Annotated in this window: 43 protein-coding genes (1 of these 43 cut by a window edge); 26 read left to right on the forward strand and 17 right to left on the reverse strand. The window is 65.4% G+C overall.

Going from position 1 to position 44,311, the window contains the following annotated elements; all coding sequences use genetic code 11:
* A protein-coding gene (locus BLS55_RS00725; RefSeq protein WP_092152414.1) for a methyl-accepting chemotaxis protein crosses the window boundary here: on the forward strand, window positions 1–141 show its 3' end. Its footprint begins 1,890 nt before the window's first position; only the last 141 of its 2,031 coding nucleotides appear in the window; the start codon falls outside the window, past its left edge; its stop codon occupies window positions 139–141.
* Window positions 142–253: 112 nt separating this feature from the next.
* On the opposite strand, the gene ychF is transcribed toward BLS55_RS00725, so the two are convergent.
* From ychF to BLS55_RS00745, 4 genes are all read right to left on the reverse strand, one after another.
* Window positions 254–1,354, reverse strand: coding sequence for a redox-regulated ATPase YchF (gene ychF / locus BLS55_RS00730; protein ID WP_092152415.1), 1,101 nt, complete (start codon window positions 1,352–1,354; stop codon window positions 254–256).
* Window positions 1,355–1,830: 476 nt separating this feature from the next.
* Window positions 1,831–2,442, reverse strand: a complete 612-nt coding sequence (locus tag BLS55_RS00735) for a FlgO family outer membrane protein (RefSeq protein ID WP_092152416.1) — start codon at window positions 2,440–2,442, stop codon at window positions 1,831–1,833.
* A 9-nt stretch (window positions 2,443–2,451) separates the two neighbouring features.
* A complete protein-coding gene (locus BLS55_RS00740; RefSeq protein ID WP_092152417.1) occupies window positions 2,452–2,787 on the reverse strand; it encodes a tetratricopeptide repeat protein in 336 nt (111 codons plus the stop codon).
* A 10-nt stretch (window positions 2,788–2,797) separates the two neighbouring features.
* Entirely contained in the window at window positions 2,798–3,466 is a 669-nt protein-coding gene (locus BLS55_RS00745) for a FlgO family outer membrane protein (RefSeq protein WP_092152418.1), read from the reverse strand.
* A 196-nt stretch (window positions 3,467–3,662) separates the two neighbouring features.
* On the opposite strand from BLS55_RS00745, the gene ispG reads away from it, so the two are divergent.
* From ispG to BLS55_RS00795, 10 genes are all read left to right on the forward strand, one after another.
* Window positions 3,663–4,736, forward strand: coding sequence for a flavodoxin-dependent (E)-4-hydroxy-3-methylbut-2-enyl-diphosphate synthase (gene ispG, locus BLS55_RS00750; protein WP_092152419.1), 1,074 nt, complete (start codon window positions 3,663–3,665; stop codon window positions 4,734–4,736).
* Entirely contained in the window at window positions 4,736–6,466 is a 1,731-nt protein-coding gene (locus BLS55_RS00755; protein WP_092152420.1) for a proline--tRNA ligase, read from the forward strand. Before ispG ends, BLS55_RS00755 begins: the two co-directional genes overlap by 1 nt.
* A 77-nt stretch (window positions 6,467–6,543) precedes the next feature.
* On the forward strand, window positions 6,544–8,007 hold the full coding sequence (gene xseA / locus BLS55_RS00760; protein ID WP_092152421.1) for an exodeoxyribonuclease VII large subunit: 1,464 nt from the start codon (window positions 6,544–6,546) through the stop codon (window positions 8,005–8,007).
* A gap of 286 nt (window positions 8,008–8,293) precedes the next feature.
* Window positions 8,294–8,575, forward strand: coding sequence for an exodeoxyribonuclease VII small subunit (xseB, locus tag BLS55_RS00765; RefSeq protein WP_257243075.1), 282 nt, complete (start codon window positions 8,294–8,296; stop codon window positions 8,573–8,575).
* The gene (locus BLS55_RS00770) at window positions 8,575–9,483 is read left to right on the forward strand and encodes a polyprenyl synthetase family protein (protein ID WP_092152423.1); all 909 of its coding nucleotides are present in this window, start codon (window positions 8,575–8,577) and stop codon (window positions 9,481–9,483) included. The genes xseB and BLS55_RS00770 overlap by 1 nt, the downstream gene beginning before the upstream one ends.
* Before the next feature lies 1 nt (window position 9,484).
* Window positions 9,485–11,383: a 1-deoxy-D-xylulose-5-phosphate synthase gene (dxs, locus tag BLS55_RS00775; RefSeq protein WP_092152424.1), complete on the forward strand. Its 1,899-nt coding sequence runs from the start codon at window positions 9,485–9,487 to the stop codon at window positions 11,381–11,383.
* A 491-nt stretch (window positions 11,384–11,874) separates the two neighbouring features.
* Entirely contained in the window at window positions 11,875–13,281 is a 1,407-nt protein-coding gene (locus BLS55_RS00780) for a TolC family outer membrane protein (RefSeq protein ID WP_257243076.1), read from the forward strand.
* Window positions 13,282–13,642: 361 nt separating this feature from the next.
* Window positions 13,643–13,906 (forward strand): SpoIIE family protein phosphatase, encoded by a 264-nt coding sequence (locus BLS55_RS00785; protein ID WP_092152425.1) that lies wholly within the window; start codon window positions 13,643–13,645, stop codon window positions 13,904–13,906.
* Complete coding sequence (locus tag BLS55_RS00790) at window positions 13,900–14,979, forward strand: ABC transporter substrate-binding protein (protein WP_092152426.1); 1,080 nt, start codon at window positions 13,900–13,902, stop codon at window positions 14,977–14,979. Before BLS55_RS00785 ends, BLS55_RS00790 begins: the two co-directional genes overlap by 7 nt.
* Before the next feature lie 279 nt (window positions 14,980–15,258).
* Window positions 15,259–16,182 (forward strand): formyltransferase family protein, encoded by a 924-nt coding sequence (locus BLS55_RS00795; protein ID WP_180365355.1) that lies wholly within the window; start codon window positions 15,259–15,261, stop codon window positions 16,180–16,182.
* Window positions 16,183–16,281: 99 nt separating this feature from the next.
* Here the strand turns inward: BLS55_RS00795 and BLS55_RS00800 are convergent, their stop codons facing one another.
* The 9 genes from BLS55_RS00800 to nifH all read right to left on the reverse strand — a co-directional run bounded on the left by BLS55_RS00800 (window position 16,282) and on the right by nifH (window position 24,542).
* Window positions 16,282–17,850: a sigma-54-dependent Fis family transcriptional regulator gene (locus BLS55_RS00800; RefSeq protein WP_092152428.1), complete on the reverse strand. Its 1,569-nt coding sequence runs from the start codon at window positions 17,848–17,850 to the stop codon at window positions 16,282–16,284.
* 90 nt (window positions 17,851–17,940) lie between these two features.
* Window positions 17,941–18,408: a pyridoxamine 5'-phosphate oxidase family protein gene (locus tag BLS55_RS00805; protein WP_092152429.1), complete on the reverse strand. Its 468-nt coding sequence runs from the start codon at window positions 18,406–18,408 to the stop codon at window positions 17,941–17,943.
* A 75-nt stretch (window positions 18,409–18,483) separates the two neighbouring features.
* On the reverse strand, window positions 18,484–19,062 hold the full coding sequence (locus BLS55_RS00810; protein WP_092152534.1) for a gamma-glutamylcyclotransferase family protein: 579 nt from the start codon (window positions 19,060–19,062) through the stop codon (window positions 18,484–18,486).
* 418 nt (window positions 19,063–19,480) lie between these two features.
* Window positions 19,481–20,869, reverse strand: a complete 1,389-nt coding sequence (anfK, locus tag BLS55_RS00815; RefSeq protein WP_092152430.1) for a Fe-only nitrogenase subunit beta — start codon at window positions 20,867–20,869, stop codon at window positions 19,481–19,483.
* Window positions 20,870–20,994: 125 nt separating this feature from the next.
* On the reverse strand, window positions 20,995–21,351 hold the full coding sequence (gene anfG / locus BLS55_RS00820) for a Fe-only nitrogenase subunit delta (RefSeq protein WP_092152431.1): 357 nt from the start codon (window positions 21,349–21,351) through the stop codon (window positions 20,995–20,997).
* An 18-nt stretch (window positions 21,352–21,369) separates the two neighbouring features.
* Entirely contained in the window at window positions 21,370–22,920 is a 1,551-nt protein-coding gene (gene anfD / locus BLS55_RS00825) for a nitrogenase iron-iron protein, alpha chain (protein ID WP_092152432.1), read from the reverse strand.
* A gap of 22 nt (window positions 22,921–22,942) precedes the next feature.
* Window positions 22,943–23,314, reverse strand: coding sequence for a P-II family nitrogen regulator (locus BLS55_RS00830; protein ID WP_092152433.1), 372 nt, complete (start codon window positions 23,312–23,314; stop codon window positions 22,943–22,945).
* Between the two features lie 9 nt (window positions 23,315–23,323).
* Window positions 23,324–23,641 (reverse strand): P-II family nitrogen regulator, encoded by a 318-nt coding sequence (locus BLS55_RS00835; RefSeq protein WP_092152434.1) that lies wholly within the window; start codon window positions 23,639–23,641, stop codon window positions 23,324–23,326.
* Between the two features lie 73 nt (window positions 23,642–23,714).
* Window positions 23,715–24,542 (reverse strand): nitrogenase iron protein, encoded by an 828-nt coding sequence (gene nifH / locus BLS55_RS00840; RefSeq protein WP_092152435.1) that lies wholly within the window; start codon window positions 24,540–24,542, stop codon window positions 23,715–23,717.
* Window positions 24,543–25,117: 575 nt separating this feature from the next.
* Here nifH and BLS55_RS00845 point away from each other — a divergent pair.
* Complete coding sequence (locus BLS55_RS00845; protein WP_092152436.1) at window positions 25,118–25,822, forward strand: Fe-only nitrogenase accessory AnfO family protein; 705 nt, start codon at window positions 25,118–25,120, stop codon at window positions 25,820–25,822.
* Window positions 25,823–26,409: 587 nt separating this feature from the next.
* Here BLS55_RS00845 and BLS55_RS00850 read toward each other — a convergent pair.
* Window positions 26,410–27,108 carry a glutamine amidotransferase gene (locus BLS55_RS00850; protein WP_092152437.1) on the reverse strand — a complete coding sequence of 233 codons (699 nt, stop codon included), beginning with the start codon at window positions 27,106–27,108 and terminating at the stop codon, window positions 26,410–26,412.
* Window positions 27,109–27,372: 264 nt separating this feature from the next.
* Between BLS55_RS00850 and BLS55_RS00855 the strand changes: the two genes are divergently transcribed.
* The 13 genes from BLS55_RS00855 (at window position 27,373) to BLS55_RS00915 (ending at window position 40,415) form a co-directional block, all read left to right on the forward strand.
* The gene (locus tag BLS55_RS00855) at window positions 27,373–28,143 is read left to right on the forward strand and encodes a DUF4198 domain-containing protein (protein ID WP_092152438.1); all 771 of its coding nucleotides are present in this window, start codon (window positions 27,373–27,375) and stop codon (window positions 28,141–28,143) included.
* A 61-nt stretch (window positions 28,144–28,204) separates the two neighbouring features.
* Entirely contained in the window at window positions 28,205–28,813 is a 609-nt protein-coding gene (gene cbiM / locus BLS55_RS00860; RefSeq protein ID WP_092152439.1) for a cobalt transporter CbiM, read from the forward strand.
* 19 nt (window positions 28,814–28,832) lie between these two features.
* Complete coding sequence (locus BLS55_RS00865) at window positions 28,833–29,522, forward strand: hypothetical protein (RefSeq protein WP_092152440.1); 690 nt, start codon at window positions 28,833–28,835, stop codon at window positions 29,520–29,522.
* A 10-nt stretch (window positions 29,523–29,532) separates the two neighbouring features.
* Complete coding sequence (gene cbiQ / locus BLS55_RS00870; protein ID WP_092152441.1) at window positions 29,533–30,294, forward strand: cobalt ECF transporter T component CbiQ; 762 nt, start codon at window positions 29,533–29,535, stop codon at window positions 30,292–30,294.
* On the forward strand, window positions 30,287–31,036 hold the full coding sequence (locus tag BLS55_RS00875) for an energy-coupling factor ABC transporter ATP-binding protein (RefSeq protein WP_092152442.1): 750 nt from the start codon (window positions 30,287–30,289) through the stop codon (window positions 31,034–31,036). The genes cbiQ and BLS55_RS00875 overlap by 8 nt, the downstream gene beginning before the upstream one ends.
* 133 nt (window positions 31,037–31,169) lie before the next feature.
* Complete coding sequence (locus tag BLS55_RS00880; RefSeq protein ID WP_092152443.1) at window positions 31,170–32,543, forward strand: GGDEF domain-containing protein; 1,374 nt, start codon at window positions 31,170–31,172, stop codon at window positions 32,541–32,543.
* Between the two features lie 138 nt (window positions 32,544–32,681).
* Window positions 32,682–33,869, forward strand: a complete 1,188-nt coding sequence (locus tag BLS55_RS00885; RefSeq protein ID WP_257243077.1) for an RluA family pseudouridine synthase — start codon at window positions 32,682–32,684, stop codon at window positions 33,867–33,869.
* Window positions 33,870–33,974: 105 nt separating this feature from the next.
* The gene (gene der, locus BLS55_RS00890; RefSeq protein WP_092152444.1) at window positions 33,975–35,393 is read left to right on the forward strand and encodes a ribosome biogenesis GTPase Der; all 1,419 of its coding nucleotides are present in this window, start codon (window positions 33,975–33,977) and stop codon (window positions 35,391–35,393) included.
* 94 nt (window positions 35,394–35,487) lie between these two features.
* A complete protein-coding gene (locus BLS55_RS00895) occupies window positions 35,488–36,618 on the forward strand; it encodes a branched-chain amino acid ABC transporter substrate-binding protein (protein ID WP_092152445.1) in 1,131 nt (376 codons plus the stop codon).
* Between the two features lie 180 nt (window positions 36,619–36,798).
* On the forward strand, window positions 36,799–37,707 hold the full coding sequence (locus BLS55_RS00900) for an ABC transporter permease subunit (protein ID WP_092152446.1): 909 nt from the start codon (window positions 36,799–36,801) through the stop codon (window positions 37,705–37,707).
* A 2-nt stretch (window positions 37,708–37,709) separates the two neighbouring features.
* On the forward strand, window positions 37,710–38,936 hold the full coding sequence (locus BLS55_RS00905; RefSeq protein WP_092152447.1) for an ABC transporter permease subunit: 1,227 nt from the start codon (window positions 37,710–37,712) through the stop codon (window positions 38,934–38,936).
* The gene (locus BLS55_RS00910) at window positions 38,933–39,718 is read left to right on the forward strand and encodes an ABC transporter ATP-binding protein (protein ID WP_092152448.1); all 786 of its coding nucleotides are present in this window, start codon (window positions 38,933–38,935) and stop codon (window positions 39,716–39,718) included. Before BLS55_RS00905 ends, BLS55_RS00910 begins: the two co-directional genes overlap by 4 nt.
* A complete protein-coding gene (locus BLS55_RS00915; protein ID WP_092152449.1) occupies window positions 39,711–40,415 on the forward strand; it encodes an ABC transporter ATP-binding protein in 705 nt (234 codons plus the stop codon). Before BLS55_RS00910 ends, BLS55_RS00915 begins: the two co-directional genes overlap by 8 nt.
* 160 nt (window positions 40,416–40,575) lie before the next feature.
* Here the strand turns inward: BLS55_RS00915 and BLS55_RS00920 are convergent, their stop codons facing one another.
* From BLS55_RS00920 to BLS55_RS00930, 3 genes are all read right to left on the reverse strand, one after another.
* On the reverse strand, window positions 40,576–41,682 hold the full coding sequence (locus BLS55_RS00920; protein WP_092152450.1) for a pyridoxal-phosphate-dependent aminotransferase family protein: 1,107 nt from the start codon (window positions 41,680–41,682) through the stop codon (window positions 40,576–40,578).
* A 370-nt stretch (window positions 41,683–42,052) separates the two neighbouring features.
* Entirely contained in the window at window positions 42,053–42,628 is a 576-nt protein-coding gene (gene rbr, locus BLS55_RS00925; protein ID WP_092152451.1) for a rubrerythrin, read from the reverse strand.
* Window positions 42,629–42,764: 136 nt separating this feature from the next.
* Window positions 42,765–43,241: a FlxA-like family protein gene (locus BLS55_RS00930; RefSeq protein ID WP_092152452.1), complete on the reverse strand. Its 477-nt coding sequence runs from the start codon at window positions 43,239–43,241 to the stop codon at window positions 42,765–42,767.
* A gap of 204 nt (window positions 43,242–43,445) precedes the next feature.
* On the opposite strand from BLS55_RS00930, the gene BLS55_RS00935 reads away from it, so the two are divergent.
* Entirely contained in the window at window positions 43,446–44,288 is an 843-nt protein-coding gene (locus BLS55_RS00935) for a M48 family metallopeptidase (RefSeq protein WP_092152536.1), read from the forward strand.
* Window positions 44,289–44,311: the final 23 nt, after the last annotated feature.

The raw sequence follows: 44,311 nt of genomic DNA on the forward strand, positions 1-44,311 counted from the left end.
ATCAACCGCTCCATCGCCGACGTGAACCAGATCGCCGCCGCCACCAGCGCGGACATGCGGGCCGTCAACCAGGAGCTGGACGCCCTGCGCGAACAGGCCCGGAACCTGGTGGGGCTCATCGAAACCATGAAAAAGGCCTGACGGCCTTACGCAGAAACGCAGAAAAAGGGGGGGGCGCAAGCCCCCCCCTTTTTTGTCGGCGCACACGGCCCTTGCCGCCCTGGCCCGCCGGCCTGGCCAGCACCCGGCGGCGCTACACGTTGAACAAAAAGTGCATAACGTCGCCGTCCTGCACCACATAGTCCTTGCCCTCCACCCGCAGCACGCCGGCGGCGCGGCAGGCGGCCTCGCTTTCGTGGCTCATGTAGTCGTCGTAGGCAATGACCTCGGCCCGGATGAAGCCGCGCTCAAAATCCGTATGGATGACGCCCGCGGCCTGCGGGGCCTTCCAGCCCTTGTGGATGGTCCAGGCCCGCACTTCGTCCGGCCCGGCGGTGAAATAACTGCACAGCCCCAGGGTGGCGTAGCCCGTGTGGATGATGCGCGCAAGCCCGCTTTCCTCAATGCCGTAAGAGGCCAGCATTTCAGCCTGCTCCGCCGGGTCCAGGCCCTGCAGCTCCTCCTCCAGCCGGGCGCAGATGCGGGCAAAGCCCGCGCCGCGCGCCTTGGCCAGCGCCTCCACTTCCTGGGCCAGGGCATTGCCCTGGGCGGCAGCCCCTTCGTCCACATTGGCGCAATATATGACGGGCTTGGCCGTGAGCAGGCCCAGCTCCCGCCAGGCGGCAAGAAAGCCCTCGTTTTCCGGCAGGGGGAAGTCCCGTGCGGCCTTGCCCTCGTTAAGGTGGGCCAGCAGCTGCTGCATATGCTCGGCGGCCGCCTTGGCCTCCTTGCTGCCCTTGGCCAGCTTCTGCAGCTTTTCCAGGCGCTTTTCCGCGCCCTGCACGTCGGCCAGCAGCAGTTCCAGCTCAATGGTTTCCACATCGCGCAGGGGGTTCACGTCGCCGTCCACATGGGTGACGTTTTCGTCCTCAAAGCAGCGCACCACCTCCACGATGGCCGCGCATTCGCGGATATTGCCCAAAAACTGGTTGCCCAGCCCCTCGCCCTTGCTGGCCCCGCGCACCAGCCCGGCAATGTCGATAAAGTCCACGCTGGCATAAATGGTCTTGCGCGGCCGGGCCTTGGCGGTCAGGGCGTCCACCCGCGCGTCCGGCACGGCCACCGTGGCCTTGTTGGGCTCAATGGTGCAGAAGGGATAGTTGGCGGCCTGGGCGTTCTGCGCCTTGGTCAGGGCGTTGAACAGCGTGGATTTGCCCACATTGGGCAAGCCCACAATACCGATGCTGAGCGACATGCAGCCTCCGTGGCGGGCGTCTGCCTGCGCAGCCGCCGGAACAGTGTGCCGACGCGCGCCCAGGGGACGGTGCGCCGGCCGGATAAAAAATGCCGCCCCGGCACATGCGCCGGAGCGGGCCTGTTATAGCCGCAAGCGCGGCGCAGGGCAAGGCGGTCGAATCCAAAAGCCGAGGCTGAAAGCTGCGGTCGGGGCCGGGCCCAACCGCCGGAGCCGGAAGCCAAAGCCCCCCTGAAACAAAGTGCAAGCGTCGGGGCTGGAAGCCGGTCCTGCCGCAAAACGCCCGGCCCTGCCCCCAGGGCAGATCGCCTTTGAGAATATGTCTTCTCAAGAGGTTACGACACGTTCGTTCCGGCGCGCAGCAGCGCAAATGCAGTGCGCTTGCGCCTGCACGGCGAGCGTCTGCGCACATAGCCGCCACGGCATTGCAACATGGCACTGCCGCAAGAAAAACCCTCCCCGGAAGCGCCGCGTTTCTATTGCAGGCGGGTACGCACGGTGGGGGTCAGCCCGTCGCCCGCGCCGGGGCCGCGGTCGCGCACAAGGTTGCGCATGTCGTCGGTAATGGGCACGGTGGCCGTGCCCATGGCCAGCACCTCGCCGCTGGTGGTGTGGATAAGGCGCATGCTGAAGCGCACCTGCTCCCGGCTCACCACATAGGTGCCGGCCAGCACGGCCTGGCCCGTGCCGCTGGTTGCGGCCAGCTTGCGCACATCGCGGGTGAGGTAGAACTCGCCGCGCCGCTGGTCAAAGCGGATGACGCTGCCCCGCCGGATTTCCTGAAAGCGGTAGCCTTTGTTGACAAGCCAGCGCGCCACCTCTTCCGTCATCTGCCGGGCCAGGGGCGAGGATTCTTCCAGATTGTTGATGTTGGCAGGCGTCGTGCCCAGGATCATGATCCGGGCGCGGGCCAGGGACTTGCGCTCGCTGCTGGTCATGCCGGGGTCGTCCCCGGCGTAGCGCATCATAAGTTGTTCGTCCATCTGTTTGGCAATGCTGTCCGCAGCGCGCGGCACGTTTCCGGCGGCGGCGGCAAGGGGAAAAAGCAGGGCCGCCAGCACAAGCAGGACAATACTCCAGCGGTACATGGCACAACCTCAGCGCATGGTGCGCAGCAAAAGATCCACACCGTCCAGCTCGCGGCGGAGGATCTGCGCCGTGGCATCGTCGGCGCAGATGGAAAGGGCCTGCAAATAGCGCTGCCGGGCCAACTCGTAACGGCCCAGGCTGCGGTATTCGCGGGCTTCCTGCATATATTTCAGGCTGTATTCGTTGGCGTCCGAGAGGTAGGCGGCGTGTTCTCTGGCGGCCTTGCGGGCCGCGGCGTCCCCTTCGCTCTGTTCGCCATAGGCGGAAAGGCCGTCCGCCCGCACGGCAGGCGTTGCGGCCAGCAGAACGGCCAGGCAGCAAAAGGCTGACAACAGGCGCAGCATAGCTCCTCCCTCACCGCCCTTGCCGGATGGGCACCACGCCGCTGCTCACGGCCTGCATGGGCGTATACAGGCTCACGGGCCGCCGGGGCGCGGCGTTCTGGGCCACGCTCACGGGCTTCGCCCTTGGGGCGTCGGGCTCGCTCAGGCGGGCCACAATGGGCGTGTTGACCAGCACCAGCTGCCCCGTGCGCAGCACCAGGCCGTCGCTGGCGCGCACCAGGCGGGCGTTCACAAAAGTGGCGTCTTTATCCACATGATAGGTGCCCACCACCAGGGCGGCCCACTTCTGCCCCACAGTGCTGACCATCTGGTCCGCGGCCAGGGCTATGTCCTCCCGTCCGCCCTGGACGGAAATGGCCCCGGTGAGGCGGTATTCCCGCGCGGGAAAGCCGCGCTGGTTAAACTCGTAGAACAGCGATTCCGCCAGCAGGCGGCCCAGGGCTGAGCTGCGCGCGGTGTTGTTCTGGTCCACAAAGGCCGTGGGCATGGCCACCACGCCCTGCAGGGCGTCGTTGGGCATGGTGGCGAGCATCTGGTCCGCCAGTTCGCGGGCCTTCAGCTTGATCTCCACAGCGTCCGTATACCCTGGGTCCAGGGCCGAGGGCCCGTGCCTGCCGCAGGCGGGCAGCAGAAGCAGCAGGGCGCAGCAGAGGCAACAGCGTAAAAAAGGATGCGACATACTAACCTCAAAAGGGTTCTTGCCCTCTTATCGGCGGCCGCGCCAAAAACTTGAGCGCGGGGGAAAAATCCGCCGCCGCACACGGCCGTATGCTCCATCCTTGCAAAACATGTTCCAGGCGCGGGCTTGGCTTGCAGGGCGAAATGGCATAAAGAATTCGTTTACGGAACGCGCCCCGACGGGCGCAGGGGGAAGCATGGGCAGACACAAAACCCGCGCCATCCGGCTGGGGCGGCTGACCATCGGCGGGGACGCCCCGGTGGCGGTGCAGAGCATGACCAATACCGACACCAGGGACGCCGCGGCCACCCTCGCGCAGATAGCCCGTCTGGCCGCCCGCGGCTGCGAGGCCGTGCGGCTGGCCGTGCCGGACATGGCCGCCGTAGCCGCCCTGCCCGCCATCCGCGCGGGCGCCTCCCTGCCCCTTATTGCGGACATCCACTTTGACTATCGCCTGGCCGTGGCCGCCGTGGAGGCCGGGCTGGAAGGCCTGCGCATCAATCCCGGCAATATCGGCCCCAGGGAACATGTGGACCGGGTGGTGGACGCAGCCAAGGCCCACGGCGCGGTTATCCGGGTGGGCGTCAACTCCGGCTCGGTGGAAAAAGGCCTGCTGCAGAAGTACGGCGGCCCCCGGCCCGAAGCCCTGGTGGAAAGCGCCCTGGGGCATGTGCGGCTGCTGGAGGCGCGCGGCTTTTACGACACCAAAATTTCCCTCAAATCCTCCTCGGTGCTGGATACCGTTACGGCCTACCGCCTGCTGGCCCAGGCCTGCGATTACCCCCTGCACATCGGCGTCACCGAGGCCGGGGGGCTGCTGCGCGGCACGGTCAAATCCGCCGTGGGCCTGGGCCTTCTGCTCCACGAAGGCATAGGCGATACCCTGCGCGTCTCGCTCACCGCCGACCCGGCCGAGGAAGTGACCGTGGCCTGGGAGATTCTGCGCGCCCTGGGCCTGCGTTCGCGCGGGCCGGAAATCATTTCCTGCCCCACCTGCGGGCGCACGGAAATCGACCTCTTTTCCCTGGCCCGCGCCGTGGAGGACCGCCTGGCCACATCCACGGCGGATATCAAGGTGGCGGTCATGGGCTGCGTGGTCAACGGCCCTGGCGAGGCCCGCGAGGCCGACCTGGGCCTGGCCGGCGGCAGGGACAAAGGCGTCATTTTTCGCAAAGGCGAGGTCATCCGCTCGGTCAAGGGGCAGGAAGCCCTGCTGGCGGCTTTTATGGAAGAACTGCAATCACTGCTCAACGAAAAGGAATCAGACTAATGCGCTTCAGTGCCTGCTACATCCCCACCCTCAAGGAAAGCCCGGCCGATGCGGAGGTGGTCAGCCACAAGCTGCTGCTACGCGCGGGCATGGTGCGGCGGCTCACCTCCGGCCTGTACACCTACCTGCCCCTGGGCCTGCGCGTCATGGAAAAAATTTCGCGCATCGTGCGCGAGGAGGTCAACGCCGCAGACTACCAGGAGCTGCTCATGCCCATGGTCCAGCCCGCCGACCTATGGAAGGAGACGGGCCGCTGGGAACACTACGGCAAGGAGCTGCTGCGCTTTAAGGACCGCAACAACCGCGACTACTGCCTGGGCCCCACCCACGAGGAAGTGGTCACGGATCTGGTGCGCGGCGAAGTGCGCTCCTACCGCCAGCTGCCCGTGCGCCTGTATCAGATTCAGACCAAATTCCGCGACGAGATCCGCCCCCGCTTCGGCCTCATGCGCGGGCGCGAATTTATCATGAAGGACGGCTACTCCTTCGACGCCACAAACCAGGGCGCGGAAGAAAGCTATAAGGCCATGCAAGCGGCCTATACCCGCGTGTTCCAGCGCCTGGGCCTGCGCTTCCGCGCCGTAGAGGCCGATTCCGGCTCCATCGGCGGCAACTTCTCGCACGAGTTTATGGTGCTGGCGGATACGGGCGAGGACACCATCGCCTTCTGCCATGACTGCAACTACGCCGCCAATGTGGAGCGGGCCGAAGCGCTCTGGAAAGGCGCGCCCACCGCTGCCGCCTGCCCCCCGGCGGAACAGGTCGCCACACCCGGCGCGCACAGCGCCGAGGATGTGGCCGCCCTACTGGGCGTCCCCATGACGCAGGTGGTCAAAACCATGCTCTTCAAGGCCGACGGCAAGACCGTGGCCGTGCTGGTGCGCGGCGACCGCCAGGTTAACGACATCAAACTCAAAAATCTGCTCAAAGCCCAGGACGTGGTCCTGGCCGACCCCGCAACGGTGGAGGCCGCAAGCCGCGCGCCCCTGGGCTTTGCCGGCCCCGTGGACCTTAACGCACCCATTTATGCCGACAGTGAGCTCGCGGGCGGCACGGACTATGTGACGGGGGCCAACGCGGGCGACGCGCACCTGCGGCATGTGGACCTCCGCCGCGACGCCGTCGTCACGGCCTGGGCCGACCTGCGCGCCGTTACCGAAACCGACCCTTGCCCACGTTGCGGCGGCCGCCTGAGCCTGACCAAAGGCATTGAGGTGGGCCACATCTTTATGCTGGGCTACAAATACAGCGAGCCCATGCACGCGGTTTTCCTGGACGAAAACGGCAAGGAAAAGACCATGATCATGGGCTGCTACGGCATCGGCATCTCCCGCGTGGCCGCCGCCGCCATTGAGCAGAATCACGACGAGCACGGCATCATCTTTCCCCCGGCCATCAGCCCCTTTGACTGCATGCTGCTCAACCTGGACCCGCGCGATGCGGCCGTAAACGCCGTGGTGGAGGAAGTCTACGCCATGCTGGGCGACATGGGCGTGGACGTGCTGCTGGACGACCGGGAGGAACGCCCCGGCGTCAAATTCAAGGATGCGGATCTGCTGGGCTTCCCCCTGCAGCTGGTGGCGGGCGGCAAAGGCGTTAAGCGCGGCGTGCTGGAATGCAAGGACCGCCGCACGGGGCAAAAGGGCGAACTCCCCCTGGATGGCCTGGCCGAAGCCTTCCGGACGTGGGCGGCGGAAGTGCGCGCGGGGTGGAAAAAACTGCTGGATTGACCGCCGGGCGCGCGTCGTTTTGCTTCCGGCGGCGTCCGCAACCTGCCCGCCGCGCCAGGTCTTTTTCAGGTGGAGCCATGACCGACGTCATTCTGAGTGTGCGCGAGCTGACGGAAGAGCTGCGCAAAAGCCTTGAAGGGCGCTTCCCCTTTGTCTGGGTGCGGGGCGAGGTGACCAACCTCTCCCGCCCCGGCTCCGGGCACGTCTACTTCAGCCTCAAAGATCAGGAGGCGCAGCTCCAGTGCGTGTGGTTCCGGCAGCGGCAGGGACGGGGCGGGCAGACCTTTGACCCGCTCACGGGCGAAGTCTTTGACGCGCCCCGGCCCGCGCCCGCGGATTTGCTGCGCAACGGGCTCGACGTGCTCTGCGCCGGGCGCATCGGCGTATACGCCCCGCGCGGACAGTACCAGCTCACGGTAGAGCTGGCCCAGCCCGCCGGGGAAGGCCTGCTGGCCCAGGCCTTTGAAGAGAACAAGCGCAAGCTGGCGGCCCAGGGGTATTTTGCCGCGGAACGCAAGCGCAGACTGCCCTGGGATCCGCAGCGCGTGGCGCTGATCACCTCGCCCACGGGCGCTGCCGTGCACGACTTCTGGCGGCTGGCGGCAGACAGGGGCAGCGGGGCGCGGGTGCGCCTCTTCCCGGCCCTGGTGCAGGGGGCGGAGGCCGCGCCCTCCCTGGTGCGCGCACTGGAAGAAGCCAACGCCCAGGGCTGGGCGCAGGTTATCGTGCTCATCCGGGGCGGCGGTTCACTGGAGGATTTGTGGGCTTTTAATGAGGAAAGCGTGGCCACGGCCGTATTCCGCTCCCGCTTGCCGGTGCTGGCGGGCATCGGGCACGAAGTGGACGTTACGCTGGCGGACATGACGGCCGACGTGCGCGCGGCCACGCCCTCCCACGCGGCGCAGTTGCTCTGGCCGCCGCGCGCCGAGCTGGCGCAGATGACGGACCAGACCGCGGACAGCCTGCGCGCGGCCTGGGAGCGACGGCTGACCGCGCGGGAACAGGCCCTGGCCCACTGCGAACAGGGCTTGCGCTGGTTTTCGCCCCAGCGGCGGCAGACCCGCCTGGCCGAACGGCTGGAAAATCTGGACGCAGCGCTGCAGCGGGCGGCCCACCGCTGGCTGGAAGACAAACGGCTGCGCCTGGAGCGCCTGGATCAGGCCCGGCGCAGCGCCGCCCGCCCGGGACGTCTGGCCGCCCCCACGGCGCGCCTGCACCTGCTGGAGGCGCGGCTGCAGGAAAGTCTGCCCCGGCTGCTGGAGCGGCGGGAACAGCGACTCGCACGGCTATCGGGCCTGGCGTCCGGCCTCTGGCGGCAAAAGGTCACGCTCTGGGAACAACGCCGAGAACGGCTGGACATGGCGCTCGCGGGCGTCGATCCGCAAGCCCCCTTGCGCCGGGGCTACGCCCTGGTGCGCGGGGCGGACGGAAGCCTGCTGCGCTCCGTGGCGGGCGTGCAGCCGGGCGCGCGCGTAACGGTGCGCCTGGCCGACGGCAGCCTGGGGGCCGAAGTGCGCACGGTGCGGCAGGACGCGGAATAGGCCGGGCAGGCATTTGTACAACCCCGGACAAGTGGTGTACACATCCTTCTGACAGGCTGCGGCCACTCCTTCAATACCGCCTTCCGCTTCGGTCAGGGCAGGGCCGGCGGGCTCTGTGCGGAAAGAAAATTTTTTTTGCAGGATGGGCCGTGGGGGCAGAAAACTTTTGGCCAGCTTAGCCCATTACAATGCAGGAAGTTACGGGCGAAGACAGCAGCGCTCGTTACGGGCGAAGGCGCGGCGCGCAAAAGTTTCCTTCCCCCACACAAACTTCCTGCCGATCCTATTGGCGAACAGGTGCACCATGAGCGACGCCCAGGAACAGAATTTTGAGAAACAGATGGCCCGTCTGCAGGAAATCGTCGCGGCGCTGGAATCGGACGATCTGCCGCTGGAACAGGGCATGGCCCTCTACCGGGAGGGCATGGCCTGTTCCCGCTTCTGCCGCGAACGGCTGGAAAAAGCCCGCCACGAACTGGAGCTGTGGCAGGACGGGCAGGCCGCGCCCTGCAGCGCGGACGACGCCGGTGCGGCCGCGGACGCAGCGGACGCCGGGGAGAAGGAATAATGTTGCCTCAAGAGACCATGAAGGATCTGCTGCGTGCACGCGCGCAGCTGGTGGAAGGCTATTTGTCCGCCTGTCTGGACGATCGGGAAATGCAGCCCCGGCTCAAGGAGGCCATGCTCTACAGCCTGCTGGCCGGGGGCAAGCGGCTCCGGCCCGTGCTCTGCCTGAGCACGGCGGCCCTGTGCGGCCTTAAGCCCGAAAGCGTGCTGCCCTTTGCCGCCGCCATTGAAATGATCCATACCTACTCGCTCATCCACGACGATCTGCCGGGCATGGACAACGACGATCTGCGCCGGGGGCGGCCCTCCAACCACAAAGCCTTTGACGAGGCCACAGCCATCCTGGCCGGGGATGGCCTGCTGACCGACGCCTTTCTGGTCATGAGCCGCACGCCGCTGCCTGCGGAGCGGGTGCTGGCGGCCGTGCGCGAAATGGCCCTGGCCGCGGGCGCTTCAGGCATGGTGGGCGGCCAGGAATGGGACATGGTCTATACGGGCGGGCCGGAGATCAGCCTGGAACAGCTGCGCCAGGTGCATGCCCTCAAAACCGGCGCGTTGCTGCGCGGGGCCTGCGTGTGCGGCGCGCTGCTGGCCGGAGCGGCGGCGCCTGTGCGGGAAGCCGTGGCCGCCTACGGCGCGGCCTTTGGCGTGGCCTTCCAGATTGCGGACGACATCCTGGACGAAACCGCAGATACGGCCGCCCTGGGCAAGCCCGCGGGCAGCGACGCGGCCCAGGGCAAGATGACCTACCCCCGTCTGGTGGGCCTGGAAAAAAGCCGGGAACTGGGCTGGCAGCAGGTGACGGCGGCGCAGACGGCCCTGGACGGCATGGAAGGCCCCGCCTGCATAGAAAGGGAAGCGGATTTTCTGCGCGCCCTGGTCCAGCATATGATGCGCAGGGCGGCCTGACATGGCGGACGCACTCCATCTGGACGACATCGCTTCCCCGGCGCAGCTCTGCGGCCTGGACGACGCCGAGCTGACCCGCCTGGCCGCCGAAGTGCGGGAACGCATCATTGACGTGGTTTCCCACAACGGCGGGCACCTGGCGCCCTCCCTGGGCGTGGTGGAGCTGACCCTGGCCCTCTTTGCCACCTTCAACCTGGATAAAGACAAACTCATCTGGGACGTGGGCCACCAGGCCTACGCCCACAAGCTGCTCACAGGCCGGGCCAGGCAATTTCACACCCTGCGCAGGCTGGGGGGCATTTCCGGCTTTCCCCGCCCGACGGAAAGCCCCTACGACCACTTCGGCGTGGGGCACTCCTCCACGTCCATTTCCGCAGCTCTGGGCATGGCCCTGGCGCGGGATCTGGCCGGGCTCCGGCACCATGTGCTGGCCGTCATCGGCGACGGCTCGCTCACGGCCGGCGAGGCCCTGGAGGGCCTCAACCTGGCCGGGCACATGGGGCGGCGGCTCATTGTGGTTCTCAACGACAATGAGATGTCCATTTCGCCCAACGTGGGGGCGCTTTCCCTGTTTCTCAGCCGCACGCTCTCCCGCCGCTGGGTGCGCCAGACCCGGCGCGAAGTGCTCAGATTCCTGCGCTCCATCCCGCGCATTGGGCAGAAGCTGGCCGTATACGCCCAGCGCGGCGAATGGAGCTTCAAGTCGTTCTTTACGCCGGGCATGCTCTTCGAGGCCCTGCGCTTCACCTACATCGGCCCGGTGGACGGGCACGATATCCCGGCCTTGCGGCGGCACCTGCAGATGGCCGCGGCCATTGAAGACGGCCCGGTGCTGCTGCACGTGCGCACCCAAAAGGGCAAAGGCTACGCCCCGGCGGAGCAAAACCCCACCCTCTATCACGGCGTAGGCCTCTTTACGCCGGAAACGGGCAAGCCCGTGGCCAGCAAAACCACCGTGCCCTCGTTTACCGCCGTCTTCAGCAAGACTCTGGTGGACCTGGCCGAGCGCGACGACAAGATCATCGCCATCACGGCGGCCATGCCCGAAGGCACGGGCACGGACCGCTTTCGGGCGCGCTTTCCCCAACGCTTTGTGGATGTGGGCATCTGCGAGCAGCACGCCGTTACCTTTGCGGCCGGGCTGGCCAGTCAGGGCTTCAAACCCGTGCTGGCCGTCTACTCCACCTTCCTGCAGCGCGGCTACGATCAGGTGGTGCACGACGTCTGCATCCAGAGCCTGCCCGTGACCTTCTGCCTGGACCGCGCCGGCCTGGTGGGCGAGGACGGCGCTACGCACCACGGGGCCTTTGACATCGCCTACCTGCGCCATATTCCTAACATGCGTCTGCTGGCCCCGCGCGACGAGGACATGCTGCGCCACGCCCTGCGCACAGCCCTGGACCTGCGCGCGCCCTGCGCCCTGCGCTACCCGCGCGGCGCGGGCTTCGGCGTGCCCTTTACGGGCGAACCCCGCCTGCTCACCCCCGGCAGGGGCGAAGTGCTGCAGGAGGGGGAAGGCCTGGCCGTCATTGCGGCGGGCAGCCGCGTCCACCCCGCCCTGGAGGCCGCCGCCCAGGTGGAGCAGGCGCAGGGGGTGCGGCCGCTGGTCTTTGACCCCATCTGGCTCAAACCCCTGCCGGAAGAGCAGCTGGCCGACATAGCCCGCCGCTTTGACCGCATCCTGCTGGTGGAGGAAGGCGTGCTGGCCGGGGGCTTCAGCTCCGCCGTGCTGGAATACTGGAACGACGCCGGGCTGTTGCGCGGCCAGCGCATCAAGCGCGTGGGCCTGCCCGACGCCTTTGTGGAACACGGCAACCAGCTGCGCCTGCGCGAAATGGTCGGCCTGTGCAGCGGCAACCTGGCGGCGGAAATGCTGGAGCTGCTGCGCGCCCAGCTGTAGAGCGCCTTTGCGCATATGCACTCTCAAAGGTTACGACACGCGCGTTCCGGCGCTTGGCAGCGAAACTGAATTGCTGCGCCTCCACGGCGCAGCGTCCGCTCACGCAGCCGTCATAGCATTGCAACGTTGCCATGCCGTCGCGCGCGGACCCGGCCGCGCACAACGGGCCTTTCCCTTGCGGCGCGGCTTTACCTGGCGGAGCAGCGTGAAAAAACCTGGAAAATTACAAGACAACCTATCAAAAACGGCGTCCAGGAAAGAGATTTCCTTACAAACCATCTGTAATTTTTGCTATTCCTGCCGGCAATAATAACCATGAGCACAATTTTTACAAAGAATATTGCTTTTTATGTGCAGAATCAGTATGTAAGGTTCAGTTATGGCGTGTCGTTCCGTCCTGCTTGCCGACGGAATGTGGGCCTGATGCCGATGCGCCGCCCCAAGGCGGAAAGACGCTGTACGGTACGTCTTCCCTGTCAGGAGTTCAAACCGTGAAACATCTGCTTGTTTTTTTTCTTGGACTGACGTGTTTTTTCCCCTCCCTCGCCTGCGCGGCCGAGCCCGCCGCATACCCGCCGCCTCCACCCGCAGGGCAACCCTTCAGCGTTACAGACACCGTTTATGGCGTGCTGCGCACGCACCGGAACCTGCGCGGCATGCAGGAAAACCGGCAGGCGCTTGAACACGAGCTGGATCGCGCCCAGGCCGGTTTCGGCCCCAAAGTGGACGTGACCGGCCGGGCCGGCGGCAGCGTGCTGAGCGATTCCACCACCCGCAGCGAGGATCTGGATTCCCAGATGTGGGGCCTGGTGGGCGTCAGCGCGCAGCTGGTGCAGCCCATCTGGGACGGATTTGCCACCCGCTCGCGGGTGCGCGCGGCCCGCGCCACGCTGGAATCGGTCAAGCACCGGGTGTTTGACACGGCTACGTCCCTCTCGCTGGACGGCATTATCGCCCACATTGATCTCTTGCGCCGCCGCAACATTCTGGCCCTCTCGGAACGCAACGTGGCCCGCCACAAAGCGCTCGTCTCCCAGGCGCAGGACCGCGCCAGCCTCGGAGCGGACACGGCGGCCGACGTGACGCAGGCCCAGTCCCGCCTGCAGCGGGCGCTCTCCAACCTTTCCGAGGCCAAGGCCGCCCTGCTGGTGGCGGAGGAAACCTACACCCGCCTTACGGGCCTGCCCGCCGCGGGCCGCCTTCAGCCCGTCCCCATGCCGCCGGAGCTCTATGCCGGGCCCAAGGACGCCATCGCCCAGGCCGAGCAAAGCAACCCCAAACTGGCGGCCTACATGCAGGATATCCGCGCCTCGCGCGGGGAACGCGAACTGGCCGACGCGGCCATGTACCCCACTTTCAACCTGGAGGCCGGCCCCAACTATACGGACCGGGGCGGCTCTACGGATCGCTGGGTCTACAGCTTTGACGTGCTGGGCGTCGTGCGCTGGAATATCTTCAACAGCGGGGCGGATGTGGCCGAACGCCGCGCCGCCGCCGCCCGCGTGCGCCAGACCCGCCAGACCATGTACAACTTCATGGACGAGCTCAAGCTGGATGTGGAAAGCACCTGGACCAACTACCTGGCCGCGCAGGAACAATTCAAGCATTATTCCAAGGCCATAGAATACAACCAGTACACGCGCTCCGCCTATGCCGAGCAGTTCCAGATCGGCCGCCGCAGCATTCTGGACGTTCTGGACGCCGAAAGCGAGCTCTACAATTCCGCCACGCAGGCGGAAACGGCCCACGGCAATATCCTGGTGGGCGCGTACCGGATGTGCGCTCTTACCGGCAAGCTGCTGCCGCAGCTTTCCATAAATACCGCGCCGCTGGCCAAAGCGCCGCCCAAGGACAAGGAAGACCCGCGGGAAGAATTCGCCCCCGGCTGGTTCAACTGATTGCCCCCAGCAACACGCAAAGCGCCTGAAGCGGACCCGCTTCGGGCGCTTTGCATGTTGACGGCCCAGCGCAGCCGACGGGGGGAGGAACAAGGCGTGCATAGCCCGACCGCGTTGGGCGTATGGGCTGACAACACAGGCCACGGCGTGTCTGCAGCCCCAAAGCAAGCCCCCCCTACCCCTGCCAGTGTTGCGCTGCCCTGCGCTGTCCCGACACCTTGGGCCCATCCGCCGCACGCCGCCTGAGTCCCCAGCTGCGAGTTCGGACCGGATTGACAGATTGCGTTCCTTGTTCAATACTTATTGAATCTTTTTTTCCTGGCCAGCTTTTGCGTCCCGACAGTTCGCACTCAGGCCGGTCATGAAGACCCTGCCGCCCGACGCCAGTTTGTTTTTGTACACCGACGGTCTTAACGAAACCATGAACGCCCGCCAGGAAGCCTACGGCAACGAGCGCATGCTCCGCCTGCTGGCCGGCCTGCCGCGCCGCTATCCTGAAGCCCTCATTGCTTTGACGGCCAGAGCCGTGGCCGCCCATACCGGCGGCGCCACCCCTTCCGACGATCTGGTCATGCTCTGTCTGCACTTTCGCGGCAACGCAACCCCCAGGGAGACCGCATGCTGATCCCCTTCCGCCTTCTCCGTTCCCTTTGCGCGGCCCGCGCCTTCCGTTGCGTTGCGGCGCTGGTTCTTGCGCTGTCTGCGAGCGGCATTTTTGCCCCCGCCCCCGCGGCCGCACAGGAAAAAACCTGTCGCATTGCATACCTGGAGGCCGGCCCTTTCTGGCTCTACGCCAAAACCCTGGCCGCCTTCAAAGCTGCCCTGAACGGACCGCAGGGCTGCCGCATCCTCTATCCGGAAGACCTGCACGTCAGCCTTGGCTGGCGGGGTTCGCCTCAGGATCTGGAGGGCCAGGCCCGCCGCCTGTTCGCCGCCGGGCCGGACCTCATCCTGGCCGCAGGCACCGACGCCGTGCGCGCTCTGCTGGCGGTTAACGACGGCCGCACCCCCATTCTGGGGCTGGCCCTGGCAGACCCGCTGGCCGCGGGCTTCATGAAAGCCCCTGCCCAATCCGTGGCCCCCAACTTTACCTGCGAGGTGGTGCCCGACCGCTGGAAAAACATGTACCGCGTCTTCCACGACGTCATCGGCTTCAAGAAGCTGGGCGTCATGTACCCGGCCGGCCCTACCGGCAAAGTCTACGGCGGCGTGGACGACGCCCTGGCCGTGGCGCAGGAGGCCAGCTTCAGCGTACTGGAAGCCGTCATCCCCGACGAATCCGCCGCCGCCTGCCGCAAAGGCATTGAAGATCTGCACCAACGCGGGGCCGACGCCTTTTTTATCGGGCCGCTGAACTGTTTCGACTGGTCCTCTGCGGACCCCACCCCCCTGCTCGACCTGCTGATCAGCTATGGCATGCCCACCTTCGCCAGGGACGGATCCATTTTTGTGCAGGGGGGAGCCCTCATGGGCTTTTCCACCTGGGATTTTTCACCTACAGGCCGCCGCCTGGCCCAGGCCGCCATGCGCATCCTTTCCGGCACACCGCCCGCGCAGGTCCATCTGACAGGCACAAGCGAACCACTCATTGCCCTCAACCTGGAAACGGCCCGCAAGCTGGGCTTCAACCTCCCCTTTGACGTTCTGGTGGTGGCTGATGAAATCTATGCAACCACGAGCAAGCCGGACCTGCGCTGAGGCCATTCCGGGGCTTTCCCGCCGGGGAATCCGCCCCGGAACGACCCTGGCCCAGGTTTTGCAGTCCTCTAGAGCAGATTAACTTTGAGAACAAGCATTCTCAAAGTTTACGGCACGCTCGTTTCGGCGCTTAACAGCGCAAATAAATTGCGCTTACGCCTCCACAGCGGGCGTCTGTTCACGCAGCCGCCAGGGCATTTCAAAGTTGCAATGCCCTATAAACCGACATCGCCCCGCCAACTTTGTTGCCACCTCGCGAACGGCAAAGGATACCCGACCATGCGCATCCTGATCCTGAGCAAATACGACATCCAGGGCTGCTGCAATCTCAACCAGCTCTTCGCGCTGCTGTCGCCCTGCCACAGCCTGCGGGCGCTGCTTTCCGACGACCTGCTGCCGGAGGAACGCGGCAACCCCCACGCCGATTGCTGCACCTGGCATGACCGGGACTTTCTGAAAAACGCCTTCTTCCCCCTGCTGGATCAGGCCGCCCCGCCGGCGGACGCGGCCCTGCTGACCTTCCAGGGCCTGGAGCGCCGCTACAACACGCCCGTGCGCCTGCTGGAACACGGCCGCCACAACGACCAGATGCTGGCCGCGCTGGAAGAGTTCCGCCCCGATCTGGTCTATGCCTGCCGCTTTGACTACATCCTGCCCGCATTCGTGCTGGAGCGCATGCAAGGCCGCTGCATCAACACCCATTCGGGGCCCCTGCCCCAATGCCGCGGGCCCAACGCCTCTTTCTGGGCCATGCGCCTGGGCTACAGGCAGACAGCCTGCTCCCTGCACCGCATCACGCCCCACATCGACTGCGGCCCGCTGCTGGCGGGCGTGCCCGTGCCCCTGGACTACAGCCGCTGTCTGTTCTGGAACCGACAGCGCATCTACCGGGCAGGCATTGCCGCCTTCGGCACCGTGCTGTCCCGCCTGGCCAAAGGCGAACAGCCGCCGGAGCGGGAACAGAATCCAACGCTGCGCCGCTACTATGCCTTCCCCGATGCGGCCGCCTTTCAGGCCTTCACAGAGGCAGGCAAAAAGCTATACGATGCCGCAAGCTACCTGGAAATTCTGGCCCGCTTTCTGCCTTCCGCCGCACCTGGGCCCCAGCTGCCCGGCGGGAGCCTTGCAGCATGGTACGCCGCGGCCTCACGGGAGGCGGGGCTGCATGCCCTGTGCGCGGCCCATCGTGGAGTGTACGCATGAATACAGACTTCAGCATCCATAACGTCCTGACCGGCAACGCCGCCGCCAAGGCCTGGCAAGGGTGAGGCACGCTGACGCCGGGAAGAGGGCCGAAAGGGCCTAGCCCTCCTGCCGGAACTGACGGTAGGTGAGGTTGAAGCGCTTCATGCGCAGGCCCATGCTGCGGCGGGTCAGCCCCAGGATCTCGGCCGCCCTGGTGGTATTGCCCCGGCACCGGCGCAGGGCCTCCACCAGCATGTCGTATTCAATGGACGCCAGGCGGGATTCAAGGCCGGGGCGCTCGCTGCTTTTGCCATCGGGCTGCTGCAGCTCCAGCGGCAGATCGTGGGCGTGCAGCACACTGTCGTCCGCCAGGATCACGGCGCGGTGGATGACGTTCTCCAGCTCCCGCACGTTGCCCGGCCAGGAATGCCGCAACAGCATGCCCATGGCCGAGGCCGCGATGCCCGTGATGTTCTTTTCCGCCTCCTGGGCGTACAGGGCCAGAAAATGCTCGGCCAGGGCCACCACGTCGTCCCCCCGCTCCCGCAGGGGCGGTATGGTGAGGGGGAACACGTTGAGCCGATAAAAAAGGTCTTCCCGGAAGGCGCCCTGGGCCACCATGGCCGCCAGATCCCGGTTGGTGGCGGCAATAATCCGGATATCCACGGGGATGCTGACGTTGCCCCCCACCCGCTCAAAGCGGCGCTCCTGCAAAAGGCGCAGCAGCTTGGCCTGCACGCCCAGGGAGAGCTCGCCCACCTCATCGAGAAAAATCGTGCCGCCGTCGGCGGCTTCAAACCGCCCCTTGCGAAAGCCCGCCCCGGTGAAGGAGCCCTTTTCGTGGCCGAAGAGCTCGCTTTCCACAATGCTTTCCGGCAGGGCAGCGCAATTGCACTTGATGAAGGGCCCGCCGGGCGTAAGCCCGCCGTAGTGCAGGGCGTTGGCCACCATTTCCTTGCCCACGCCGCTTTCCCCCAGGAGGAGCACCGTGGTGCGCGTGGGCGAAACCTTGCGGATAAGGTCGTACACCGCCTGTATGGCGCGGGAGGTGCCGATCATGTTGGAAGGATGGAAGCGCTCCTTGAGCTCGCTGAGCAAAAGGCGGGTGCGCTTTTCCCACTCCACCCGGTCCACATGCTCCACCAGGTACAGCTCCACGGCGTGGGCCAGCATCTGCGCCATAACCGTAAGCACGTCCACATGCTTGCGCAGGGCCGCGTCGCTGGCGTACAGGCGGCTGGCGCTGATGGCCCCCAGCACCTTGCGCCCCAGGGCAATGGGCACGCAGATGAAGGACATGCGCTTGTCCGATTCCAGGGCCACGCTGCCCGTGCGGTTCAGAAACGCGGGCTCGTCGCCGATGGCGCGCACCACCATGGGGCTGGCCGTTTCCACCACCCGGCCGATAATGCCCTCGCCCAGGTGGTACACGCCCCGGTCCTGCTCCGAAGGCGTCATCCCCACGCTGCGGTAAACAAAAACATGCCCCGATTCCCGATGCAGCAGGCTGATCATGCCCCGGCGCATCCCCATTTCGTGCTGCATATAGGCCAGCAGGCGGTCCAGGGCGGCCACGATGTCGTCCTGCTCCGCAAGCAGCCGCCCCACCTCCAGCAACAGGGCAATAATCCGGCCCCGGCAGGGGTCCGGCGCGCAGTGGGCGTCAATAACGGTAGGGGAACACATGGGGGAAAATCCGGATTGAAGGATGCCGACGGCTCAGGCCGCCTGCCGGCGCGCTGCCGGTCTGTTGCCCACAGTACGCCGGCCCCGGCCTCAGGCATAGTACTTCCCGGTAACTTCCAGGAAGGTGATCTCCACTACCGCCGTCATTTTGAGCATGTTTTCAGGAAACGTTTTGCCCACATGCTGCGGCGTATACTTGGCCACCAGCGCCTCCAGCGCGCGGATCTTCTTTTCCCGCGCCTCCACCACCGTTGCCGTGCCCAGGACGATGACGCTCTGGTAGGCCGTATTGGTGTCGCAGGGCGTTTCCGCCTGCAGGTAGCTGTGCGGGCCCGCCGTCTCAAAACAGACGCGCGGATTCTCCCGCAGATTCTGCAGCCTGGTCCCTTTGGCCAGACCGTGAATATAGATGCGCCCTTCCAACAGCACAAAATGCACGGGCGTCACATAGGGGAAGCCCCCCGCCCCCACGGTGCCCAGATGCCCTACCTCCGCCGCGCGCAGCAACGCCGCCGTCTGCGCTTCGCTCAACTGGTGTTCCCGCATCCTTTCCTGCATGGTCCGCTCCTTTGTGTGCGTGTACTGTCAGCGTAAAAGCAAGAGGCGCGCCGGGCAAGGACGGACCGCCCGTCCTTACCCGGCGCACGTTGCGCAGGTAGCTTCTTGCAGCACGCCGCGCGCAATTCCCCCCGCTCTGGGCACGGGGTAGCGCGCAGGCGCAGCCGACAAATTTTTCAGTTGGGCCAGGTAGGCGGCAGGCAGCCCCCGCGCCGCCGCGCCGGAAAGAATATAGGCCAGATACTCCCGGCTGGGCGGCACAGGCGGGCCCTGCACGTCCTTCTTATACAGCACCGCCGCATGCCTGCCGCCGCTCGCGTCCAAGAGCCGCACCGGATAGTGAAAATACACGCCGCCACCGTCCAGGCGCGCGCCGCACCAGATGTCCAGGCTGGCGGCGTCGCCGAAGGTGAGCTCGTAGAGCACGCCCCAGACCTCGCGCCCCGGCGCGGCGACCACGGTTTCCATACCGCCGTCCCAGACGCGGTTTTTGCCGAAAAAAGCCAGCGTGTGGTCCGAAAGCCGCGCCACGGTCACCATCCGCGGGGTTGCGCAACGCGCGCCTATCTGCTCCGGGTGCATGTTGGATGCGTAGGCGAAGCAGTACTGTCTGTCTGGCCGTCCATAACGCGTAAAAGCCGTGGTAATGTCCATGACGCCCCCTTCCGGAGCCCGCGGCATGCCGCCTTCTGCTCCGCCTTAGTGCTCCGCCCTGTTTGCCCGCCCTGTTTGCCCGCCCTGTTTGCCCCGCCGCCCGCCGGCGGCAGGCGGCCCCGACACGCGAACTCACCCCACCGCCGCCGGGGGGCGGCCTGCCACGGATTTTTGCTTCCGGCAAGGAAGAAGAAAATTTTTATGCAGGGAGTGGACTTTTATGGTCCTCGACCGGAATAAAAATTCCTTCTGACGCCGCCGGGACGCCACCCCACCGCCGCCGGGGGGCGGCCTGCCGCGGATTTTTGCTTCCGGCAAGGAAGAAGAAAATTTTTATGCAGGGAGTGGACTTTTATGGTCCTCGACCGGAATAAAAATTCCTTCTGACGCCGCCGGAAGCAAAAAGCCGCGCAGGCCGCTACCAGACGTTGAGGATCCACTCCTTATTCTTCTTATATTCCATGTCGGTAAACAGGGTATTGGCCATGTTTTCCGCCAGCCAGGTGGCCCCGGCGTAGCCCATGACGGGGTAACGGTAGAGGCCGGCGCGATCGTAGGTGGGAAAGCCCACGCGCAGCATGGGCACGTTGTTGTCCATGGCGGCCCAGCGGCCCTTGGAGTGGCCCAGAATGAGGTCCAGCTCCAGCTCCTTGCGCTTGAGGCGGCCGTCCAGCTCCCAGAGGTCGGCGTTGGTGACCACGGTCATGTTGAAGTCCACTTTCTCCACCATTTCTTTGAGGCGCGGGTCGTCCGCATAGTGGGCGTTGTCGTCGCCCAGGAGCAGCAGCACGGGCTTCATTTCCAGATCCAGGCAGAACTGGGCCAGGCCGATGACCAGATCGGGATTGCCGTAAATGGCCACTTTTTTGTCGGCCAGGAACATGTGGGTCACGTCGGTAATGGCGTCGATGGCCACGCCGCGCTCGTGCACCAGGGCCGGGGTGATAGGCTTGCCCGTGAGCTGCTGCACCCGCTTCAGAAAGACGTCCGTATTGCGGATGCCGATGGGCGTGGGGCCGATGACGGTGGGGAGGCCGAATTCCTTTTCCAGATAGGTCGCCGCCCTGCCGCCCTCGTAGCGGTTGAGGGCGATAGTGCCCACGGCGTTGGCCGTGCCCTGCAGATCCGCAATGGTGGTGCTGCCGTGGGATTTGCCGGTCTTGTCCGGCAGGAGGGGCGAATCGAAGCTCTCTATCTCAAACAGCACGGTGGCGTCCACGTCCATAAGGCTGAGCAGGTGCTTGAGCTCCTTTACGTCGCCGGGGTTGACCCAGCCGGTAAAGAGGTTGAGCTTGCCGTTGGGTTCGCCCTTGGCGGCGAAGTGGGCCACGATGTCGTGCACGGCCACGTCGTAGCCGCTGATCATGCTGCCCACAAAGCTGGGGGTGTGGATGGGGATGAGGTGCACCTCGCGGTCCGGATACTTCTCTTTGAGCAGGCCGTTGTTGAGCTTGGTGACCACGCCGTCGATATCGTCGCCGATGACCTCTGTGGAGCAGGTGCTGATGATGGGCACCACCTTCACATCCGGGTAGCGCATAAGCAGCACGTCCACGGCCTGTTCCACCCGGCCCGTGGCGCCGAACACCGCGCCGTCCTCGTGCACGGAAGAGGAGGCGATTTCAAAATTGTCCTTAAAGTGCTGGGCAAAGAGCAGACGCACAAACATGACGCAGCCCTGGCCGCCGTGGACGATGGCGATGCAGTCTTCAATACCGATGCTGGCGTACTGCGCGCCGCAGGGCTGACAGGTAAAGATGGGGTTGATGATGCCGGCCCGTTCCTTTTCCATTATTTGACACGACATGGCATATCCTTTTTAAGGCCGGGCCGTGCGTCGCCGCACCCGCCCCGGCGCTGGCCCGGCGGCGGGCCGCCGGGCCGGTTGCGGGACACTGCCCCGGACGCCGCGCTGCTGCGCGGGCGCGCGGGTCAGTATTTGGGGTCCGTCAGTTCCTGGTTCAACGAACCGTGGATGGTCAGGTAGTCCAGCCGTTCCTTGGTCGCGGACATAAGTTTGCGGATCTCTTCCGCGCCCATGGCCCGGAGCCAGGCGTGCTGCTGTTGCAGATTTTTGGCCATGATGACCGCGTCCACCCAGTAACAGCGGTTTTCCGGCGTGCTCAGGTCCGGGGTTTCACCGCAGAGGATCTGCGTGGTCTGGCCCATGACGCCCGCATTCTGCCGCTCCCGGTCCCAGGCGCGGGAATGGAACTGCCAGAGGCATTTCTTCATGATGTAGTCGATGATGGCTTCAACCTGTGGGTTGGTGGCGCTTCCGTCTGCCATGCTCATCCTCCGCGCGGTTTACACCGCCTCTGAAAGGGGTTCGGGATAAGGCGGATACTCCTTGCCGCGCAGGGGCGTGACACAGTCGTATGTGCCCGTGTATTCCCGTTCGCCGTTTTCGTCTGTAATGTCCCTGCCGCAGACCAGCTTCTGGGTCATGAAGCCGCAGTCCAGGGGGAAGTCGTCTTTGCTGATGTCTATGCCCGAAAGCTGGTGGATGGGCGAATACACGGCGTTGTAGATATCGCGGGCAAAGCGCACCCAGCCCTCGTAGCCCTTCCAGGGGCCGTTGTGGTAAGCATGGGCGTTGAGGTAGGGCACGCGCACTTTTTTGGCCACCTCGCCCGGCCGCACGCCGGTAAAGATGATGTCGGGCTTCCAGTCCTCCATGGCTTCCAGGCCTTCCAGCTCGTTGGGGTCGTCGATGGCCAGGGTGCCCGGTTTGACGCGGGCCACGCCTTTTTCAAAGTCGCCCTGGTGGCCGAACTTGGAGTAGATGGAAACCACATCCAGGCCCATTTCCTTCTCAATGATGTGGGCCCAGTGCCAGAGCTTGGAGCCGCCGGGCCAGAGGCAGACCTTCACGCCCTTGAGCCGTTTGGCGTACCAGTCGAATTCCGGCTTCCAGCGGGCTGTCTCTTCGTCGATGATGGCCTGAGCTTCTTTTTCCAGGCCGAAGAAGAGCGCCACCTTCATGAGGGATTCGCTGAGCATCTCAAAGCCGAAGCCGTCGATATCCAGCCGAGGGATGCCGTAGCGCACGCGCAGCTCGTTGCAGATGTATTCTGCGGAGCGGGCGCACTCCAGCACATTGAGCTGAGCGCGGTGCATGGAGCGCAGGTCGTCGTAACGGCCGTTGCCCGTGAACACGGAAAGCACCTGGATGCCCATGCGCCGGAAGTAGTCGCACATGACTTCCACGTCGCCCTGGATATTGTAGTCGCCCACATAGTTGATGACGTAGCGGCTCTTTATCTCCGGCTCAAAGGTGCCCACCTTCTGGTTGATCCAGGCAATGTTGATCTTGTGGTGGCCGCCGGACTGGCTGGGCCCGGCAAAGCCCGGAGAATTGCAGACAAAAATGTCCACATCGGGCATTTCGTCCATAATTTCCTGGGCCAGGGCGTTCATGTCATCGCCGATAAGGGCCGAGGCGCAGGTCTGGTAGATGGTCATGCGCTTGATGTGCGGGAAGGCCCTGAAGGCCTCTTTGATGCTGTTGCGCAGCTGGTCTTCAGCGCCGAAGACCACATGCTTTTCCTTCATGTCCGAAGCGAAGGTGTACTTGAGCTGGAAGTTGCCGTCGTCGCTGATGTAGCGCTTGGTCTGCCAGGTATCGTAGGTGCAGCCCACGGGCCCGTGGCAGAGGTGGATCACGTCCTTCATGGGCGTGCCGATGACGTGCTTGGCCCCGCAGAAGGCGCAACCTCGCTCGGAAATGGTGCCGGGGATGGTGTTGAGGTAGCCAAGGGGCAGACAGGAAGTCAAATCCTCGCCCTCGCCCTTGACCACGGCGTGCTGCTCCCGCTCCGGGATGCATTCGCTGCATTTAAAAAGATGGTATGGCATGGGGTAATCCTTTGTCCGGGCTTTACGCTATGGCCGCTTCGCCCGTTTCGCCCGTGCGCACGCGCAGGGCGTCTTCCACCGGGCAGACGATGAGCTTGCCGTCGCCGATGTCGCCTGTCTGGTTAACTTTGATGATGGTGTCCACCACCTTGTCCGTCATGGCATCGGGCACCACGATGGAGAGCAGGCGCTTGGGCACATAGGGCATGCCCTTGAAACTGCCCAGGCCCCGCACGATGGGGCTGATCTGCACGGCCACCTCGTCGGCTATGCCCCGCTGCTTGCCGCGCCCCAGCACGGCCACGGCGCTCATGCAGGGGAAGCCGAGCCGGTCCAGGGCCTTCCTGGTGGCCGTAACCTTGTTGGGGCGGATAATGGCGATGACTTCCTTCATGGCCGCCCCCTACACGCCTTCCGCGCCGGTGCGGATGGTGAAGACCCGCTCCACCGGGCTTACAAAAACCTTGCCGTCGCCGAAGTTTCCGGTCTTGGCGTGCTCCTGCACCAGCTGCAGCACCTGATCCACATGTTCGTCCTCCACCACCAGCATGAGCAGATTTTTGGGCAGCTCGTCGTAGTGCATGCTGCCGCTGTCCAGCCCTTTCTGTTTGCCGCGCCCGAAGGCCTGAACCTTGGTCAGGGCCACGAAGCCCGATGCGGCAAGGCCTTCCACCACCGCTTCCGTGCTTTCCGGACGTATGACAGCGCGTACCATTTTCATGGGCGGCTCCTTGTGTTGTATTAAACGTAAAAAGTGCGACGCGCGTTTCCGAGGCAGCGGCCGGGGCCGCCGCTCAATCGGTAATGCCGTACTTGACCACCATAGACTCCAGCTGATCCATGGACAGCGGCTGGGGGATGACAAAATTCTGGTTGTTGATGATTTTTTCCGCCAGGATGCTGTATTCCTGGGCCTGGTTTTCAGTAGGGTCGAATTCGGTGACGGTCTTTTTGTTGAACTCGGCCTTCTGCACCACGTTGTCGCGCGGCACAAAGTGGATCATCTGAGTGCCGATGGCGGTGGTAAACTCTTCCAGAAATTCCTTTTCCTTATCCACGTTACGGCTGTTGCAGATGATGCCGCCCAGGCGCACGCCGCTCTGCTTGGCGTACTTGAGCAGGCCCTTGCAGATGTTGTTGGCGGCGTAAATGGCCATCATTTCACCGGAGGCCACGATGTAGACCTCCTGCGCCTTGCCGTCGCGGATGGGCATGGCAAAGCCGCCGCAGACAACGTCGCCCAGCACGTCAAAGAAGACGAAATCCAGGTCGTCCGTATACGCGCCCTGGTTTTCCATAAGATCAATGGCCGTGATGACGCCGCGCCCGGCACAGCCCACGCCGGGTTCCGGGCCGCCCGATTCCACGCAGAGAATGTCGTGGAAGCCTTTTTTCACCACTTTGTCCAAGGTCACCTTTTCCGCGCCCAGGGCGCGCAGGGTGTCCATAAGGGTCTCCTGCGGCTTGCCGCCGAGGATCAGGCGCGTGGAATCCGCCTTGGGATCGCAGCCGTGGATGAAAATCTTTTTGCCGTGAAAATGGGCCATGGCCGCCGCCGTGTTCTGGGTGGTGGTGGACTTGCCGATGCCGCCCTTGCCGTAGATAGCGATCTTGCGAGGCATATGCGTTCTCCCGCCGGGGTTCCGGCTGTTGGGGTGGTGCGGGCGTGGTCTGCGCGCGCCCTGTGCCTTCCCCTTGTGCATGCCCTGTGCCAGCGCCGGCATTGCAATATAATCCTTTTATACCATGATGTTACAAATTCTTCCTCACCAAGGCGCGTACCGGCGGGAACGGAACCCGGTTTATTTCGTACTTTGGCGTACTTTTCATATTTATTATATAAAACCAGTATGCTATACTATCACGGTTTTTATTTTTCGGGATCGGCAGGAGGCTCGCGAAGGCAATGCAATACACTAAAATATAAGGATTTAATCCCAAAAAAGCGTGCCGGACCAACGGTCGCGGTCCGTCGTTCGCCCGGCGTACATTCCCCGCGGGTTATGGCGGGCGAACGCAAGGAGGGCCGCCCAGCCTGGGGCCGCCCGGCCGTGATTTGCGCCGCAAAGCCGCGCCTGAAGCCGACGAGGCCCAACGCTCCGGCGGTGACGCACGTTTTTTGCAACCCTTGCGGACGGCAACCAGAAAAGAAGGGCGCGCGCACGCGCCACACATCCGCAACCGGAGGAAAACGCTTATGACGGGATTGCTGGACACCACGCAGATGGCGGTTTTGCACGACGCCGCAGGAGAACTGGCCGCGCCGCCCACGGCCGCTGAGGTGCGCGTTTATATGCGCGGGAAAGGGGAATGGGCGGAAGCGGCGCGCCATGCGCTGACCTTGCCCGGCGACGCAGGCCTGGAGGAGCTGCGCAGCCAGGCCCGGCTGCTGGCCACCCGGTTGGGCAGTTGCCGCATTGTGGTGGGCGCGGAAGACCCCGGCAGCCTGTACGGCATTCTGGATCAGCAGGGCTTTGCCGTCTGCCTGCTGGATCGGTTTGATCCACGCGCGCTGGAGGGCATCCGCCACGGCCTGCTGGCAAATCTGCGCCCGGCCCCGGCAACGCCGCCGCGGCCTGCCGCAAGCCGCCCCCACGCCATGGCTCCGGGCCGCTTTTTTCTGGACATGGCCGCAGCCAAGGAAACGGACCCCCTGTTCACCGCGCGGGAGGCCATCCTGGTGTTTATAGAAAGGACGCCGTTCACCCATCTGCAGATCAAGTGCGAGCACGCGCCGCGCTGGCTGGAGAGCTTTGCCCTGGTCACGGGGCTCGTGCTGGAAACGGAAGCGCTGGAATCCGGCCTGAAGCTGCTGACCCTGCGTCAGCCCGCCGGACGCGACGAAGCGGCGCTGGTGGGGCAAAAATGGTATGATGCGGGGGGCTGCTCCTGCGGCGGATGAAGGGGCTGCCCGCAGGGGGAGGCTGCGCGGCTGCTTCCCATCCGGGCGCAACAACCGCAGATCCGACAACCTGAATCTGTTCCCGCGTACCGTGGCCGGACAGGTGCAGCGCGCTGACAGGGCATTTCAACTTTGCAATGCCCTGGCGGCTGCGTGAGCAAACGCCCGCCGTGGAGGCGTAAACGCAATTTATTTACGCCGGCAAGCGCTGAAACGAGCGTGCCATAAACTTTGAGCAGGTATATTCTCAAAGTTAATCTACCCCAAGGGCACGGCAATTCCCCCTCTGCCGCGCGCAACCGCCTGGGCGCTATAACGTCAGATACTCCTCCCCCATGCTTGGGGAAAATCTTCCGGCCAGGGCACGCCCGGCGCGCCCTCTGACCAGAGTAAAGTTTTTTGAGGGATGGGGGGTGTGGGGGGAAGGGAACTTTTGTTCACAAAAGTTCCCTTCCCCCCACAAAAAAGCCACTCTACCTCCTCGGCCAGCCAGCAGCGCTCAAAAATTCCTTTTCCCCCACAAAAAAGCCACTCTACCTCCTCGGCCAGCCAGCAGCGCTCAAAAATTCCTTTTCCCCCACAAAAAGCTACTCCACCTCCTCGGCCAGCCAGCGGCGGAAGAAGGCGTGGCCCGCGGCGCGGGCGGCCGCGCCCAGCTTTTGGGCGTCGGCGCGGATGGCGCAGGGGTCCAGCCCGGCGGCGGCCAGCTCGCAGCAGTGGCCGATGAGCCAGGTTTCCATCATGGCCGGATCCATTTCCGCATGAAACTGCAGGGCCAGCTGCCCTTTGCCGGGCCGGAAGGCCTGGTGGGGCGTGAGCCTGCTGGAGGCCAGCAGCGCGCCGCCCTGGGGCAGGTCAAAGGTGTCGCCGTGCCAGTGCAGCACCGGCGCGCCCGCCAGCTCCGCCAAGGGGCCGCTCATGCCCGCCGGGGTCAGCTCCACGCCGCCCCAGCCTATCTCCTTGGCTGGTCCGGGGTAGACGGCCGCGCCCAGGGCCGCGGCCATAAGCTGCGCCCCCAGGCAGACGCCCAGCAGGGGGCGGCCTGAGGCCAGGCGCGCTTCCACCAGGGCCTGCTCCTCCGCCAGGAAAGGATAGCGGTCCTTTTCGTTCACGCCGATGGGCCCGCCCAGAACCACGGCCAGGGCCGCGTCGCGCCACACGTCGGGCCCCAGGGGCACCACGCCGGCCTGCACATAGCTTACGGCGTAGCCGGCCTGTTCCAGCGGTTCCACAAACGCGCCCAGAGATTCAAAGGCCACATGCTGCACCGCCACACACCGTTTCATAGGACATCTCCACAGGTGATGAGAGGGTTGGGGAGCCGGCGGCAGGCCGCTCCGCAGGTCATGGGGGGGAAAGGAGAGGCGGCCCGCGCGACGAACTCCGGGGCCGTCGTTCTTATAAACCGGATTGTTGCGGCAAGGCAATCGTCCGCGGCGAGGCGATTTTTCTATTGCTACTTTTTAAATTTTTGTGCTATCAAGGCTGCAGCGCTCGTCAATGCAGCGCCCCGGGACGCCCTTCGTCACCTTCAACCTCAGGAAGCCCCCATGTGGAAGAACTGTTGCGCCGCCCTTGCCCTGCTGCTCTGCATGAGCGCCCAGGCCGAGGCCCATTTCGGCATGGTCATTCCCTCAACGTCCACGGTTACAGCCAAGAAGGACGCCGCCCTTAAGCTGGACATCGCCTTTGCCCACCCCATGGAACTGCAGGGGATGGACATGGCCGCGCCCAAGGCCTTTACCGTCACCCACGACGGCAAAACCCAGGACCTCAAGGCGAATCTCAAGCCCGCAACCCTGATGGGGCACAAAGCCTGGCAGGCCGCCTACGCCATAGCCCGCCCCGGCGTGTACCAGTTTGCGGTGGAGCCCGTCCCCTACTTTGAGCCCGCGGAAGACACCTACATCGTCCACTACACCAAGACCGTGGTGGCCGCCTTCGGCGAAGAAGAAGGCTGGGGCGAACCCATTGGCCTCAAAACGGAAATCGTGCCCCTGACCAGGCCCTTTGCCAACTATGCGGGCAACGTGTTCCGCGGACAGGTGCTGCTGGACGGCAAGCCCGTGCCCGGCGCGGAAGTGGAAGTGGAATACTACAATAAGGACAAACGCTACGCGGCCCCCAACGAGCTGTATGTGACCCAGGTGGTCAAGGCCGACCAGAACGGCGTGTTCGCCTTCGGCGTGCCCTGGGCCGGCTGGTGGGGCTTTGCGGCCCTGAACACGGCCAAGGAGACCCTGGACTACAAGGGCACGGCCAAGCCCATTGAGCTGGGCGCCGTGCTCTGGACCAACTTTGCCGCGCCTGTGCGCAAGTAACCCTTCTCCGCCGACCGGCCGGGGGCGCACAGCCCTCGGCCCGCCGCAAAAAGGCGCGATCATGCACATCGCCGAAGGCGTCCTTTCCCCTGCCGTGCTGCTTACGGGCTACGCCCTTACCGCCGCGGGCACGGCCGCAGGCCTGCGCCGCCTGGACTACGACCGGCTGATGACCGTGGCCATCCTGGCTGCGGCCTTCTTTGTGGGCTCGCTCATCCATGTGCCCATCGGCCCTTCCAGCGCCCACCTCATCCTCAACGGGCTGCTGGGGGTCATTCTGGGCTGGGCCGCCATTCCCGCCATCCTGGCCGGACTCGCCCTGCAGGCTCTGCTCTTTCAGTTCGGCGGCTTCACCGTGCTGGGGGTCAACACCTGCACTATGGGCTTTGCGGCCGTGCTCTCCTGGTATGTCTTCCGGGGGTTGTGCCGGCTTATGCCCTCGGCCGCGGGCCGTCGCGCGGCGGCCTTCTGCTGCGGCGCGCTGGGCGTGCTGGCGGCGGCCCTGTTCACGGCCCTGGCCCTGAGCGCCAGCGACGAAGGCTTTGCCGCCGCCGCCCGGCTGCTCTTCCTGGCCCATCTGCCCATTATGCTGGTGGAAGGGCTGATCACCATGTTCACTGTGGATTTTATCGCCAAAGTCCGGCCAGAGCTGCTGCGCCTGGCCGCCTGACCTTCCGCCGGAGAAGACTATGCCGCTGTGCCGCATTCTGCGTTTCCCGTTCTTGTCCGCCGCCTTCCTGGTCGGCTTCCTCTCCCTGTTTCTGCTCGCGCCGGAGCAAAGCCTGGCCCACAGGGTCAACGTCTTTGCCTGGACCGAAGGCCCGCAGGTAGCCGTGGAGTGCGCCTTCAGCGGCGGCAAGAGCGTGCGGCAAGGGCTGATCACGGTTTTTGACGCCGCCACCGGCGAAAAACTGCTGGAAGGCCGTACGGACGATGAGGGGAATTTCCGTTTTGACGCGCCGCCGCAGGGCCGGGCCCACGGCCTGCGCATCCGCGTCAACGCCGGGGAGGGGCACCAGAACGAATGGGTTCTGGACGCCGCCGACCTGGCCGCCACAGCGCAACCCACGGCACAGGAGGCGGCGGTTCCTGCCCCGGCCGCCGCCTCCCCCGCCGCTCTTCCCGCCGCTGACGCCGCCCCGGCGGCCAGGGCCGACGCAGCTGACGCGGCCCCGTCCGGCGGCGCTTCCCCGGCGCTCACGCCGGAGGCGGTCCGGCAGATCGTGGACGCGGCCTTGGAACAAAAGCTCGCCCCCTTGCGCCGGGATCTGGCCCAGCTGCGGGCCCAGGGGCCGCGGCTCACGGAAATCGTGGGCGGCATCGGCTGGCTGGTGGGCCTGGCCGGGCTGGGGCTTTACTTCAAAGGCCGCCGGGGGTAATGGCGGGAAGGTGTTTGACCAGCCCTTTGTCCGCCCTTCGCCTCTGCAGGGCGTGGACCCACGGGTGCGCCTGGCCTGCGCCGGGCTGTTCGCCGCGTGTCTTGCGCCTTTGCAGTCCCTCACGGCCTGCGCCCTGGGCCTTGCCTTGGGCTGCGTTCTGCTGGCTGCGGCCCGCCCGCCGCTGCTGCCCCTGGCCCGCCGCCTGGGTGCGGTGAATATTTTTATCCTTTTTTTGTGGTGCGTCACGCCCCTGACCATGCCCGGCCCGGCTCTGGCCCAGTGGGGCGTCTTCACCGTCACGGTTCCCGGCGTGCGCCTGGCCCTGCTGGCAACGCTCAAATCCAACGCCATTGTCTGCGCCTTTCTGGCCCTGGCGGCTACCATGGACGCGCCCACGGCCGGGCACGCCCTGGAGCGCCTGGGCTGCCCGCCCAAGCTCGTCTTTTTGTTTCTGTTTACGGCCCGCTATATCCATGTGCTGGCGCAGGAGTGGCACGCCCTGCTGGTGGCGGCGCGGCTGCGCGGCTTTCGCCCCCGCAGCGACCTGCGCACCTACCGCACCCTGGCCTCCCTGCTGGGCCTTTTGCTGGTGCGCAGTTATGAACGCTCCATCCGGGTGCGCGAGGCCATGCTGCTGCGGGGCTTTACCGGGCGCTTCCGCTCGGTGGCGGTTTTCCGGGCCCGTCGGGGGGATGCGGTCTTCGCCCTGGGGCTTGCGGCCGCGCTGTCGGCAGTGCTGCTTATGGAAGGCCTGGGGAGGACGCATGGCTGATCCGCACACGACGCCGCAGGCCATCTTCAGCCTGACGGATGTGCACTACGCCTACGGGCAGGCAACGGAAACGCAGGAAGTGCTGCGCGGGGTGGATTTTGCCCTCTATCCGGGCCAGCGGGTGGGGCTCTACGGCCCCAACGGCAGCGGCAAGACCACGTTTTTCCGCTGCATCACCGGCCTAGCCAGGCCGCAGCGGGGCGCAGTGCGCTTTCACGGCCGCGAGCTGCGGGACGAAAAGGATTTTTACGCCCTGCGCTGCGCCGTGGGCTTTGTGCTGCAGCACGCTGAAGACCAGCTTTTTTTCCCCACCGTGCTGGAAGACGTGGCCTTCGGCCCCCTAAACCTGGGGCTTGCGCCCGAAGCCGCCCGCGAACGCGCCTTGGAGACACTGCACCGCCTGGGTCTTGCGGGCTTTGAACAGCGCCTGACCCACCGCCTTTCGGGCGGCGAAAAAAAACTGGTCTCCCTGGCCACGGTGCTGGCCATGCGGCCCGAAGCCCTGCTCCTGGACGAACCCACCAACGGCCTGGACAACACGGCCCGCGAGCGCATCATCCAGATCCTGCAGGGGCTGGACACGGCGCGGATAACTATCTCTCACGACTGGGATTTTCTGGAGCGCACCTCCTCCCAGTACCTCACCATCGACCAGGGCCGACTGGACACCTGCGCCCCCTCCCTGGCCCACGCCCATCTGCATGCCCACCCGCTGGGCAATCGCCCCCACGACCACGGCTGACCCCTGGCATTTTTTTTTAAGGCGGTTTATGCTGCTCAGCAGTTCCACGCACATAAACCGCCAGATCGCGGTTTCATGCCCGCGCGCCGGGCCGTGAAACTGCTCTCGGCTTCGTATGGCCGGAGTCCCGTACATGCCAGACCAGCCTTGCCCGCCGCAGCGCCTCATCATCCAGATGGATTCTTCCGACGCCATATGGGAATGGCACGTGCCTTCCGACCGCCTGTTCCTGAGCCTGGGCGCCCGGCGCAGGCTGGGGCTGGAGGAAAATCCGCCCTGCAGCATGCAGGAGTTTCTGGCCCTCTGCCCGCTGGAGCGCCTGGTGCATGTGCTGCAGGTGCTGGAAAACGTGCTCTGCGGCCTCAGCGGCCCGCACATGGAGTGCATCTTTCCCATGCACGACAAGCTGGTGCGCTGCCAGCTGCTGGTGGTAGAGCGCGATAAAGCCAGCCGCGCCGTCCGCGTGGTGGGCAGCACCTGCGTCATGGCGGGATCGCGGGCGGAGTGCCAACGCCAGCCCGCGGCCGCGCCCGCAGACCAGGCCCCCCTGGAGATCAACCCGCCCCACGACGCCAACCGCCTGCTCATGGCCCTCAACGCCACGGGCGACGGCCTTTGGGACTGGGACGCGCGCACCAACGAGGTGTACTACAGCCCCACCTACCTCAGCATGCTGGGCTACAACCCCGGCGACTTAGCCCCGGTACTGGACGCCTGGACCGAACGAATCCATCCCGACGACTACGACGACATCGTGCCCCCCCAGCTGCACATGGCGGCCTCGCCGGAGCCGGGCGACACCTTTGCCTATACCTACCGCATGCGGCGCGGGGACGGTTGCTGGGCCTGGATCCTCTCGCGCGGCTATGTGACCCACCGCGACGCCCTGGGCCGGGCCACCCGCATCATCGGCCTGCACACGGACATCAGCGCCAGCCAGGGCGACAGAGCCAAACTGGAGGATATGATCCGCAACGATCCCCTTACGGGACTGCGCAGCCGCACCTTCTACAATATGGAGACGGACCGCCTGGAGCAGCAGAACGTCCGCCCCGTGAGCGTCATCGTCACCGACGTCAACGGCCTCAAAATGGTCAACGACTACCTGGGCCATCCCCAGGGCAACGCCCTGCTCTGCCGGGCGGCCATTTTTCTGCGCACCAACCTCTCGCCTTCCTACTGCGTGGCCCGCATGAGCGGCGACGAGTTCGCCGCCCTCCTGCCCCACTGCCAGCCGGAAGAGGCTGAGGAAATCGTGCGCGGCCTGCGGGAAAGGCAGGAGGAATTTAACGCCGCCACCCCCGACGAGCCGCCCACCCTCATGTCCATCGGCTGCGCCTGCACGACCAGCCCGGAGGTTACCGTCAACCAGACCCTGGCCAATGCCGACCGCGCCATGCTGCGCCACAAGTTCGCCACCCGCACGGACATGCACCTGCGGATAAAAAAATGGATCGAAAGCCATCAGCAGGTGACCGTCAGCCTGAACGACAGCCGCTACAACTGACCGCAGGCCGTTTTTTGCCCCGGCCTGCCCCACCCGACCGCCCAAAGCCGCGCCGGAAGCGGATATGCCCTTGACGCCGCCCGACCTTTGGGCCAAACTGCTCTCATGCCATCGGAAGACAACCCTCCGCCTACACCCTTGTCCCGCTTTCCGGCTGCGGCCCGGCCCCAGCCGGAAGCCGCCGCGGCTCCCCTGCGGGACACGGCCATTGCACCGCACGCCGGCTTTGCCGCCCCTGCGGCCCTTGCAGCCGACGCTGCCGCGGCAGCTGACTTTCCCCCGGTAAGCGAACCAGAAAGCGGCCAGAAGCTGCTCCAGTTTCTTCAGCGTCGCCTGGGCCTGCCCCAGGCCATGCTGCACCGCTGGGTGCGCACGGGGCAGGTGCGCGTCAACGGCGGCCGCTGCAAACCCTTTACCCGCGTCAGCACGGGCGATGCCGTGCGTCTGCCGCCCTTTGCCCTCAGAATGGCGGCGGCGGAAGCCGCGCCGGACGCGCCCGCCCTGGGTGCGCCCGCGGAAACGCCGGAAGGCGCGTTGCCCCCCCTGCTGGGCACGGACGGCTACTGGTGGGTTTTCAACAAGCCCGCCGGGCTTCCCACCCACCCCGGCAGCGGCCATGAAGACAGCCTGGCCACCCGCTTGGCCCGACATTTTTCCACGGCCCCCTTCCGGCCCACCCCCGCGCACCGGCTGGACAAAGACACCTCCGGCGCACTCCTGGTGGCGGCCTCCTACGAAGCCCTGGTCGCCGCCCAGGAGGCCCTGCGCTCCGGCGAGATGGTCAAGGAATATGTGGCCTGGGTGCAGGGCCGCTGGCCCTATGAGGATCTCCGCCTGCTGCGCTGCCACCTGCGCAAGGAAGGCCCGCAAGGGCAGGAAAGGATGCGCCTGACGGCTCCGGGCGCGCACGGCGCGCGGGAGGCCCTCTGCCTGGCGCGCCCCCTCTGCCTGCGGCAGGAAGAAAGCCTGGTGCAGGTTCGCCTTATTACGGGCCGCACGCACCAGATCCGGGCGCAGCTCGCGGCCCTGGGGCACCCCGTGCTGGGCGACGGCAAGTACGGCCCGCCGGGCCGAAACCGGCCGCTCTGCCTGCATGCCCTGCGCCTGACCCTGCCGAATGGGCGCGCCTTTGCCTGTCTGCCCCCCTGGACCGGGCCGCACGCCCTGGCCGCCCCGCCTGATCCTTTGCCGCCCAATGCGGCTGCGGCCCCGGCCCAGCCGCCGTCCGTCCGCGCTCCCGCCAAGGCGGCGTCCGCCGCGCCCAAGGCCGCGGAAGGCCCCTTTCCCTTGGGCGAGAAGCATGGTATAAACCCGCCCTTGCAGTAACGCCCCCAAAATATGACCCGGTTCCGCCCCGGGCACGGCGGCTCCGCCCGCGCCCGCCGCGCGGCGGACGCTCCGGCCCCGGACGCGCGGTTCCAAGGATACGTCATGGCCGACACTCTGCCCCGCATTGTCCTGGTGGGCCGCCCCAATGTGGGCAAATCCACCCTTTTCAACCGTCTTATCCGCAGCAACCGCGCCATTACCCATGACCGGCCCGGCATCACCCGCGACCGCATGGAAGGCGTGGTGCGGCGCAGCGGCCTGCCGCCCTTCGGCATTGTGGATACGGGCGGCATCACCCTGGACGCGCACGCCGCCGTGGTGGAAGGCCCCGAAGGCATCCGCGGCTTTGAACGCCATATCCTGGCCCAGACTGAAGACGCCCTGGCCACAGCCGCGGCCGTGGCCTTTGTGGTGGACGGCCGCGACGGCCTGCTGCCCCTGGACGAACACCTGGCCAGCCATGTGCGCCGCAAGGGCCTGCCCACCCTCTGCGTGGTCAACAAGGTGGACGGCGCAGAGCGCGAGGACGAATACCTGGCCGAATTTCACGCCCTGGGCTTTCCCGTGCTCTCCGTTTCCGCCGAGCACGGGCACAACATCAACGCCCTGGCCGAGGCCCTGGCCGACCTGCTGCCTGAAGCGGCGCGCAACGCCGCACCGCCAGAGCCCCCGGCCCTGCGCCTGGCCCTGCTGGGCCGCCCCAACGCGGGCAAATCTTCCCTGGTCAACGCTCTGGCCGGGGCGGAGCGCATGATCGTCTCCGCCGTGGCGGGCACCACCAGAGACAGCGTGGACGTGCGCCTGACCCGCGACGGACAGGACTATGTGTTTGTGGATACGGCCGGCGTGCGCCGCCGCACTAAAATCACAGACAGCGTGGAGCGCTACTCCGTCAACGCCGCCATCAAGTCCGGCAGCAAGGCCCATGTGACCCTGCTCACCCTGGACGCCACCGAGGGCGTGAGCCAGCAGGACAAGCGGCTCATGGACATGCTCAACACCCGCAAAATCCCCTTCATGGTGCTCATCAACAAATGCGATCTCGTGCCCAGGGCCTCGTTGGAGCAGCTCAAAAAGAACGTGGCCGAGGCCCTTTCCTTCTGCCCGCATGTACCCCTGCTCACGGTTTCGGCCCTCAAAGGGGCTGGGCTGGGCAAAATTCTGCCCCTGGCGCGCCAAATCCATGAAGAATGCAGCGTGCGCATCTCCACCGGGCAGATCAACCGGGCCATGGAGGCCGTGCTTACCCGCCACCAGCCGCCTGTGGTCAAACGGGTGCGGGCCAAGTTCTTTTACCTCACCCAGGCGGAGACGGAACCGCCCACCTTCGTCTTTTTTGTCAGCGACGCCGAGCGCGTGCCTGAAAGCTATGTGCGCTATCTGGAACGCAGCCTGCGGCAGATGTTCGGCATCGCCCACGCGCCCATGCGCCTGCACCTGCGCTCCAGCCACAAAAAGGGCGGCGGCAAGAGCGGCGGCGGCAAGAGCGGCAGCGGCAAGGACGGCGCGGCCAAAGCCTGAACCGCATTGACAGCACGCCCGCAATGGGGCAATAGAAAAGCCTTCATCCTGTTGCGCGCGTGCGCACACCTCTATTTCCCGTGGGAGGGGCATAATGAACAAAGCTATGACCTGGCTTGCGGCAGCGGCTATTTGCGCGGCGGCCGCCGCGCCCGCCCTGGCGGCGGATACCATTAAAATCGGCGTGCAGGGCGCCCACTCCGGCGACCTGGCCTCCTACGGCGTGCCCAGCCTCAACGCGGTCAAGATCGTGGTGGAAAAGGCCAACGCTGCGGGCGGCGTGCTGGGCCGCAAAATCGAAATCATCGCGCAGGACGACCAGTGCAAGCCCGAAATGGCCACCAACGCGGCCACCAAGCTCATTTCCGACAAAGCTGTGGCCGTCATCGGGCCCATCTGCTCCGGCCCCACCAAGGCCGCCCTGCCGCTCTTCCAGCAGGCCAACATCATTGCCATTTCGCCCACGGCCACCACTCCCGGCCTGACAGAGGACGGCAAGAACCCCCTCTTTTTCCGCACCGTGGCTAACGACAACGCCCAGGCCAAGCTCACCAGCGATTTCGTGCTCAACAAGCTCAAGGCCAAGTCTGTGGCCTACCTGCACGACAACGGCGACTACGGCAAGGGCTTTGCCGACAACAACCGCGCCATCCTGGAAAAGGCCGGCGTGAAGACCGTGCTGTTTGAAGCCGTGACGCCCGACGCCGTGGATTTTTCGGCCGTGGTGCGCAAACTGCGCCGCGCCAAGCCCGACATCCTGGTCTTCGGCGGCTACCAGCCCGTGGCCTCCAAGCTCATCCAGCAGATGCGCCGCGACCACCTGAAAGTGCCGCTTATCGGCCCCGACGGTGTGAAGGACGAAACCTTCCTCAAGATGACCGGCAAGGATAGCGAAGGCACCTACGCCTCCTACCCCAAAGACACCAGCGCCCTGCCTGAATACAAGGCTGCCCGCGAAGCGCACGTCAAGGCCTTCGGCAGCGAGCCCGGCTTCGGCTACTACAATGCCTACGCCGCCGCCCAGTGCCTGCTGGCCGCCATTGAAAAGGCCGGCAGCACGGATACGGCCAAGCTCAAGGCCGTGCTGCACTCCAACCTTGTGGATACGCCCCTCGGCAAAATCACCTTCAACGCCAAGGGCGACGCCGCCGGCATGGGCCTTTCCATCTACCAGGTCAAAGGCGGCAAATTTGTGGAGCTCGACCACAGCATTACGCTGGACTAACCTGCTGACGCTTTGAGAGGGCGCGGGCCTGCCCCGCGCCCTCCGCATATATGCCCCACAGAGCCGTCTCCCGCGGACAGGCCGTCCCGGCCCGGCGGGGGCAAGGGGCCAGACGCCCGGCAAGGGCACAAGAACCGGCGAGCGGCCCGGCGGGCCGGTCCGCAACGCGCGCAGGACGGCATGGACATCCAATTTTTCATAGAGCTTTTTTTCGGCGGCCTCACCCGGGGCAGCATCTATGCCCTCATTGCTCTGGGCTACACCCTGGTCTACGGCATCATCGGGCTCATCAACTTCGCCCACGGCGAAGTCTACATGCTGGGGGCCTTTACGGCCCTGCTGGTGGCCGGGGTGCTGGGAGTCTATGGGTTCCCGGCGGCGGGCATTCTGGTGGTGGCGGCCCTGGCGGCCATGGTCTGGTGTGCAGCCTATGGCTACACCCTTGAAAAAGTGGCCTACAAGCCCCTGCGCGCCGCGCCGCGCCTTTCGCCGCTCATTTCGGCCATCGGCATGTCCATTTTTTTGCAGAACTATGTGCTGCTGGCCCAGACCTCGGATTTCGTCCCCTTTCCCAACCTGCTGCCTGAGATGGATTTTCTGGAAAGCATCGGCTACGTCATGGGCCCCAGCGATTTTCTGATCCTGCTGGTCAGCACCATTGCCATGGTCAGCCTTTCGCTGTTCATCCGCTACACCCGTATGGGCAAGGCCATGCGCGCCACCTCCCAGAACCGCAAAATGGCCCTGCTGCTGGGCATCAACGCCGACCGCATCATTTCGCTTACCTTTATTGTGGGCTCGTCGCTGGCGGCCCTGGGCGGCGTGCTCATCGCCTCGCACATGGGGCAGGTCAACTTCGGCATCGGCTTTCTGGCCGGGCTCAAGGCCTTTACTGCGGCGGTGCTGGGGGGCATCGGCTCCATCCCTGGCGCCATGCTGGGCGGCCTGGTGCTGGGCCTGGCCGAGAGCTTCACCACCGGCTATTTTTCCGGCAACTATGAGGACATCCTGGCCTTCGCCATCCTGATCGTGATCCTCATCTTCCGGCCCGACGGCATCCTGGGCAAAGCCACCGTGCAGAAGGTCTAGCCATGCATCGCATCTGTAAAGCCGCCATTGCTTCCATCTGGTTCATGCTGCTGACCCTGCCGGTGCTGGGCATCAAGCTCAACACCGTTGACCGCACGGTCAGCTGGCGTTTTGACCGCATCCTTATTCTGGGCGCGGCCATCTTCGGCCTGGCCCTGATCTGGGACTGGTGTTTCACCCGCAAGGCCCGCGGGCTGCCCTTGCTCTCCCTGCCGCGCGCGGGCGGCTTCTTCGCCCGCCTGGCGACGCTGCGCCAGCGGCCCCGCGTGCTCACGGCAGCCCTGGGCGCGGTGCTGGGGGTCATGGTGATCATGCCCTGGGTCAGCTCCTTCTACCAGACCAACATCATGATTTCGGCCCTGCTCTATGTAATGCTGGCCCTGGGCCTGAACATTGTGGTAGGCTTGGCCGGCCAGCTGGTGCTGGGCTATGTGGCCTTTTACGCTGTGGGCGCATACACCTACGGCCTGCTCAACCAGTTTTTCGGCCTGGGCTTCTGGGCCTGCCTGCCCGTAGGCGGGGTCATGGCCATCCTTTTTGGCCTGGCGCTGGGCTTTCCCGTGCTGCGCCTGCGCGGGGACTATCTGGCCATCGTCACCCTGGGCTTCGGCGAGATCGTGCGCCTGACCCTCCAGAACTGGACCAGCGTCACCGGCGGGCCGCGCGGCATCGACAACATCCCCCGGCCAGGTCTGTTCGGTCTGCAGATGGATATCAGCGCCAGCACCACCTATGTGTACTACCTGGTGCTGGCGGCCGTCATCGTTACCATTGTGGTCATCAGCCGGCTGAAAAACTCCCGCGTGGGGCTGGCCCTGCAGGCGCTGCGCGAGGATGAAATCGCCTGCGAGGCCATGGGCATAGACATCACCCGCGTGAAGCTCTCGGCCTTTGCCCTGGGCTCTTGCTGGGCGGGCTTTGCCGGGGTCATCTTCGCGGCCAAGACCACCTACATCAATCCCTCCAGCTTCACCTTCATGGAATCGGCCATGATCCTCTCCATGGTGGTGCTGGGCGGCATGGGCTCCATCACCGGCGTGGTCATTGCGGCCATGATCCTCATTCTGGTGCCGGAGTACCTGCGGGCCTTTTCCGAATACCGCATGCTGCTCTTCGGCCTGACCATGGTGATCATGATGCTTTTCCGTCCGCAGGGACTCATCAGCGGCGAGCGCCGCCGCTACCGCATCAGCGCCCCGCACGGCGATGGCAAAGGAGAACTCCCGTGACCCCCGTGCTGGAAGTACAGGATCTGACCCAGGATTTCGGCGGCCTGCGCGCCCTCAACGAAGTTTCCCTGACCGTGAACGAAGGGGAAATTGTGGCCCTTATCGGCCCCAACGGCGCGGGCAAGACCACCTTTTTCAACTGCGTCACGGGCATCTACACCCCCACCGAAGGCAAGGTGCGCCTCTATGACGCCCAGGGGCGGCAGCATGTGCTCAACGGTGTGAAGCCCCACAAAATCACGGTTATGGGCATGGCCCGCACCTTTCAGAACATCCGCCTGTTCGGCGAAATGACCGTGCTGGAAAACGTTATGATCGGCCGCCACTGCCGCACCCGCGCAGGGATCTGGGGCGCGCTCGTCCGCGACGGCCGCACCCGCAAAGAAGAGCAGAAAAGCATCGACCAGAGCTACGCCCTGCTCCAGCTTGTGCATCTGGACGAATTCTGGAACGAAGCCGCCCACAACCTGCCCTACGGCGCGCAGCGCCGCCTGGAAATCGCCCGCGCCCTGGCCACGGAGCCGCGCATGCTCCTGCTGGACGAACCCGCCGCGGGCATGAACCCCCAGGAAACCAACGACCTCAAAGACCTGGTCCGCTCCATTCGCGACGCCAAAAAGCTCTCCATCCTGCTCATTGAGCACGATATGAGCATGGTCATGTCCCTTTCCGACCGCATCTATGTGATGGAGTACGGCTCCTGCATCGCCACGGGCACGCCGGCGGAAATCCGCGTCAACCCCCGCGTCATCAAGGCCTATCTGGGAGAAAGCGATGCTTGAGCTCAGCCATGTGGACACCTATTACGGCAATATCCAGGCCCTGCGCGACATCACGCTCAACGTGGAAGAAGGCGACATCGTCACCCTTATCGGGGCCAACGGCGCGGGCAAATCCACCACACTCATGACCATTTGCGGCATCAATCGGCCCCGCCAGGGCGAAATTCTCTGGTACGGCAAGCCCATCCACACCCTGCCGCCGCACGAAATCGTGGCCTTGGGCATCTCGCAGGTGCCGGAAGGCCGCCTTATCTTCCCCGACCTGAGCGTGAGCGAAAATCTGGACCTGGGCGCTTTTCTGCGGCGCGACCCCGCCGCCGTGAAGCAGGACCTGGACTACGTTTTCAGCCTCTTTCCCATTCTGGCCGAACGCCGCCGCCAGCTGGGCGGCACCCTCTCCGGCGGGGAGCAGCAGATGCTTGCCATCAGCCGCGCCCTCATGGCCCGCCCCAAGCTCCTTTTGCTGGACGAACCTTCCCTGGGCCTTGCCCCCATCATCATCCAGCAGATTTTTGACATCATCCGCAAGGTCAACGCCGACGGCACTACCGTCTTTCTGGTGGAGCAGAACGCCAACCAGGCCCTGCGCATTGCCAACCGCGGGTATGTGATGGAAAACGGCCGCATCGTCATGCACGACACGGCCGCCAATCTTCTCAAAAGCGAACAGGTCCGCAAAGCCTACCTGGGCGTCTAAGGCATTTCGACTTTGAAATGCCCTGGCGGCTGCGTGAGCAGACGCCCGCCCCGGCGGGCAGCCCGTACCCCGCACGCCTTCGTGCGGCCTTGCCCCTGGAACGGACTCTCCGCCCACCCGATAAGCATTCCTTCCCGCAGAAGCCGCCCTTTTCCCCTTCCTACAGGCAAGCCTTGACGGCGGCCAGCAGGCGGTCGATGGGTTCCGGCCGCGCGCCTTCGCCCATGACGCCCACGCGGACAACCTTGCCGGCCAGCGCGCCCAGACCGCCCGCCACTTCAATCTTGTGTTCCTGCCGCAGGCGCAGGCGCAGGGCGTTGGCGTCCACGCCGGCGGGCGGCACAAAGAGGTTCACCTGCGGGGCCGCGCCCTCCTTGACGTAGAGGCTGAAGCCCAGCGCGCCCAGGCCCTCCACCAGGCGTTGGTGCATGGCCTGGTGCCGGGCGAAGGAAGCCTCCAGCCCTTCAGTCAGCAGGTTGTCCAGGGCCTGGTGCAGGCCGTAGTACATATTGATGGGGGCCGTGTGGTGGTAAACGCGGGGCGATCCCTCCCAGTAGTTGCGGATCAGCGCCACATCCAGGTACCAGTTGGGCACCTTGGTCCTGCGTTTGGCCATGGCGTCCATGGCCGCGTCGGAGAAGGACGCGGGCGCGAGCCCGGGAGGGGTGGAAAGGCACTTTTGCGAGCCGCTGTAAAAGGCGTCGATGCCCCACTCGTCCACCCGCACGTCCACGCCGCCCAGGCCGGCCACGCTGTCCACCAGGAAGAGCGTGTCGCTGCCCTTGACCAGCGCGCCCAGGGCCGCCACGGGGTTGTTGACGCCTGTGGAGGTTTCGGCGTGCACCACAGCAAGCAGCTTGTAGTGCTTGCGGCGCAGCTGGGCTTCCACGGCTTCGGGCCGGATGGGCGTGCCCCAGGGGCATTCCACCGTGTCCACCGCCGCGCCCAGGCGCGAAGCCACCTCCACCATGCGGGAGCAGAACACGCCGTTGGTGACGATGAGCACGGCGTCGCCAGGCTCCACCAGGTTGACGAAGCAGGCTTCCATGCCCGCCGAGCCCGTGCCGGAAATGGGGAAGGTAACAGCATTGCGGGTTTTGCACACGGCCCGCAGCTGCTCCTGCAGGGCGTCCATGAGTTTAAAGCAGTCCGGGTCCATATGCCCCAGGGTGGGGATGCCCATGGCTTTGAGCACGTTGGGGGCTACGGGGCTGGGACCGGGGGCCATGAGCAGCACCTGCTCCAGAGAACCGAGAACGGTGGTCATGCTTTTCTCCTGGTTGGGGGAACATAGCCGCGACGCCGCACGGGCCGGACGCGCCCCGGCTTGAAAATCACCTAAGCATACCAGAGAGATGCCACGCACAGTGCCGGGCGTCAAGCGGTTCCCGGCGGGGCCGTCCAAGTGCCGCTCTGGGCCCCGCAAACGCAAAATCCCCGGCCCCGTGCAAAGACGGAAGCCGGGGATAAAGGGCAAAAGCGCCATGGCTTCTTAGAGCAGATTACCGTTGAAAAATGCGTTCTCAACGTTTCCGGCACGCCGTTCCGGCGCTTAACAGCGCAAAATACCTCGCGCGTAGCCTGTACGGCAGCTGGCAGCCCGCACAGCCGCCAGGGCATTTCAAAATTGAAATGCCCTAGAACGTGTAGTTCAGTTCCGCGAAGTAGGCTTTGGGATGGGCGCAGGCCGGACAGACCTCGGGAGCGTGCTCGCCCTCCACCAGACAGCCGCAGTTGAGACAGCGCCAGACCGTGGGCTTGTTGCGCACAAACATGCGGCCTTCCTTGATGTCGTTGGCCAGGCTCAGGAAGCGCTTCTCATGGTAGGCTTCGGCCACGGCAATGTTGCGCATGACGGCGGCCACCTCGGCAAAGCCCTCTTTTTCGGCCGTGGCGGCAAAGGAGGGATACATGGTGGTGTGCTCGTAGTTTTCGCCGCCGGCCGCGGCGCGCAGGTTGGCTTCGCTGGCACCGATGACGCCCGCGGGATAACCGGCCTGGATCTCTACCTCGCCGCCTTCAAGAAACTTGAACAGGCGCTTGGCGTGTTCCTTTTCCTGCAGGGCTGTTTCCTGAAAAATGTCCTGCACCAGCACGTAGCCATCTTTTTTGGCTTGACCGGCAAAAAAGTCATAACGGTTGCGAGCCTCAGACTCGCCGGCAAAGGCGGTAAGGATGTTCTTCTCCGTCTGCGTGCCTTTCAAGGATTTCATCACTGCCTCTCTTTGCACAAAAATGTGCAGGGTTGAGGATTAGTTACAAGAGTTGATCCACAACAAAAAAGGGGATAGCCGCCGCCATCCCCCTCCATCGTTGGAAGTAATTACTGAAAGACCATCTGTCAAGGCTTCAGGCCTGGGCCGCCGCCAATTGGGCTTCCAGCGCCGCCAGCTGGGCCTGCAGGGCGTTCATCTTGCTCTCCACGGCCTGGTCGCCCGCCCCCGCCTGGTTGGCCAAACTCGTGAGCTGGCTCTTCAGAGATTCGATCTGCTTTTTGATGCTCTCCACCGTGTCGCTGCTGGAGGAAGACCCGCCGGAACCGCCCGCGGCCGCGCTGCCGCCTGCGCTGCCGGAGCTTTCCTCAGAGGTGGAGCTATCGTCTGTGCTGTCGCCCTCGCTTTCCGCAGAGGCCGTCGTTGTGGAGCCGGAATCATACTTGTGGATGCTCTCCGAAAAAATCTTGCGGGCCTCGTCGGAAATATCCACCGTATCGCCGGAAGCCTCGCTGCTGCTCGTGCTGCTGCTGGCGCTGCCCGTGCCGTTGATGCCGAAAATTTCCTCAAGACTGGTGACGCCGTTGCTGCCGCTGATGGTGCTGATGCTCATGGATTGCTCCTGCTTGCTTGTGGCGCGCTTGCCTGCCCGTGCAAGCCATTGCCGCCGCCCATAATGACGGAAAATTTTTCGCGCCTGACCGCTCCCTGCGGCAAAAGCAAAAATTATGCCGCGCGCCGCGCGCCTGCCCCCATCCAACGCAAAACCACGCCCCCCAGGCTTTACAGCCCCTGCCCCCTGTGGCAGCATGCCCCCATGGCTGCAAAATCTGCCGCCCTTGCCCCGCCCCTGAGCGTCCCCTTCCTGCTGGCCGATGGCACCCTGCTCACTGCCGCCGTGCGGCCCTCGGCCCGTGCCCGGCGCACGCGCCTTTCCCTCAGCCCCGGCGGCGCTCTTACCCTCACCGTACCGCAGGGGCTGCCCCTGCAGCAGCTGGAAATGTGCCTGCCCAGCTTCCTGCCCTGGCTGGAGCGCGCCTGGAAGGCCCGGCGCGCCCGTGCGGCGGAACCCGCCCTGCCCCAGGCTATCCTTCTGCCGCTGCGCAACGCGCGCTTCGACGTAGCCCACGGCGGCAGCTTCGCCGCCGGGCGCGCCGCAGCCGTGGCCCCTGGCGCGCGCGCCCTGCTGCAAACAACACCCCAAGGCCGCGTGCTGGCAGTGGAAACGCCCGGCCTGCTGCGCCTCTACGGCCCTGCAGCGCCGGAGGCCTGCGCCGCGGCCCTGCAGCACTGGTGCCGCACCCTGGCCGCAACCCACTTGCCCCCTTATGTGGAAGACCTGGCCCTGCGCGGCGGCTTCGCCCTGGCCCGGACCAGCGTGCGCGACCAGCGCGGCCGCTGGGGCAGCTGCTCCCGGCGCCCCACGGCGGACGGCGCGCCGGCGGCACGCCTGAACCTCAACTGGCGCGCCTTGCTCCTGCCCCTGCCCCTGCTGGAACACCTCTGCTGGCACGAGCTGTGCCACCTGCGGCACATGAACCATTCCCCGGCCTACCGGGCCGAGCTGGCCCGCTACTCCCCCCGCTGGCCGGAACAGGAAAAAGCCCTCAACCGCGCCTGGCGCGCCCTGCCCCGCTGGGCTCTGCCCATGGAGGGGTAAAGATGCTTTTGTGGGGGGAAGGG

Origin of the sequence: Desulfovibrio legallii (assembly GCF_900102485.1) — a bacterium.
Lineage (GTDB): Bacteria > Desulfobacterota > Desulfovibrionia > Desulfovibrionales > Desulfovibrionaceae > Desulfovibrio > Desulfovibrio legallii_A.

What these genes read in the sequence shown, in the direction of transcription:
- anfK (WP_092152430.1), bottom strand. Translation starts at nt 20,869, where the DNA reads ATGTCGTGTCAAATAATGGAAAAGGAACGGGCCGGCATCATCAACCCC.
- BLS55_RS00785 (WP_092152425.1), top strand. Translation starts at nt 13,643, where the DNA reads ATGAAGACCCTGCCGCCCGACGCCAGTTTGTTTTTGTACACCGACGGT.
- BLS55_RS00745 (WP_092152418.1), bottom strand. Translation starts at nt 3,466, where the DNA reads ATGTCGCATCCTTTTTTACGCTGTTGCCTCTGCTGCGCCCTGCTGCTT.
- BLS55_RS00865 (WP_092152440.1), top strand. Translation starts at nt 28,833, where the DNA reads ATGCCGCTGTGCCGCATTCTGCGTTTCCCGTTCTTGTCCGCCGCCTTC.
- BLS55_RS00735 (WP_092152416.1), bottom strand. Translation starts at nt 2,442, where the DNA reads ATGTACCGCTGGAGTATTGTCCTGCTTGTGCTGGCGGCCCTGCTTTTT.
- BLS55_RS00800 (WP_092152428.1), bottom strand. Translation starts at nt 17,850, where the DNA reads ATGTGTTCCCCTACCGTTATTGACGCCCACTGCGCGCCGGACCCCTGC.
- BLS55_RS00755 (WP_092152420.1), top strand. Translation starts at nt 4,736, where the DNA reads ATGCGCTTCAGTGCCTGCTACATCCCCACCCTCAAGGAAAGCCCGGCC.
- cbiM (WP_092152439.1), top strand. Translation starts at nt 28,205, where the DNA reads ATGCACATCGCCGAAGGCGTCCTTTCCCCTGCCGTGCTGCTTACGGGC.
- BLS55_RS00895 (WP_092152445.1), top strand. Translation starts at nt 35,488, where the DNA reads ATGAACAAAGCTATGACCTGGCTTGCGGCAGCGGCTATTTGCGCGGCG.
- BLS55_RS00740 (WP_092152417.1), bottom strand. Translation starts at nt 2,787, where the DNA reads ATGCTGCGCCTGTTGTCAGCCTTTTGCTGCCTGGCCGTTCTGCTGGCC.
- BLS55_RS00935 (WP_092152536.1), top strand. Translation starts at nt 43,446, where the DNA reads ATGGCTGCAAAATCTGCCGCCCTTGCCCCGCCCCTGAGCGTCCCCTTC.
- BLS55_RS00930 (WP_092152452.1), bottom strand. Translation starts at nt 43,241, where the DNA reads ATGAGCATCAGCACCATCAGCGGCAGCAACGGCGTCACCAGTCTTGAG.
- ispG (WP_092152419.1), top strand. Translation starts at nt 3,663, where the DNA reads ATGGGCAGACACAAAACCCGCGCCATCCGGCTGGGGCGGCTGACCATC.
- BLS55_RS00835 (WP_092152434.1), bottom strand. Translation starts at nt 23,641, where the DNA reads ATGAAAATGGTACGCGCTGTCATACGTCCGGAAAGCACGGAAGCGGTG.
- BLS55_RS00915 (WP_092152449.1), top strand. Translation starts at nt 39,711, where the DNA reads ATGCTTGAGCTCAGCCATGTGGACACCTATTACGGCAATATCCAGGCC.
- anfD (WP_092152432.1), bottom strand. Translation starts at nt 22,920, where the DNA reads ATGCCATACCATCTTTTTAAATGCAGCGAATGCATCCCGGAGCGGGAG.
- rbr (WP_092152451.1), bottom strand. Translation starts at nt 42,628, where the DNA reads ATGAAATCCTTGAAAGGCACGCAGACGGAGAAGAACATCCTTACCGCC.
- BLS55_RS00855 (WP_092152438.1), top strand. Translation starts at nt 27,373, where the DNA reads ATGTGGAAGAACTGTTGCGCCGCCCTTGCCCTGCTGCTCTGCATGAGC.
- BLS55_RS00805 (WP_092152429.1), bottom strand. Translation starts at nt 18,408, where the DNA reads ATGCAGGAAAGGATGCGGGAACACCAGTTGAGCGAAGCGCAGACGGCG.
- BLS55_RS00810 (WP_092152534.1), bottom strand. Translation starts at nt 19,062, where the DNA reads ATGGACATTACCACGGCTTTTACGCGTTATGGACGGCCAGACAGACAG.
- dxs (WP_092152424.1), top strand. Translation starts at nt 9,485, where the DNA reads ATGGCGGACGCACTCCATCTGGACGACATCGCTTCCCCGGCGCAGCTC.
- BLS55_RS00920 (WP_092152450.1), bottom strand. Translation starts at nt 41,682, where the DNA reads ATGACCACCGTTCTCGGTTCTCTGGAGCAGGTGCTGCTCATGGCCCCC.
- BLS55_RS00880 (WP_092152443.1), top strand. Translation starts at nt 31,170, where the DNA reads ATGCCAGACCAGCCTTGCCCGCCGCAGCGCCTCATCATCCAGATGGAT.
- BLS55_RS00875 (WP_092152442.1), top strand. Translation starts at nt 30,287, where the DNA reads ATGGCTGATCCGCACACGACGCCGCAGGCCATCTTCAGCCTGACGGAT.
- BLS55_RS00845 (WP_092152436.1), top strand. Translation starts at nt 25,118, where the DNA reads ATGACGGGATTGCTGGACACCACGCAGATGGCGGTTTTGCACGACGCC.
- anfG (WP_092152431.1), bottom strand. Translation starts at nt 21,351, where the DNA reads ATGGCAGACGGAAGCGCCACCAACCCACAGGTTGAAGCCATCATCGAC.
- ychF (WP_092152415.1), bottom strand. Translation starts at nt 1,354, where the DNA reads ATGTCGCTCAGCATCGGTATTGTGGGCTTGCCCAATGTGGGCAAATCC.
- BLS55_RS00905 (WP_092152447.1), top strand. Translation starts at nt 37,710, where the DNA reads ATGCATCGCATCTGTAAAGCCGCCATTGCTTCCATCTGGTTCATGCTG.
- xseA (WP_092152421.1), top strand. Translation starts at nt 6,544, where the DNA reads ATGACCGACGTCATTCTGAGTGTGCGCGAGCTGACGGAAGAGCTGCGC.
- der (WP_092152444.1), top strand. Translation starts at nt 33,975, where the DNA reads ATGGCCGACACTCTGCCCCGCATTGTCCTGGTGGGCCGCCCCAATGTG.
- BLS55_RS00770 (WP_092152423.1), top strand. Translation starts at nt 8,575, where the DNA reads ATGTTGCCTCAAGAGACCATGAAGGATCTGCTGCGTGCACGCGCGCAG.
- BLS55_RS00900 (WP_092152446.1), top strand. Translation starts at nt 36,799, where the DNA reads ATGGACATCCAATTTTTCATAGAGCTTTTTTTCGGCGGCCTCACCCGG.
- BLS55_RS00790 (WP_092152426.1), top strand. Translation starts at nt 13,900, where the DNA reads ATGCTGATCCCCTTCCGCCTTCTCCGTTCCCTTTGCGCGGCCCGCGCC.
- BLS55_RS00795 (WP_180365355.1), top strand. Translation starts at nt 15,259, where the DNA reads ATGCGCATCCTGATCCTGAGCAAATACGACATCCAGGGCTGCTGCAAT.
- BLS55_RS00850 (WP_092152437.1), bottom strand. Translation starts at nt 27,108, where the DNA reads ATGAAACGGTGTGTGGCGGTGCAGCATGTGGCCTTTGAATCTCTGGGC.
- BLS55_RS00830 (WP_092152433.1), bottom strand. Translation starts at nt 23,314, where the DNA reads ATGAAGGAAGTCATCGCCATTATCCGCCCCAACAAGGTTACGGCCACC.
- nifH (WP_092152435.1), bottom strand. Translation starts at nt 24,542, where the DNA reads ATGCCTCGCAAGATCGCTATCTACGGCAAGGGCGGCATCGGCAAGTCC.